The sequence below is a fragment of the Streptomyces sp. NPDC006552 genome (assembly GCF_040611655.1).
GTDB lineage: Bacteria > Actinomycetota > Actinomycetes > Streptomycetales > Streptomycetaceae > Streptomyces.
The window spans coordinates 1-55578 of record NZ_JBEXOS010000053.1; the positions used below are offsets into that span (position 1 = coordinate 1).

Here is a 55578-nt window from a genome sequence, read left to right on the forward strand (position 1 = left end):
TGCGCCACGGCGTCCCGCGGGCACCCGCCGAGTGGGGCGGCCGCGTACTCGGGGCGACGGGCCCGATCCCTTCCTGGGATCGGGGCTCCGTCGTATCCGCCGGGGGCGGGGCGGTCAGCCGTCGTTGCCGAAGCCGCCGATGAAGCCGCCGTTGCCGTTGCCCCCATTGTTCCCGTTGCCGCCGTTGCCTCCGTTGTCCCCGCCGCCACCGCCACCGATCGTGGTCAGCGTCACCGTGGTCTTCGCGGGGTCGGACGGGGTGTTGCCGGCCGGGTCCTGCTGGATGACGCGGGCGTCGTCGCCCTGGTCGCTGCCGCCGGCGAACTGGATGTTCGTGAAGCCGGCGTCCTGCAGCATCTTCTTGGCGTCCTTGACCTTCTGGCCGATGACGCCCGGGACCGCCTTCTGCGCGGGCGCCTTGGCGACCTTCAGCTGCACCGTGGAGCCCGGGTCGGCCTTGGTGCCCGCGGAGAGGTTCTGGGAGAAGACCTTGCCGGCCTCGACGCCGGCGTTCTCCTCCTCCGTGCAACTGGCCTTGAGGTTGCTGGCCTCGAGCTGCTGCTTCGCCTGGTCGCAGGTGAGGTTGCCGCCGGAGACGTTCGGGACCGTGGTGGTCGCCTTCTCCGTGGCGACCGTCAGGGTGATCTCGGCACCCTTCTCGAGCTTGGTGTCGCCCGCGGGATCCTGCTCGATGACCTTGCCCGGGGTCCGCTCGGACTCCTTGGTGGTCTTCTTGATGTTGGTGAAGCCCTTGTCCTTCAGCTCCGCCTCGGCGTCCTCGTAGGAGAGGCCCTTCACGTCCGGGACCGCGACCTTGGGCGCGCCCGTCGACATGCGGACGGTGATCGTGTCGTTCTTGGCGAGCTTGCCGTCCGCCGGGTCCTGCTCGCAGACGTGCTTGGCGGGCTGGTCCTCGCACGCCATGCTGTCGCCGCGGACGACCTTCAGATCGACGTTCTCGGCCTTCCGCTGGGCCTCCTCGAACGTCTCGCCGACCAGGGACGGCACGGTGACGTCGCCGTCGTCACCGCCGTCCCCGCTGGAGACGTACTTCCCGATGAGGATCGCGCCGATCAGGACGAGGATGCCGGCGACCACCAGCAGGATCGTCGAGGTGCGGTTCTTGCCCTGCTTGCGCCGGTCGGGGCGGTCGTCGTAGCCGTAGCCGCCGTCGTCCGCGTTGACCGGGGGCAGCATCGACGTGGGCGCCGCGCCGTTCTGCGAGTGGAGCATGGCGGTCTGCTGGTCGGAGCCGTAGCCGTCGCTCCCGCCGTAGCCGACCGCGCCCATGGCGGCGGTGGCCGCGACGGGCTGGCCGTCGAGGCAGGCCTCGATGTCGGCCCGCATCTCGTCGGCCGACTGGTAGCGGTAGTCCGGGTCCTTGGTCAGGGCCTTGAGGACGATCGCGTCCATCTCGGGCGTGATCTCGGCGTCGAAGACGCTCGGCGCCTGCGCCTCCTCGCGCACGTGCTGGTACGCGACCGCGACCGGCGAGTCGCCGACGAACGGCGGCCGCACGGTGAGCAGCTCGTAGAGCAGGCAGCCCGTCGAGTACAGGTCGGAGCGGGCGTCGACCTGCTCGCCCTTGGCCTGCTCGGGGGAGAGGTACTGCGCGGTGCCGATGACCGCCGCGGTCTGCGTCATCGTCATGCCGGAGTCGCCCATGGCGCGGGCGATGCCGAAGTCCATGACCTTGACCTGGCCGTTGCGGGTCAGCATCACGTTGGCGGGCTTGATGTCGCGGTGGACGATGCCCGCCCGGTGCGAGTACTCCAGGGCCTGGAGGATGCCGACGGTCATCTCCATGGCGCGCTCCGGCAGCAGCTTGCGGCCGCTGTGCAGAAGCTCACGGAGCGTGGAGCCGTCGACGTACTCCATCACGATGTACGGGATGGAGACCTGGTCGACGTAGTCCTCGCCCGTGTCGTACACCGCCACGATCGCGGGATGGTTGAGCGAGGCGGCCGACTGGGCCTCCCGGCGGAACCGGGCCTGGAACGACGGGTCGCGTGCGAGGTCCACCCGCAGCGTCTTCACCGCCACCGTGCGCCCCAGCCGGGAGTCATGCGCGAGGTAGACCTCGGCCATGCCACCACGGCCGAGCACGTGGCCCAGCTCGTACCGGCCGCCGAGGCGACGCGGCTCTTCCATGGTTACCTACCAGCCCTCTCCGTCGGTCCCGACCGTCCCGTGCGGGGTCGGGCGGTGTGCTGTCCGGGCATACCGTACCCGGCTTGCCCGACATGACCTGGCCACCACCGTGACCCGTGACAGGACCGGTATCGCCACGTGCGTCTCTGTGAAGAACGGGTGACAGGGGTCACAAGGAGGGGTGAACCTCCCGGCGGCCCCCGTCACGTGGGTCACCCGTGGGTCACCCCTTCTTGCCGATGACCGCTTCCATCACGCTCTTCGCGATCGGGGCGGCGAGACCGCCACCCGAGATGTCCTGACGGCTGGCCGCGCTGTCCTCGACCACGACGGCCACGGCGACCGGAAAGCCCGAGTCGGTCTTCGCGTACGAGACGAACCAGGCGTAGGGATTCTCGCTGTTGTCGACACCGTGCTGGGCGGTACCGGTCTTGCCGCCGACGGTGACGTTGGGGATCTTGGCGTTGCCGCCGGTGCCGCCCGGGTCGTTGACGACCGTCTCCATCATCGACTGGAGCTTCTGCGCGTTCTCCTCGGAGAGCGGCCGGCTCATCTCCTTGGGCTCCGTCTTCTCGATCGTGTCGAGGTTCGGGGCCTGGAGCTCGTCGACCATGTACGGCTCCATCAGCTTGCCGTCGTTCGCGATCGCAGACGCGACCATGGCCATCTGGAGCGGGGTGGCGGCGGTGTTGTACTGGCCGATGGAGGACAGCGCCGTCGACGACAGGTTCATCTTGGTGTCGAAGTTCGACGCGTTGGAGCGGACCGGGACGAACTGCTGCTCGTTGAAGCCGAATTTCTCGGCCTCCTCGGCCATCTTGTCGGTGCCGAGGTCGGCGCCGATCTTGCCGAACACGGTGTTGCAGGAGACCTTCAGGGCGACCCGCAGCGTCGCGTTCTTACACGGGATGTTGCCCTCGTTCTTCAGCGGCTGCGTGGTGCCCGGCATCGTCCACGGCAGCGGGGTGTCGGTCGCCTTGTCCGGGTCGTAGTTGCCGCTCTCCAGCGCGGCCGCGGCCGTGACCAGCTTGAACGTGGAGCCCGGCGGGTACGTCTCGCGCAGCGCCCGGTTGAGGAGCGGCTTGTCCTTGTCCTTGTCGAGCTTGCCGAAGGTCTCGCTGTCCTTGGTGGAGTTGCCGGCGAAGACCGAGGGGTCGTACGACGGTGTGGAGGCGAGCGCGAGGATCTTGCCGGTGGAGGGCTCGATGGCGGCGACGGCACCCTTGCCGCGGGTCTTCAGACCGTCGTACGCGGCCTGCTGCGCGGCGGCGTTCAGGGTGGTCGTGACGTTGCCACCCTCCTTCTTCTTGCCCGTGATCATGTCGAGGGTGCGGCGGAAGAAGAGCCGGTCGTCGTTGCCGGTGAGAATGCCGTCCTCGATGGACTCCAGCTGGGTGGCGCCGACGATCTGCGAGGCGTAGCCGGTGACGGGCGACCACATGGGCCCGTTCTTCCAGGTCCGCTTGTACTTCAGGTCGGTGCCGGAGGTCGCCTTCGAGCCGGTGATGGGCTTGCCGTCGACGATGATGTCGCCGCGCGGCTGGGCGTACCGCTCGATGGTGACGCGGCGGTTCTTCTCGTTCGTCTGGAGCGAGTCGGCCTGGACGTACTGGAGCCAGTTGTCGCGGATCAGCAGGGCGAGGACGAGCAGACCACAGAAGATCGCGATGCGGCGCAGGGGCTTGTTCACGGTCGGACCACCTGGGTCATCTCGGCGTCGGGGTTGGGGGCGGGGGCGGGCGCCGGGCGGCGGGCGGTGTCGCTGATGCGGATGAGGATGCCGATGAGCGCCCAGTTCGCGATCACCGAGGAACCGCCGTAGGCGAGGAAGGGCATCGTCATACCGGTCAGCGGGATGAGGCCCATGACGCCGCCGGCGACGACGAACACCTGGATCGCGAAGGCGCCGGAGAGGCCGACCGCGAGCAGCTTGCCGAAGGGGTCGCGGGCCGCGAGTGCGGTGCGCACACCCCGCTCGACGATCAGCCCGTAGATGAGCAGGACGGCCATGACACCGGCCAGGCCCATCTCCTCGCCGTAGGTGGCCAGGACGAAGTCGGAGTTGGCGGCGAAGCCGATCAGGTCGGAGTTGCCCTGGCCGAGGCCGGTGCCGAGGACGCCGCCGGAGCCGAACGCCATCAGGGACTGGGCGATCTGGTCGGAGCCCGTGGACTGGATGACCGCATCGGAGAACGGGTTCAGCCAGGCGTCGACGCGTTCCTGGACGTGCGGCTCGAAGGTCGCGACGGTGACCGCGCCGACGGCGGACATCAGCAGACCGAAGACGATCCAGCTGGTGCGCTCGGTGGCGACGTACAGCATCACGACGAACATGCCGAAGAACAGCAGCGACGTACCGAGGTCGGTCTCGAAGACCAGGATGAGGATCGACATCGCCCAGACGACGATGATCGGGCCCAGGTCACGGCCGCGCGGCAGGTAAAGACCCAGGAAGCGGCGGCTGGCCAGGGCCAGCGCGTCCCGCTTCACCATCAGGTAGCCGGCGAAGAAGATCGCGATGACGATCTTGGCGAACTCACCGGGCTGGATGGAGAAGCCGCCGATGTGGATCCAGATCTTGGCGCCGAAGACGTTCATGCCGAGACCGGGCACGAGCGGGAGCAGCAGCAGGATGATCGAGCCGACCATCGAGATGTACGTGTAGCGCTGAAGGATGCGGTGGTCCTTGAGCAGCATCAGTACGCCGACGAACAGCGCGATGCCGATGGCCGAGTACATCAGCTGCTTGGGCGCCGACGGGCTGAACGCCCCGTAGGCGAGCTTGCCCAGGCGCTGCAGCCGCTCCGACTGGTCGAGCCGCCAGATGACGACCAGACCGAGCCCGTTGAGCAGCGTCGCCAGTGGCAGCAGCAGCGGGTCCGCGTAGGCCGCGAACTTGCGGACGACGATGTGGGCGACGCCGGCGAGCAGCCCGAGGCCGAGCCCGTAACCGAGCAGGCCCGCGGGGAGCGAGCCGTCGATGGCCAGCCCCACGTTGGCGTAGGCGAAGACGGGGATGATCACGGCGAACGCGAGGAGCGCCAGCTCGGTGTTGCGCCGGCTGGGTGCGCCGATCGCGCCGATGGTCGACGTATGGGTCGTGGAACTACTACTCATGGCGTGCTGTGGCCCCCAACGGCTTCTACTGCTGTGCGCACGCCTTGGCCAGCTGCTGCTCTTCCTCGGAGAGAGTGGGGCCAGGGGTGGGCGTGGGTGACGGTGACTTCGCCTTGCCGGACGGCGAGTTCGACGGGTTCGGCGTGGGCGTGACCTTGCGCAGCGACGCCTTGGAGGCGGTGCCGGTGGTGCCGCCCGCCTCGCCCTCGCCGGTCTTCGCGTTGTTCTCGGTCTCGGCCTGCTGCCGCTCGGCCTGCTTCTTGCAGGCGCCGGCCTGCGCGGACAGCTCCACGATCTTGTCCTGGGCGGCGGCCAGGTCCCCCTCGGCGATCGACGCCTCGACCTGCTTCTTCTGGTACGGAGGCAGGTACTTGAGCTCGATCTCGGGGTGGTCCTTTTCGACCTTGGAGAGGCTGACCCAGGCGAGGTCCTGGTTGATGCCGCGGTAGAGCGCCACGTGCTCGTCGTTCGAGCCGACGAAGTACTGCGTCTGCGTCCAGCGGTATCCGCCGTAGAGACCGCCGCCGATGACGGCGAGCGCGAGCACGGTGTAGAGCGACCTCTTGATCCACTTGCGGCCGCGGCGCGGTTTGTCGTACTCCTCGTCCGCGTACGCGCCGAAGTTCCCCTCGGGCGCGTAGCCGGCCGGCTCCCCGCTGCCGGGCGGGCCGAACTCGCCGCCGCCACCGCCCTGGCCCGCCGCCGGCCGGCCCAGGTTCGACGCCCGGCCCGCCGGGGTCTGCATGGCGCCGCCGTCGTGCAGCTGGTGCTGGTTCTCGGCGACCGCGCCCACGATGACCGGGGCGTCGGAGATCTGGCCGGCGAGGGTGTCACCGCCGTCGATGTCCAGGACGTCGGCGACGATCACCGTGACGTTGTCGGGGCCGCCGCCGCGCAGGGCGAGCTGGATCAGGTCCTGGACCGTCTCCTGCGGGCCCTGGTAGCTGGCGAGCGTCTCCTCCATCGTCTGGTGCGAGACGACGCCGGACAGGCCGTCGGAGCAGATCAGGTACCGGTCGCCGGCCCGCACCTCGCGAATGGAGAGGTCGGGCTCGACGTGGTCGCCGCTGCCCAGCGCACGCATCAGCAGCGAGCGCTGCGGGTGCGTGGTGGCCTCCTCCTCGGTGATGCGGCCCTCGTCGACGAGGCGCTGCACCCAGGTGTGGTCCTGGGTGATCTGCGTGAGCACGCCGTCGCGCAGCAGGTAGGCGCGCGAGTCGCCGACGTGGACGAGCCCGAGCCGCTGGCCGGTCCACAGCAGCGCGGTCAGGGTGGTCCCCATGCCTTCGAGCTGGGGGTCCTCCTCGACCATCACGCGCAGCTGGTCGTTGGCCCGCTGCACGGCGGTGCCCAGCGAGGTCAGGATGTCCGACCCCGGCACGTCGTCGTCGAGCGCGACGATGGTGGAGATCACCTCGGACGAGGCCACCTCACCGGCGGCCTGGCCCCCCATGCCGTCGGCGATCGCGAGCAGCCGGGGACCGGCGTAACCCGAGTCCTCGTTGCCCTCGCGGATCATGCCCTTGTGCGATCCGGCGGCGAAACGCAGTGACAGACTCATGCGCACCTGCCCCGTGGATTCTGACTCCGGGTACATCCGCACGGTGCCCACCCTCCGGTCGGGAGCGCGCTGGTGTCCTGGTTGGGGACCGCCGCGCCGGCTCGCTCGCTCCGCTCGCGCTCATTCATGATGTAGCACTACTTCCGCAGCTCGATGACGGTCTTGCCGATGCGGATCGGTGCGCCCAGCGGGACCGGCGTGGGGGTCGTGAGACGGGTCCGGTCGAGATACGTGCCGTTGGTGGACCCGAGATCCTCGACGATCCACTGGCCGTCCCGGTCCGGATAGATCCTGGCGTGCCTGCTGGACGCGTAGTCGTCGTCCAGGACGATCGTGCTGTCGTGCGCGCGGCCGAGCGTGATCGTCTGCCCCTGCAGCGCCACCGTCGTACCCGTGAGGGTGCCTTCGGAGACGACCAGCTTGGAGGGGGCGCCGCGGCGCTGCCGCCCGCCGCCCTGCTGCTGGCGCTGGGGTGCAGGCGGCGTGGCCGCCTGCCGTGCGGTCTGCTGCGGACGCGCGCCCTCGCGGCGCGCGCCGCGCTGCGTGACACGCGTACCGAACAGATCGCTGCGGATGACCTGGACGGCCACGATCACGAACAGCCACAGAACGGCCAGGAAACCCAGCCGCATGACCGTCAGGGTCAGCTCTGACATTGCCCCCGCTTCACCCTTCGGCTTGCCGATAAACGATGGTGGTTTGACCCACGACGATCCGCGAGCCGTCGCGGAGCGTAGCGCGGGTGGTGTGCTGTCCGTCCACCACGATGCCGTTGGTGGACCCGAGATCCTGGATCGTCGAGGGCGTTCCGGTCCGGATCTCACAGTGCCGGCGCGAGACGCCGGGGTCGTCAATCCGTACGTCCGCCTCGGTGGAACGGCCGAGCACGAGGGTCGGCCGGGAGATCTGGTGGCGACTGCCGTTGATCTCGATCCAGTGACGGACGCGGGTGCCGGGCAGCGGTCCCGCGCCGGGGCGCTGCGCCGCGCCGGCGGCGCCGGGCACGGGTGCGGCCGGACGGCCGGGCGGCGGCGCCGACGGCATCGGCGGGGCGGCGGACTGCTGCTGGTAGCTGTAGCCGCCGGGCGCCTGGTTCGGACGGGCCGCGGCGGGCCGCTCGGGCGGGCCGGGGTGTTCCTGACTGGTGGACGACGCGAGGGTGCGGCTGCGTACCCGGTACAGACCCGTGTCCAGGTCCTCCGCCTTCTCCAGGTGCACCTTGATGGGGCCCATGAAGGAGTAGCGCTGCTGCTTCGCGTAGTCGCGCACCATGCCGGAGAGTTCGTCGCCGAGCTGCCCGGAGTAGGGGCTCAGGCGTTCGTAGTCCGGCGCGCTCAGCTCCACGATGAAGTCGTTGGGGACGACGGTCCGCTCGCGGTTCCAGATCGTCGCGTTGTTGTCGCACTCGCGTTGGAGCGCGCCCGCGATCTCGACGGGCTGCACCTCGGACTTGAAGACCTTGGCGAAGGTGCCGTTGACCAGACCCTCAAGCCGCTGCTCGAACTTCTTCAGGACTCCCATGGGGCACCTCCTCCTTCGTAGCCGCCCTGCTTGCCGCTGCCGCTTCTCGGTACTGCTTACTGATCGTATCCACGCGCCGGGAAATCGGCTGGTTCCCCCTGCTCGCACAGTGGATGAGTGTCGACGCTCACAGCCCTTCCTAAGAAGGATCGTAGAGGTGGCCTCCGGACAGTGTCCCGTACGCGGCTGTGGAGCGGTCGGCGTCTCGCCGAGCCGGGCCGTGGAGGGCCGGGGTGCGGCGCGGTTCGGCGAGGTCCGCCGTGTCAGGTGCCCGCCAGGGGGCCACGGAAACGGAGGTGAACCCACCCTCCGCAGCGTGCTAATCTTCTGCATGTCGGAAGGCGCTCACCCCGAAAGGGCAAGGCCCGGAAGACACACCCAATGCGCGGGTGGCGGAATAGGCAGACGCGCTGGATTCAGGTTCCAGTGCCCGAAAGGGCGTGGGGGTTCAACTCCCCCCTCGCGCACAGCTGAAAGCCCCGCAGGTCTCCGGACCTGCGGGGCTTTCGCGTTGTCAGGGGCGGCGGGTGCCGACGCGCGCAGGGCGCCGCGGACGGGGGCCGCGACGCCCTGTGGGCAGTGCGCTGTGGTTTATGTCACCTTCGCTTGAGCGGGCGTCACGTCACGCGGCGAGGCGGGCGGCGAGTTCCTTGCCCTTGGTCCGGGCGGCGTCGAGCGCCGCCTCGCGCGACGTCTCGTAGAGCGGGACCAGGTCGGACATGGCGGGGTTGCTCGGGGCCATGGTCAGCTCCGGGACGATGAAGTGGAGCTCCAGGCCAAGGCCGTCGCGCAGGACCGACTCCAGGTAGTTCTGCACGTGGTCCATGCCCGCGCGCGGGGTGCCCGGTGCGTAGGAGCCGCCGCGGCTGGCGACGACGGTGACCGGGGTGCCCTGCGCGGAGGGCGCGTCGACGCCCGCGGTGCGGCCGATCAGGATCACGTTGTCCAGCCACGCCTTCAGGGTCGACGGGATCGCGAAGTTGTACATCGGGGCGCCGATCAGGACGGCGTCCGCCTGCTCCAGCTCCTCGATCAGCGCGATGCGCGCGGCGAAGGCGGCGCTTTGCGCGGGCGTGTGCGCGGCCGGATCGGCGAAGCCGGCGAGGTGGGCGTCGGCGGTGATGTGGGGCACCGGGTCCGCGGCCAGATCGCGGTAGATGACCGTGCCGTCCGGGTGCTGCTCCTGCCAGGCCGCGCGGAACGCGTCCGTGACGGTGCGCGAGGCGGAAGCGGTGCCCGGGAAGACGGACGAGTCGAGGTGCAGCAGCGTGGCCATGAGATGTCTCCCGTTGGGGTCGGAGTGAAGTTCAGTACGTAACTAGTAATAGCACAGGGACTTACTTTTCTTTAGCCCCCTACGTGAGCGCAGTACGCTGGATGCATGGCGGGCGACGGGGAAGACCAGCGGGAACACCGGGGACACCGGAAGAACGGGGCTGAGGTGCTGGGGTCGTGTGCCGGCGCCGCACGCGAGCCGCAGGGATGCACCGGGGTCGACATCGGTATGACGCGCGTCTTCGGCCTGCTCGGCAAGCGGTGGACCGGGCTGATCGTGGCGGTCCTGATGCAGGGGCCGGTCCACTTCTCCGACCTGCGCCGGGCCATCCCTGGGATCAGCGAACGCATGCTGTCCGACCGGCTCACCGAACTGGGCACGGCCGGACTCGTCGTGCGCCAGGTCGACGAGGGGCCTCCGCTGCGCGTCGCGTACCGGCTCACCACGGCGGGCTCGGCGCTCCAGCCGTCGCTGGCGGAGCTGGGGGCGTGGGCGGAGAAGTACCTCGGGGACGAGGGCGGGACGTGTCCGGAGGAGTTCCGGAAGTAAGGCGGGCGGGGGCGCCGGTCGCGGGCGGGCGGGGGCCGGGGTTTTCCACAGGTGGTGGGTTGTCCACAGGCTCTGACGGCGTTTTCCGGGCGGCGGTACGGTCGTGTCCGTTCGGGATGGGGATCTTCGGAGTGGGGACTGCGGACGCGGTCCCGTACGGGGTGGGAGGCGGCCGGCATGGGTGGGCGGGAAGACGACGACGCGGCGGCGACCGCGGTGCGGCGGGACGGGGCGCCGACGGAGCGGCGGTTGCCGCAGGTGCCCGGGTTCGCGGGGCGGACCCGTCCCGGAGCGAGTGGCGGGGACCCCTCGCCGAGAGCCGCCGGCAAGGCGCTGCGCAAGCGGGTGCCGAGGACCGCGCACGCCCGGTTCGAGGTGAGCGCGGAGCGGCCCGACGCCGTGCGGGCGGTCGACGAGGGCAACCGGGGCCGCATCGCCGGACTGGTCCCGCTGCGTGTCGGGCGGATGGCCGCGACCCCCTTCGCCTTCCTGCGCGGCAGCGCGGGGCTGATGGCGCACGACCTGGCGCACACCCCGCTGACCGGCATCGGCGCCCAGATATGCGGCGACGCCCATGCCGGGAACTTCGGCCTGTACGGGGACGCGCGCGGCGGCCTCGTCATCGACCTGAACGACTTCGACGAGACGGTGCACGGGCCCTGGGAGTGGGACGTCAAGCGGCTCGCCGCCTCGCTCGTGCTCGCCGGGCGGGAGGCCGGGGCGGACGAGGACACCTGCCGGAAGGCGGCGCACGACGCGGCGGGCGCCTACCGGCGCACCATGCGGTTGCTCGCGAAGCTGTCCGTGCTGGAGGCGTGGAACGCGATCGCGGACGAGGCGCTCGTCTCCCACGCCGACGCCCAGGATCTGGTCGGTACCTTGGAGCGGGTCTCCGACAAGGCGCGGCGGAACACCAGCGGGCGCTTCGCGGCCAAGTCCACGGTCGCGGCCGAGGACGGCGGACGGCGGTTCGTGGACGCGCCGCCGGTGCTGCGCGGGATACCGGACGCGGAGGCCGAGGCCGTCACCGCCTCGCTCGCCGGATATCTGGAGACGCTGTCGCCGGACCGGCTGCCGTTGCTCGGGCGGTACGCGATCCACGACGTGGCGTTCCGCGTCGTCGGCACCGGAAGCGTCGGCACCCGGTCGTACGTGGTGCTTCTGCTCGACCACCGGGACGAGCCGCTCGTGCTCCAGGTGAAGGAGGCCCGGCCCTCCGCGCTGCTGCCGCATCTGCCCGCCGTCGGGTTCAAGGCGGCGCCCGTGGAGCACGAGGGGCGGCGCGTGGTGCTCGGGCAGAAGCGGATGCAGGTGGTCAGCGACAACTTGCTCGGCTGGACGACGGTCGAGGAACGGCCGTACCAGGTGCGGCAGTTCAGGAACCGCAAGGGCAGCGTCGACCCGGCCGCGCTCGCCGCGGACCAGATCGACGATTACGCCCGGATGACCGGGGCGCTGCTCGCCCGCGCCCACGCGCACAGCGCCGACCCGCGGCAGATCGCCGGCTACTGCGGCAAGAGCGAGGCGCTGGACGAGGCGATCGCGTCGTTCGCGGTGACGTACGCGGACCGGACCGAGGCGGATCACGGGGAGCTGGTGCGGGCGGTACGGGAGGGGAGGATCGCGGCGGAGACCGGGGTTTGAGGGGCGTGTGGGGCGGATGCGGGGTGGGTTTGTGCGGGGTGCGTCGTGCGCCGTGCGTCGTACGGGATGCAGGGTGGCGCGGGGCAGGTTGATGGGGGCGCGGGGTGGGCCCGGAGCGGGGAACGCGGGTGTTGTCGGTGCGGGGTGGTCCGGATCAGGGCGGGGCCTTTGACGACAGGCCCTAGGCTGGACGGGTGACGACCCCGGAGACCGATGTGGCAGAGCAACCGGAGGAGCAGTCTCGGCAGCGGCCCGAGGAGCGCCTCGAACGGGCGGTGCGCGCTGCCGAGCAGGCGCTGATCGAGTTCGAGATCGCGGTGGAGACGTTCCGGGTCGAGGTGGAGAACTTCTCGCGGCTCCACCACCAGAAGCTCGGCCCGATGTACACGCGCCTCGACGAGCTGGAGGCGTTGATCGCCGAGGCCACGGCGGCCCGCACCGACGATCCGGAGGACCGGCGCAAGGCGGACGAGGCGCGGGCGCGCGTGATGCCGATGCCGGGCGTCGAGGAACTGTTCCACGGGTGGATGGACGGGGACGGGCTGTTCCCGGAAGCCGCCGCGATGCTGACCGAGCAGTCGGTGCGGCCGCCGCAGCGGGTACGCCCCAGCGACGAGGCCCGCAAGCTCTACCGGGAGCTGGTCCGCAAGTCCCACCCCGACCTGGCGCAGGACGACGGGGAGCGGGGCCGGCGCGACGAGTTCATCGCACGGGTGAACGCGGCGTACGGGCGCGGTGACGAGGCGTTGCTGCGTGAGCTCGCCGCGGAGTGGGCCGCGGGCCCGGTACCGCCGGCGCGGCAGCCGACCCCGAGCGAGGAGCTGTACGCCCGCCTGGAGTGGCTGGCGCAGCGCAAGGAGCTGCTGGCCGCGGTGGCGCACGAGCTGGAGGAGAGCGCGATCGGCGCGATGCTGCGGATGGCGCCGGAGGACCCGGACGCCCTGCTCGACGAGATCGCGGAGCAGTTGCTCACCCAGGTCGCCGAGCGCGAGGCCGAGCTGGAGCGGTTGACCGCGTCCTGAGGGGCCGGGGCCGGGGCCGTGGCTGGGGGCGGTGGGCATCCTGGTTGCGGTGACGCGTGTGGTTGCGGTGACGCCCGGGGGTACTGGTGACCGGGTGTCGGCGTGGTCCCGGGTGTCGCGGTGTGACCGGGTGTCGGCGTGGCCCCCGGTGTCGCGGTGTGGCCGGGTGTCGGGACGGGCCCCGGGTGTCGGAGTGGGGTCGGGGGTCGGTCGGGTAGCGTCGGGGGCATGGTTTTCGGTTCTGGTGTGCCCACGGTCGGTGTCGACGAGCTCAAGGCGGATGACTTCCTCCTCGACGTCCGGGAGGACGACGAGTGGCAGGCGGGTCATGCCGCGGAGGCGCTGCACATCCCGATGAGCGAGTTCGTCGCCCGCTACGGCGAGTTGACCGAGGCGGCGCCGCAGGACGGCCGGGTGTACGTGGTCTGCCGCGTCGGCGGGCGGTCCGCGCAGGTGACGCAGTACCTGGTGCAGCAGGGCATCGACGCGGTGAACGTGGACGGTGGCATGCAGGCATGGGAAGCGGCGGGGCGTCCCGTGGTGGACGACAACGGGCAGCCGGGTTCCGTCGTCTGACTGACGGCGACTGACGGCGACTGACGGCGACCGACACGACCGGCCACGACCGGCTATGGCCGATCGCGATCGGCAGTCCGGGGTCCTCGCGTGCTCAGCCCAAGGGGTGGGCGGCGAGGAGGTCGCCGAGCAGTTCCTCGTGGGCGGCGGCCGGGCCGAGGGAGAGCTCCAGATACTTGGCCCAGGCGTGGAAACGGTGCAGGGGGTACTCCGTGTCCGCGCCGAAGCCGCCGTGCAGGTGCTGGGCGGTCTGCACGACGCGGCGTACGCCGTCCGAAGCCCAGGTCTTGGCGACGGCCACGTCCCCGGCGAGGGGGAGCGGGCCGGTGGCGGCGCTGCTCAGCCGCCAGGCGGCCTGCCACAGGGTGGCTTCCATCGCACGCAGGTCGATGTAGCGGTCGGCGGCCTGCACGGCGACGGCCTGGAACGTGGCGATGGGGTGCCCGAACTGTTCGCGTCGGCTCGTGTAGTCGCTGGTCATCCTCAGGGCGCTCTCGCCCAGGCCCAGCGCGAGGGCGCAGGTGCCGGTGGTGAGCAGTGCCTGCAACTGGGGCCAGGCGTCGGGGGACTCGATGAGGTCGTGCGGTGCGATGCGGACACCGTCGAGACGGAGTTCGGCGAGACGCTCGCCGGTCGTGGCGATCTGCTCGGCGAAGGTCAGGCCCGGCAGGGCGGTCGCGGGCCCCGGCAGCACGGCGAGCACCGCGGCGCCGGCGGTGGTGCGGGCGGGCACGACGATCCCCTCGGCGTTCAGAGCCCAGGGCACCGCGGTCTGAACGCCGTCCAGGACCCAGCCGCTGCCCTCCTCCTCGCCGGCGCGGCGCGCGGTGACGGCGAGATCGGCCGCGTCGTGGCCAGTGCGGCCGGCCGAGGCGACGGTCAGCACGCGCTCGCCGCGGCCCGCGCCGGGAAGCAGCGCCTGCCGCAACTCCTTGTCGCCGTACGCCTGTACGGCCGCGCAGGCCGCACTGTGTTCGAGCAGCGGCACCCGGGCCAGCACCTTCGCCGCCTCGCGCAGCGCGAGGCACAGCGCGATGGCGTCCAGGCCCGCCCCGCCGTACTCCGGTTCGATCAGCAGGCTCAGCAGATCGGCATCCGCGGCCTTGGCCCACAGCGCGCGGTCGAACTCCTCGGCCACGGCGCCGGGGACGAGCGAGGGGCTGGGCACCCGGTCGGGAGCGACCGGCGCGAAGACCCCCCTGGCGGCTTCGACGACCGCCTGCTGCTCCTCGGAGAAGGTGAAGTCCACCGGGTTGCCTCCCGTTCCTGCTGAGCCTGTTCGGGGGCGGGACCGACTCCCTTGTGCGGGTGGAGCCGGGCACGGCACCGCGATCTGACGGGGCGTCAAGATAGAACAGGTTCTACGAGAAGGGAACAGGCCCGGGAGCGGCCGTCAACGGTCGAAGTCCACCTCCACCGCCTCCGTGGCCGGATGGGACTGGCAGGCCAGCACATAGCCCGCCTCGGTCTCCTCCGGCTCCAGCGCGAAGTTCCGGTCCATCCGCACGGAGCCCGAGACGAGGAAGGCACGGCAAGTGCCGCAGACGCCTCCCTTGCAGGCATAGGGCGCGTCCGGGCGGTTGCGCAGCACCGTCTCCAGGACGGACTCGCCGTCCCCGGCGGGCCAGGTGCCCGAGCGACCGTCCAGCTGCGCCGTCACCGTGCTGTGCGCGGGCGCGGGCCCCGTGGTGGCGCGGACCGGGGCGGGCCCGTCCTCCACGTGGAAGATCTCCTCGTGGATCCGCTCGCGGCGCACCGCCAGGCCGCGCAACGCCCGCTCTGCACCCTGCACCAGGCCGAAGGGCCCGCACAGGAACCACCCGGCCACCTCCTCCACCGGCAACAGCGCGGGCAGCAGCGCCGCGAGCCGCTCCTGGTCGAGCCGGCCGGAGGCCAGACCGGCCTGCTGCTCCTCCCGGGAGAGCACGATGACGAGCTGGAACCGGTCCGGGTAACGGTCCTTCAGGTCGGCCACCTCGTCCAGGAACATCGTCGAGGCGGCGGTGCGGTCGCTGCGGATCAGGCAGAACCGGGCCCGGGGCTCGCGCTCGAGCAGCGTCGCGGCGATGGACAGGACCGGGGTGATGCCGCTGCCGCCGACCACTGCCGCGTAGTGCCCGGGCGCCGGATCGAGGGTGAAGCGCCCGGCCGGGGTCATCGCCTCCAGCTCGTCACCGACGACGATCTCCTTGTGCGTGTACGTCGAGAAGGCTCCTCCCTCGACGAGCCGCACGCCGACCCGCAGGGTCCGGGGTGCGCCGTCGGCGGGGACCGGGGAGCAGATCGAGTACGTACGGCGTATCTCCGCGCCGTCCACCGTGCCGCGCAGGGTGAGGTGCTGCCCGGGCGCGTGGCGGTAGGCCTCGCGCAGCTCCGGGGGGACGGTGAAGGTAAGGGCGACGGCGTCGTCGGTGAGCCGGTCGACCGCGGTGACGCGCAGCCGGTGGAAGCGGGCCCTACGCCCTCCTTCGGCCATCACAACTCCTTGAAGTGGTCGAAGGGTTCACGGCAGGACAGACAGCGGCGGAGCGCCTTGCAGGCCGTGGAGGAGAAGCGGCTGAGCAGTTCGGTGTCGGTCCCGCCGCAGTGCGGGCAGGCGACGGGGGGTACGGCCGGGGGCGGCCCGGACCGGTGTCTGGTCGGACCGAGGGCGAGGGGGACCGGTCCGGCCGCGCGCGTGGGGCGGGGCGGGGCTATGCCGAACTCCCGCAGTTTGCGGCGGCCCTCCGGAGTGATGTCGTCCGTCGACCAGGCGGGCGACAACACGGTGTGGACGGTGACCTCGGGGATGCCGTGTGCGTGCAGGACGCGCTCGATGTCGCTCGCCATGGTCTCGATGGCCGGGCACCCCGTGTACGTGGGGCTCAGCTCGACCTCGACACGGCCGGGCCCCTGGCTGTGCACGGCGCGCAGGACACCCAGCTCCTCCAGGGTCAGCACGGGCAGTTCGGGGTCGGGCACGGAACCGGCCAGCATCCGCAACTCGGCTTCGAGCGGCGTCTCCTGGTCGTGGGCGAGGGTCACCATGACGCCCCCGGGTGGCTGCGGTGCAGGTGCTGCATCTCGGCGAGCATGCGGCCGAACGGTTCGGTGTGCAGTCCCTGGCGTCCGGCTCCCGCGCGCCAGCCGCCGGTGGTGGGACCGTCGGGGACGGAGAGGGTGGCTTCGCGCAGGACGCCGGTCACGGTCGCCGTCCACGGGGACCGCAGGTCGGCCACGTCGAAACCGGTGACGTCCAAGGGGAGGGGCTGGAACATCTCGCCGGTGAAGCGCCACAGCGCGTCGACCGCGCGCTGCATGCGGTGGTGGCTCTCCTCGGTGCCGTCGCCGAGGCGCAGGGCCCACTGCCGGGCGTGGTCCTGGTGGTAGACGACCTCCTTGACGGCCTTCGCGGCCAGCGGGGCGAACGCGCTGTCGCCCTCGGCCAGGCGCGCGTACAGCAGGTGCTGGTAGGTGGAGAAGTAGAGCTGGCGGGTGATGGTGTGGGCGAAGTCCCCGTTCGGCTGTTCGACGAGCTGGAGGTTGCGGAAGGCACGCTCCTCGCGCAGGAACGCCAGCTCGTCCTCGTCGCCGACCATGCCGAGCAGCAGGCGGGCCTGGCCGAGCAGGTCGAGGGCGATGTTCGCGAGGGCGACCTCCTCCTCCAGGACCGGCGCGTGGCCGGCCCATTCGCCGAGGCGGTGCGAGAGGACCAGGGCGTCGTCGCCGAGGGCGAGCGCCGTGACCGCGGTGGGGCCGAGTGTTTCGCGGGCGGTGGTCACAGGTGCTTCACCCCCTCGGGGATCTCGTAGAACGTCGGGTGGCGGTACGGCTTGTCGGCGGCCGGCTCGAAGAACGGGTCCCGCTCGTCCGGGGACGAGGCGGTGATCGCCGTGGAGGGCACGACCCACAGGGAGACGCCCTCGCCGCGGCGGGTGTAGAGATCCCGCGCGTTGCGCAGGGCCAGCTCCGCGTCCGGGGCGTGCAGGGAGCCGGCGTGCGTGTGGGACAGGCCGCGCCGGGAGCGGACGAAGACCTCCCACAGGGGCCAGCCCCGGCTGCCGCCGGAAGCCTCGGGGTTGGGGGTGGCGCTCATGCGGCCCTGCCTTCCGACGTCGCTGTCCCGGCGTGTTTTGCCGCGTGGGCCGCGGCGGCCTCGCGCACCCATGCGCCCTCGTCGTGGGCGCGCCTGCGCTGGGTGATGCGCTGTTCGTTGCACGGGCCGTTGCCCTGGAGGACCTCGCGAAACTCCGACCAGTCGATGGGCCCGAAGTCGTGCTGCCCGCGCTCCTCGTTCCACGTCAGCTCCGGGTCGGGGAGCGTCAGTCCGAGGGACTCGGCCTGAGGGACGCAGATGTCGACGAAGCGCTGGCGCAGTTCGTCGTTCGAATGGCGCTTGATCTTCCACTCCATGGACTGCGCGGAGTGTGCCGACTCGTCGTCGGGCGGGCCGAACATCATCAGGGACGGCCACCACCAGCGGTCCACGGCGTCCTGGGCCATCGCGTGCTGGGCCTCGGTGCCGCGGCTGAGGGCCAGCAGCAGCTCGTACCCCTGCCGCTGGTGGAAGGACTCCTCTTTGCAGACCCGGACCATCGCGCGGGCGTAGGGCCCGTACGAGCAGCGGCACAGCGGCACCTGGTTGGTGATCGCCGCGCCGTCCACCAGCCAGCCGATGGCGCCCACGTCGGCCCAGGTCAGCGTCGGGTAATTGAAGATCGAGGAGTACTTCTGGCGGCCGCTGTGCAGCTTGTCGAGGAGCTCGTCACGGCTGGTGCCGAGGGTCTCGGCCGCGCCGTACAGGTACAGGCCGTGCCCCGCCTCGTCCTGGACCTTCGCCATCAGGATCGCCTTGCGGCGCAGGGAGGGCGCGCGCGTGATCCAGTTGGCCTCCGGCTGCATGCCGATGATCTCGGAGTGGGCGTGCTGGGCGATCTGCCGCACCAGCGTCGCGCGGTAGGCGTCGGGCATCCAGTCGCGCGGCTCGATCCGCTCGTCCGCCGCCACGGCCGCGTCGAACGCGGTCTGGAACGCCGCGGCGCGGTCCGCGTCCGTCCCGGCTGCTCCCTGGTGGTGCGGGGCTGCTGTCGCCATTCCCGGTCCCCCTCGACCTCGGCTGCCCGAATCCCCGGTCGGGCCTCCGCCCGCTCCCGACCGATCGTTCGGTTCGTCGGATTCAATGGTGGGACGTGGCGCCGTAGGGTGTCAACCCTGAGCTGCCCAGCCTGTGGATAACCTCGGGCAGCTGTGCCGAGCGGCCGCTCCCCAGTACCGTGCCGGTGCGCCGCGCCCGCTCTGTGCCGGGTCGGCGCGGAATCGGTACGTCGCCGGGTGGCCGGGCGCGGCGGGCCAGGGGAATAACGGGACCGGGGAAACGGGGAACACCGATGGAGACGGAAGCGGGTGCCGCGGGCGAGGGCGCGCGGCGCGGGCGCCAGGGGGCGACTCCCGCACCACCGGGCCCCGCGCTGCCTGAGGCGGGGCTGTCCGATGCTGCCGGGTCCTTCGATGCGGGGTCGTCGCGTGCGGGGTCGTCGCGTGCGGCCGAGCCGACCGGTGCTGTCGACCCCGCGGGCGGGAGCGGCTCATCCGATGCGGGGCCGCCGTCCGGTCCGGGCGAGCGGGGCGGCCCGGGTGGCTCGGGCAATCCGTCCACCGAGGCCGATCCGTCCGCGGCGCCACAGCCACTGGGCGCCGCAAAACTGCCGACCGCGCCCGAGCGACCGGCCACCGCAAGCCCAACGGCCCCGTCAGACTCAGTGGCCCCGTCAGACCCAGCGGCCGCGTCAGAACCACAGGCCGCCCCAGAACCAACCCCCACCCCACCAGCACCCCCCGCCCCACCAGAGCTCCCCGAAGCCCGCGGCATCCTGGCGCTCTCCCCCCTGTACCGGGCAGGGGCCGCGCTCGCCCTCGCGGGCGTCGTCGTGCTCGCCGGGGTTCACCTCCTCATGGTGTTCCTGCACGTCGCGCCGGCGAACACCGTGTCCAAACAGCACGGCTCCCTGGTCGAGGGCTGGATCTACCCCGAGTTCGAGCAGAACTGGAAGCTGTTCGCCCCCAATCCGCTCCAGCAGAACATCGCGGTCCAGGCGCGGGCCGAGGTCCGGGCGTCCGGCGGCGCGACACGCACCACCCGCTGGTACGACCTGTCCGGGCAGGACGGCGCCGCCATCGACGGGAACCTGCTGCCCAGCCACACCCAGCAGAACGAACTGCGCCGCGCCTGGGACATCTACGTGTCCACGCACGACAACCAGAACCGGCCGAACGGCCTGCGCGGGACGCTCTCCGAGCAGTACCTGCGCCGCGTCCTCGTCCTGCGCCTCGACCGGCTCGACGTGGCCGGCGCGGGGGACGTCGTCGAGCGCGTACAGGTGCGTTCGCGATCGACCGTGGTCGAGCCGCCGAAGTGGAGTGACGAGAAGGTGAACCAGAAGCCGTTCTACCGGCAGGTGCCCTGGTGGACGGTGACGTCGCGGGACGCCTCGCTCGACAGCGGCGCGCATCTGCGGGCCGGGGCCGCGACGGGTGGTGCCCGATGAGCCGGATCGACGACCTGTCGGAACGCCTGGAGAGGTCGGTGCGCACCGGCCTCCAGCGGATCACCGCGGCCCCGCTCGGCCGCCACCAGAGTGCTGTGATCCGCATCGGGTTCTCGCTGACCTGGCTGCTGTTCCTGCTGCGCGAGTTCCCCCACCGGCAGGAGCTGTACGGGCCGGACGGGCCGTGGAACTGGGATCTGGCGCAGCGGCTCATCGCGGACAACCACGCCTTCACCGCGCTGATGTGGTCCGACAGCCAGGCGTGGTTCGAATGCGTCTACGTAGGAGCCGTGCTGGCGTCCGTGCTGCTGATGCTGGGCTGGCACACCCGCGCCACGTCGGTGCTTTTCATGATCGGTGTGCTGTCGCTGCAGAACCGCAGCATCTTCGTGGGGGACGGCGGCGACAACGTCATTCACCTCATGTCGATCTACCTGGTCTTCACGCGGTGCAGCGCGGTGTGGTCGCTGGACGCGCGGCGGGCGGCACGCGCGCGTGCCGGGCGTGCGGACCTCGCCGGGCCGGCCCCTGAGGACCGCGGCGGGATGGTCCTGTGGTGGGTCCTGGGTCTCGCGCTCGCGGTCGTCACGTTCCTGGGCGAGGCCGGGGGCGGCTGGCTGCTGTTCTTCTGGGGGCTGTGGGCCGCCCAGGGGGTGTGGTGGGCCGTCGGCCGCCGCGGCGAGGCGGGCGATCCGCGCCTGTTGTGCGACGTCGTCGGCAACCTGACGCACAACGCCGCCCTGCTGGTGATCATGGTCGAGGCGTGTCTGATCTACGCGACCGCGGGCTGGTACAAGATCCAGGGCAGCCGCTGGCAGGACGGCACCGCGGTCTACTACCCGCTGCACCTGGACTACTTCTCGCCCTGGCCCGCCCTCGGCGACCTGCTGACCGCGTTCGGGCCGATGGTGCTGCTGGTGACGTACGGGACGGTCGCCGTGCAGGTCGCCTTCCCGTTCACCGTCTTCAACCGGCGCATGAAGAACGTCCTGTTGGTGTTCATGGTGCTCGAACACGCGGTCATCGCCGTCGTGCTCGGACTGCCGTTCTTCTCGCTCGCGATGATCGCCGCCGATGCGGTGTTCCTGCCCACCACCTTCTTGCTGCGCGTCGGGCGAGGGGCGGCACGTGCGCGTGACCGCGTCCTGGGCGGTTCGCGGGGCGCGGAGGTGCCGGGCCCGCGGACGGCTCGGACCGACGCACCGGAACCGGCGCCGGAACCGGTGCCCACGGCACGCACGTAGGCTTCCGGCCATGATCGGGACGAGCAGGGGCAGCGGCGCGGACGAGCGACCGGAGGGCGGGCCGGAGGGCGCCGTGCGGGCCTGGCGGCGCCGGGCCGACGCCGCGGTGCTCCTCGACGGCTTCCACGCCCTCAAGCACGCCCTGCGCTTCGGCGCCGACGTCCCGGTCGCGCTCGCCGTGGACCGGGCCGCCGCGCTCGCCCTCGCCGCCGACCTGGCCCCCGACGTCGGTCCGGCCCTGGACGCGCTCCTCGTGGAGGTCGAGCAGGAAGCGCTGCGCGCCCTCGTGCCGCGCCCGCACCCGACGGGCGTCGCCGCCCTCGCCGGGCGGCCGCCCCGCGCCGACAACGTCGCGACGCTCACGCGCGCGGGGCGCACCACGCCCGTCGTGGTGCTCGACCACCCGCGCAACCTCGGCAACGCGGGCGCCGTCATCCGCCTCGCCGCCGGGTACGGAGCCACCGGCGTCGTCACGACCGGCAGCCTCGACCCCTGGCACCCCACGGTCGTCCGGGGCGGGGCCGGGCTGCACTTCGCGACCGCCGTGGAGCGGCTCGCGGCCGACGAGCTGCCCCCTGGCCCGCTGTACGCGCTCGACCCAGAAGGCGCGGACATCCGCGGCCTGAAGCTGCCCGATGACGCGCTGCTCGCCTTCGGGTCCGAGCGCACCGGCCTCTCGCCGGAGCTGCGCGCACGGGCCGACCAGTTGGTCGCCCTGCCGATGCGGCCCCAGGTCTCCAGCTACAACCTGGCCACCAGCGTCGGCATGACGCTCTTCCACTGGAGCGCGCACAGCACGAACGCGCCGTAACGGGTCAGACAGCGGCTTCCCTGCGCACCTCCACCACCCGGAAGCGGTTCGCCACGAAGGCGGCGTCGCACAGGGCCGCGTTCGCCGCCGGGTTGCCGCCCGAGCCGTGGAAGTCGGAGAACGCCGCGGTCTGGTTCACATACACCCCGCCCGTCAGGTTGAGCGAGAGCTGGGCGCACTCCTCCAGGCAGACCTCTTCGACGGCCCCGGCCACCTCTTCGGAGGTGGTGTACGCGCCGACGGTCATCGCGCCCTTCTCGCGCACCGTGCGGCGCAGCAGCTCCACCGCGTCCTGGGTGGAGTCGACGGCGACGGCGAAGGAGACCGGGCCGAAGCACTCGTTCATGTAGGCGGGCTCCGCGTCGGCCGTCTCCCAGAACTTCCGCGCGCCGTCCAGCTTCACGATCGCCGGGGTGCGGACGACGGCGTCGGGGAAGTCCGGGTGGGTCACCGGGCGCGACGGCAGCGCCACGTCGCCGAGGCCGCCGGCGGCCTCCAGACGGGACCGCACGCCTGGGTTGACCAGCGCGCCCAGCAGCCCGTTCGCCCGGGCGTCGTCGCCCAGCAGGCCGCCGACCGAGCCCGCGAGGTCCGCGACGACCTCGTCGTAGGACTTGGGGCCCTGGTCGGTGGCGATGCCCTCGCGCGGCACCAGGAGGTTCTGCGGGGTGGTGCACATCTGGCCGCTGTACAGCGACAGCGAGAAGGCGAGGTTGGCCAGCATGCCCCGGTAGTCGTCGGTCCCGTCGATCACGACGGTGTTGACGCCGGCCTTCTCCGTGTAGACCTGCGCCTGGCGGGCGTGCGTCTCCAGCCAGTTCCCGAACTCCGTCGACCCCGTGTAGTCGATGATCTTGACCTCGGGGCGGACCGCGAGCGTCTTGGCGATGCCCTCGCCGTCCCGCTCGGCCGCGAGCGCCACCAGGTCCGGGGCGAAGCCGGCCTCGGCCAGGACGTCCCGGGCCACCTGCACGGTGAGCGCGAGGGGCAGCACCGCGCGCGGGTGCGGCTTCACCAGGACCGGGTTGCCGGTCGCCAGGGACGCGAAGAGGCCCGGGTACCCGTTCCACGTCGGGAACGTGTTGCAGCCGATCAGCAGCGCGACGCCGCGGCCGACAGGGGTGAACTCCTTGTCCAGGACCAGCGGGTCGCGCTTGCCCTGCGGCTTGGTCCACCGGGCCGCCTCGGGCGTGCGCACCTGCTCCGCGTACGCGTACGCCACCGCTTCGAGGCCGCGGTCCTGCGCGTGCGGGCCACCCGCCTGGAAGGCCATCATGAAGGCCTGGCCGCTGGTGTGCATGACGGCGTGGGCGAACTCGTGCGTACGCGCGCTGATCCGCGCCAGGATCTCCAGGCACACCGCGGCGCGCGCCTCCGCGCCCGCCGCCCGCCACGCGCCCATGCTCGCGCGCATGGACGGCAGCAACGCGTCGATGTCGGCGTGCGGATACGTGATCCCCAGCTCGATCCCGTACGGCGAGACCTCCCCGCCGACGAAGTCGTCCGTGCCCGCCTGGCCGAGGTCGAGACGGGTGCCGAGCAGGGCGTCGAAGGCGGCCTTGCCCTCGGCGGCGCCGAGGCTGCCGTCCTGCCCGTAGGCCTTGGGGTGCTCGGGGTGCGGGGACCAGTACGCGCGCGTACGGATCGCTTCCAGCGCCTTGTCGAGCGTCGGCCGGTGCTTGGTGATCAGGTCGTGCGCGGTGGGTGCGGCGGCGGCCATGGCGGACCAACTCCTCCTGGGCGACGGCTCCTCGTCGAGCCGGCGAGCTGGGCGGGACGGGGCGGATCGGGGCAGGGCTGGGCAGGAACGAACAGTGAGAGCTAGAGTAACCGAACGATCGGTCGGGACAAGGGGGTGCGGGCAACCTGTGGAAAACCGGCCGGTCGGCCCCCGGCGCCCGCAAACGCGGCTGCATGCGGAAGGATCGCGCGCATGACAGCACCTGATCGCCTCGTCGGCGTGGTCGGCACCGGCACCATGGGCCAGGGCATCGCCCAGGTCGCCCTGGTCGCGGGCCACCCCGTCCGGCTGTACGACGCCGTGCACGGGCGGGCCCGGACGGCCGCCGCATCGATCGCCGCACGCCTCGACCGGCTGGTCGAGAAGGGGCGGATGAGCCCGGAGGAGCGCGAGGCCGCCGTCGCCCGCCTCGCGCCCGCGCAGACGCTCGACGAGTTCGCGGACGCGGCCCTCGTCATCGAGGCCGTCCTGGAGCGCCTGGACGTCAAGCAGCAGCTCTTCCGCGACCTGGAGGAGATCGTCGCCGACGACTGTCTGCTCGCCACGAACACCTCGTCCCTGTCCGTGACGGCGATCGGCGGGGCGCTGCGGGTGCCCGGCCGTTTCGTGGGCCTGCACTTCTTCAACCCGGCGCCGCTGCTGCCGCTGGTCGAGGTCGTCTCGGGCTCCGCCACCGACGTCACCGCCGCCACGCGCGCGTACGAGACCGCCCGCGCCTGGGGCAAGACGCCCGTGGCCTGCGCCGATACGCCCGGCTTCCTGGTGAACCGCATCGCGCGTCCCTTCTACGCGGAGGCGTTCGCCGTCCACGAGGACCAGGGTGCGGATCCGGCCACCATCGACGCCGTCCTGCGGGAGAGCGGCGGCTTCAAGATGGGCGCCTTCGAACTGACGGACCTCATCGGCCAGGACGTGAACGAGGCGGTGACGCGGTCGGTGTGGGAGGGCTTCTTCCAGGACGTGAAGTTCCGCCCCTCGCTGGCCCAGCGCCGTCTGGTCGAGGCCGGCCACCTCGGTCGCAAGGCGGGCCAGGGCTGGTACGCCTACGGGGACGACGAGGAGCGGCCGGAGCCGCATACGGCCGCGCCCGCCGCGAAGCCCGCCTACGTAGTGGCGGAAGGCGATCTCGGCCCCGCGCGCGAGCTGCTCGCCCTCATCCGGGAGGCGGGCATCGAGGTGCGCGAGGAGGACGAGGACAACGGCGCCCGCCTGGTGCTGCCCAGCGGCGGCCAGCTCGCCCTCGCGGACGGGCAGACGTCCATCGAGTACCAGGACGTCGTCTACTTCGACCTGGCGTACGACTACCGCCGTGCGACCCGGATCGCCCTGGCCACGGCCCAGGACGCGGACCAGCGCACCCTGGAGGAGGCCATCGGCCTCTTCCAGGCGCTCGGCAAGGACGTCAGCGTCATCGGGGACGTGCCCGGCATGATCGTCGCCCGCACGGTGGCGCGCATCATCGACCTGGCCCACGACGCCGTCGCCAAGGGAGTGGCCACCGAGGAGGACATCGACACCGCGATGCGCCTCGGCGTCAACTACCCGCTGGGTCCCTTCGAGTGGAGCCGCAGGCTCGGCAAGAGCTGGGCGTACGCCCTCCTGGACGACCTGCACCTGCGCGACCCCTCGGGCCGCTACGTGCCGTCTCTGGCCCTCTACCGCCATTCGTACGCCACCGAGAAGCGGGAGGGCTCCGCATGACCACGGCACGGCGCGACCCCGGCGCACGACGCGACACGTACACGCCCGACACCCTGCTCGCGGTCGCGGTCACGGTCTTCAACGAGCGCGGGTACGACGGCACCTCCATGGAGCATCTCTCCAAGGCGGCCGGCATCTCCAAGTCCTCGATCTACCACCACGTGACGGGCAAGGAGGAGCTGCTGCGCCGCGCGGTGAGCCGCGCGCTCGACGGCCTCTTCGCGATCCTCGGCGAGGAACCCGCGCGCGCGGGACGCGCGGTGGAGCGCCTGGAGTACGTCACCCGGCGCATGGTCGAGGTGCTGACCGCCGAACTCCCCTATGTGACCCTGCTGCTGCGGGTGCGCGGCAACACCGACACCGAGCGCTGGGCCATGGAGCGGCGCAGGGAGTTCGACCATGAGGTCGCCGAGCTGCTGAAGGCGGCCGCCGCCGACGGCGACGTAAGGGGCGACATACCGGTGCGCCTCGCCACACGGCTCGTCTTCGGAATGATCAATTCCGTCGTGGAGTGGTACCGGCCCGACGGCGGTGGTCTACGGGACCGCGAGGTGGCCGAGGCGGTCGTCACCCTGGTCTTCGAAGGGCTGCGCAAGGAGGGCTGAGGGCTCCTCCCGGGCGCGTCCTACGGGCCGTCCGGGCCGAGGTCCTCCTCCTCGAAGACCAGCAGCGTCCGGGTGGCGAGCACCTCGGGGATGGCCTGGAGCTTGGTGAGGACCAGCTCGCGCAGGGTGCGGTTGTCCCGGGTGTGCACCAGGAGCAGGACGTCGAAGGCGCCGCTGACCAGCGCGATGTGCGAGGCCTCCGGCATCCGGCGCAACTGGTCGCGGACCGTGCGCCAGGAGTTCTGCACGATCTTGAGCGTGATGTACGCGGACGCGCCCTGGCCCGCCCGCTCGTGGTCGACGCGGGCACCGAAACCCCGGATCACCCCGTCCTCGATGAGGCGGTTGATGCGGGCGTAGGCGTTCGCCCGGGACACATGGACCCGCTCGGCGACGGAGCGTATCGACGCCCGGCCGTCCTTGCGGAGCATCTGCAGGATGTCGCGGTCGATGGCGTCCAGGGGCCGGACCGCGACGGGGTCGTACCCGCCCGCGTCCCGCCCGCCGGAGCCGTCGGCCATTTGTTCAGATGCCATCTGCCCCCGCCTCCCTACCATGGACGTACTGCGTTCATCAGAGGATGTGGAGAACCGTTTGTCCACAGCCTGACGGTGCCTGTAGCCAAAATGTGCCGACGACCGAACAATCGGTAGGTGAGGCGCATCACACCCGAGGCGCCCTCGAAGCCGCTCCCACGAGGAGGTGCCGTCATGACGGTCACGGAGCAGCGGGGTGCCCACCACGCCGGCGTGCCCACACCGCCGCCCGCCTGGCAGCCCCGCACGGACCCCGCGCCCCTGCTGCCCGATGCGGAGCCCTACCGGGTCCTGGGGACCGCGGCCGCCGACCGGGTCGATCCGGCCCTGCTGCGCCGCCTGTACGCGGAGGTGGTGCGCGGCCGCCGGTTCAACGCGCAGGCGACCGCCCTGACCAAGCAGGGCCGCCTCGCCGTCTACCCCTCGACGACCGGGCAGGAGGCCGCCGAGGTGGCCGCAGCGCTCGTCCTGGAGGAGCGCGACTGGCTCTTTCCCAGCTACCGCGACACCCTCGCCGCGGTGGCCAGGGGCCTGGACCCGGTGCAGGCCCTGACCCTGCTCCGCGGCGACCGGCACACCGGGTACGACCCGCGGGAGCACCGCGTCGCCCCCCTGTGCACCCCGCTCGCCACCCAGCTGCCGCATGCGGTGGGCCTCGCCCACGCCGCGCGGCTCAAGGGCGACGACGTGGTGGCGCTCGCCCTGGTCGGCGACGGCGGGACCAGCGAGGGCGACTTCCACGAGGCGCTGAACTTCGCGGCCGTCTGGCAGGCACCGGTCGTCTTCCTCGTGCAGAACAACGGGTACGCCATCTCCGTACCGCTGGCCAAGCAGACCGCGGCGCCGTCCCTGGCCCACAAGGCCGTCGGGTACGGGATGCCGGGCCGCCTGGTCGACGGCAACGACGCGCCGGCCCTGCACGACGTCCTCTCCGAGGCCGTGGCCCGCGCGCGCGGGGGCGCGGGTCCGACGCTGATCGAGGCCATCACGTACCGGATGGACGCCCACACGAACGCGGACGACGCGACCCGCTACCGCGGCGACGCCGAGGTCGAGGCGTGGCGCGGGCACGACCCCGTCCTGCTGCTGGAGCAGGAGCTGACGCGGCGCGGTCTGCTCGACGAGGCCGGCATGCAGGCTGTGCGCGACGACGCGGAGCAGATGGCGGCCACGCTGCGCGCGCGCATGAACCAGGACCCCGCGCTCGACCCGATGGACCTGTTCACCCACGTATACGCCGAGCAGACGTCGCAACTGCGCGAGCAGGCCGCCCAGTTGCGCGCCGAACTCGATGCCGAGGCCGAGGCGTCCGAGGGGGGCCGGTCATGAGCACGGTGGCCGACAGGCCGGTACGGAAACCGGCCACCATGGCAGGCGCCCTGGGACGGGCCCTGCGGGACGCCATGGCCGAGGACCCGGCCGTGCACGTCATGGGCGAGGACGTGGGCACCCTGGGGGGTGTCTTCCGCGTCACCGACGGACTCGCCAAGGAGTTCGGCGAGGACCGGTGCACCGATACGCCGCTCGCGGAGGCCGGCATCCTCGGCACCGCCGTCGGGATGGCGATGTACGGGCTGCGGCCTGTGGTGGAGATGCAGTTCGACGCTTTCGCATACCCCGCCTTCGAACAGCTGATCTCCCACGTGGCACGGATGCGCAACCGCACGGGGGGCGCCATGCCGCTGCCCATCACCGTGCGCGTGCCCTACGGAGGCGGCATCGGCGGGGTGGAGCACCACAGCGACTCCTCCGAGGCGTACTACATGGCGACGCCAGGCCTGACCGTCGTCACCCCGGCCACCGTGGCGGACGCGTACGGATTGCTGCGGCAGTCGATCGCCTCCGACGACCCGGTGGTCTTCCTGGAGCCCAAGCGGCTCTACTGGGCGAAGGACGCCTGGGACCCCGAGGCGCCGGCACCCGTCGAACCCATCGGCACGGCAGTGGTCCGCCGCCCCGGGACCAGCGCCACGCTCCTCACGTACGGCCCCTCGCTGCCCGTCTGCCTGGAGGCGGCCGAGGCGGCCCGCGCGGAGGGCTGGGACCTCGAAGTGGTCGACCTGCGCTCACTGGTGCCGTTCGACGACGCGACGGTCACCGCCTCCGTGCGCCGTACCGGGCGCGCGGTGGTCGTGCACGAGTCGGCCGGTTTCGGCGGACCCGGCGGGGAGATCGCCGCGCGCGTGAGCGAGCGCTGCTTCCACCACTTGGAGGCGCCGGTGCTGCGCGTGGCCGGATTCGACATTCCGTACCCGCCGCCGATGCTGGAACGGCACCATCTGCCCGGCGTGGACCGGGTGTTGGACGCGGTCGCGCGGCTCCAGTGGGACCAGTGAGGGGATCGGGCTGATGGCGCAGGTTCTGGAGTTCAGGCTGCCCGACCTCGGGGAGGGGCTCACCGAGGCGGAGATCGTGCGGTGGCTGGTGGCCGTCGGTGACGTGGTCGCCGTCGACCAGCCCGTCGTCGAGGTGGAGACCGCCAAGGCGATGGTCGAGGTGCCGTGTCCCTACGGAGGTGTGGTCACGGCGCGCTTCGGGGAGGAGGGGACCGAACTTCCTGTGGGGGCGCCGTTGGTGACGGTGGCGGTCGGTGCGGCAGGTGCGGGTGAGGGCTTGGCCGAGGGGCCTACCGGGGGCGTCACGGACGGCCTGGCCGGAGGAGCCGAGGCCGGACCGGGGGAGGGGGGCACGGGCAGTTCGTCCAGGAGCGCCGTGGGAGATCCGGGCGGGAGCGCGGCACCAGGTGGGGCCGAGGGCTCCGGGAACGTGCTGGTGGGGTACGGGACCGCGGCGCCGCCGGCCCGGCGCAGGCGGGTCCGGACGGGGCCCGGCCCGGTCGGGATCGGTGCGGCCCCTGTCGGCACGGCCCCCGTGGGTTCCTGGGCCGGAGGTGCGGCGGCCGGGGTCGCGGCGCCGGGTGAGGCGGCAGCCGGTGAGCAGGCCGCGTCGGTCCTTCCCCGTCCCGTGTCGGTGCCGACAGGGCCGGCCTCGGGTGGGGCGTCCGCAGGGGTGGGCGCGGGCGCTGGTGCGTCCTCCGTGGCGGGCGTCAGGGGAGGCGGACCCGTGCCCGTCATCTCGCCGCTCGTTCGCAAGCTCGCCAGGGAGGGCGGTCTCGACCTGCGGGAGGTAGCCGGTTCCGGTCCCGACGGCCTCATCCTCCGGTCGGACGTGGAGCGTGCCATGGCGGCCCTGGCCGATGTGGACGCCGCCGAGGTCACCCGAGCCCCTGAAAGGCCTGCGTCCTCCCAGCTCCCCCAGGCTCCCCTCACGGCCGGAGACCGCGCCCCGGGCGCGGAGGGCCACCGCACCCCCTTGCGGGGTGTGCGCGGGGCCGTGGCCGACAAGCTCTCCCGCAGCCGGCGCGAGATACCCGACGCGACCTGCTGGGTGGACGCCGACGCCACGGCGCTCATGCACGCGCGCGTGGCGATGAACTCCGCGACGGGTCCGTCCGCCGGGCCCAAGATCTCCGTGCTGGCGCTGCTGGCCCGGATCTGCACGGTGGCGCTCGCCCGCTACCCGGAGCTCAACGCCACGGTCGACATGGAGCGCCGCGAGGTCGTGCGGTTCGACGAGGTGCACCTCGGTTTCGCCGCGCAGACCCCGCGCGGGCTGGTCGTACCGGTGGTCCGGGACGCCCACGCGCGCGGCGCGGAATCGCTGAGCGGCGAGTTCGCGCGGCTCACGGACGCGGCGCGGGCCGGGACGCTGACACCCCGGGAACTCACCGGTGGCACCTTCACGTTGAACAACTACGGGGTGTTCGGGGTCGACGGGTCCACGCCGATCATCAACCACCCCGAGGCGGCCATGCTCGGTGTCGGCCGGATCGTTCCCAAGCCCTGGGTGCACGAGGGGGAGTTGGCGGTCCGCCAGGTGGTCCAGCTCTCGCTCACCTTCGACCACCGGGTGTGCGACGGCGGTACGGCGGGCGGCTTCCTGCGATATGTCGCGGACTGCGTGGAACAGCCCGCGGTGCTGTTGCGCACCCTCTGAGCGAGGCAGACGGGTACCAGGAGCGAGGCAGTCCGGACAGCGGGCAGCGGCGGGCACGCGCCTGTGACGGTCAGGTGATCCGCCGCCCCGGCACCGTTCCGCGGGGGGTGGCAATGATCGCCGGTGCGCCCATACTCAGGGGATGACCGCACCCGCCGGGCCGATCCGTGACGCCCCTGCCCACGACGCCGTCGTCCTCGCCGGGGGCGCCGCGCGACGGCTGGGCGGCGCGGACAAGCCCGGGGTGCGGGTCGGTGGCCGGGCGCTGCTCGACCGGGTCCTCTCGGCCTGTGCCGGGGCCCGCGCGACGGTCGTGGTCGCCGAGCCGCGGCCGACCGCGCGGCCCGTGGTCTGGGCGCGCGAGGAGCCGCCCGGCGGGGGCCCGCTCGCCGCGTTGGACGCGGGGATCGGAGCCCTGGAGCGGCAGGCGGCGGGGGCAGCCCGCGGGGTGTGGGCGCAGAGCGTCGTCGTGCTCTCCGCCGATCTGCCGTTCCTGGGGGAGCGGACCGTGCGGACGCTGCTCGACACGCTCGACGCCAGGGATGACACGCAGGACGTCGACGGGGCGTTGCTCACGGACGGCGACGGCCGTGATCAACCCCTGGTGGCGGTGTACCGGACAGATGCCCTGCGCCGGGTCCTGGCCGCGCTGCGCACCGAGCACGGCGCCCTCACCGGCCTGCCCCTGCGGCTGCTGGTCCGGAACCTGAAGCTCACCCGTATCACCGACCCCGTCGCGTCGTTCGACTGCGACACCTGGGACGACATCGCCGCCGCTCGGTCACGGATCAGGGAGCATGGGCACGTGTTGGATGAATGGATCTCCGCAGCCAAGGACGAACTGGGCCTCGACCTGGACGTCGACACCGGCGTCCTGCTCGACCTCGCCCGCGACGCCGCGCACGGGGTCGCCCGCCCCGCGGCGCCCCTGACGACGTTCCTCGTCGGGTACGCGGCGGCACAGGCGGGCGGCGGCCGCGAGGCGGTCGCCGCCGCCGCGGCCAAGGCGGTCGCGCTCGCCGAGAGGTGGGCCCGGGAGGCCGAGTCCGGAGGGGCCGAGTCCGGGGAGGCCGGGGGCGTTGTCGCGGGTGGGGCGGGTGCCGTTGCGCCGGGTGTTGCCGGGTCCGGTGACCCGGAGCCGGGTGCTGCCGCGGGCGGGCGAGGCGCTGCTGAGCCGGGTAATGCCGAGAGCGGGCCGGGTGCCGTTGCGCCGGACGCGGGACGAGACGCGCAATGAGTGACCACGAGGGACGGGCGGCCCAGGCCCGGCCCGTTGCCGGGTCGGACGGCGCGGACAGCCTGGACAGCGACCTCGACGAGGCGCTCGCCCTGGCCAACGACAACCGGGGCGGCCGGGACAGCCGGGGTGGTCGTGACGGCCGAGGCACTGGCGACAGCCGTGACAGCCGTGACAACCGCGACCAACGTGACGACCGCGACAACCGCGACGACCGCGACGACCGCGACGACCGCGACCACCGAGATAGCCATGACGGCCGTGACGAACAGGGCAGCCGCGCCGGCCGGGGCAGCTGGAGTGACCCCCGAGCCGCGAGCGACAGGGGCACCCGAACCTCCGCCTCCGCCGGACCCACCTCCACGCCAGCTACCGCTACCGCGCCCCCTCCCCGGTCGGCCGCTCCGCCCGCCGCCACCGAGCACCCTCCCGCGACGGCCTGGCCCGCGGCCCGGCGGTTGGCCCACGAGGCGGGTCTGCGCGCTGCCCGGCACCGGGCCGACGCCGCCGAAGCGCGGACCGGGGTCCGGCATGCGGAACCGGCCGGACGTACCGAACGCCCCCTCGCCGACGCCCTTCTGGCCGACTTCGCGGAGCCCACCGCACTCCCCCGCGGCGCCGTGCGCGTCCCCCTCGACCAGGCCCTCGGCCTCGTCCTGGCCGTCCCGCTCACCGCCCTCACCGACCTGCCCTCCTTCGACACGTCCGCGATGGACGGCTGGGCCGTGGCCGGGCCGGGCCCCTGGTCCGTACGCGACGAAGGCATCCTCGCCGGGCACGCCCGACTCGCGTCGCTGGCCGACGGTGAGGCCGCGACGATCGCGACCGGTGCGCGTATCCCCGCCGACACCACCGCCGTGATCCGCAGCGAGCACGGACGGATGGACGACAAGGGACAGTTGCATCCCATGCGCCGCGTCGCGCACGGCCAGGACATCCGGCCGCGCGGGCAGGAGTGCCGCAGCGGTGACCTGTTGCTGCCCGCGGGCGGCCTGGTCACCCCGGCCGTCCTCGGTCTCGCGGCGGCGGCCGGCTACGACGAGCTGGTGGTCCATCCCCGGCCGCGCGCCGAAGTCCTCGTACTGGGGGATGAGTTGCTGGCCTCCGGGCTCCCCCGCGAAGGTCTCATCCGGGACGCGCTCGGCCCGATGCTGCCGCACTGGCTGCGCGCGCTGGGCGTCGAGGTGACCGCCGTACGCAGGATCGGCGACGACGCGAAGGCGCTGCTCAGGGCGGTCCGCGGAGCCAAGACGGACCTCGTCGTGACCACGGGAGGCACCGCGTCCGGCCCGGTCGACCACGTGCACCCGACGCTGCGCGCCCTGGACGCCGAACTCCTCGTGGACGGGGTCGCGGTGCGCCCCGGCCACCCGATGCTGCTCGCGCGGATCAAGCCGGGCCAGTACCTCGTCGGGCTGCCCGGCAATCCGCTGGCCGCGGTCTCCGGGCTGCTCACACTCGCCGAGCCGTTGCTGCGGGCGCTCGCGGGGCGTGTCCGGGACGAGGCGCCGTACGGGGCTCCCCTGCACAGTTCCGTCCAGGGGCACCCGCACGACACCCGGCTCGTCCCCGTCGTCCTGCGCCAGGACGGTGACAGCGGCCACGACTGGGCGGTGCCGCTGCACTACAACGGCCCGGCCATGCTGCGGGGCGTCGCCGCCGCGGACGGGCTCGCGGTCGTGCCGCCCGGCGGCGCGCAGGAGGGGCACGAGGTCGAGATCATCGATCTGCCCTGGTCGTGGGGGGCGGCGACGGGTGACGCCCTCGGCGTGCCCGCGACCCCGTTCAGGACGACGGCCACCACCCCGGGCACCCCCACCACCCCGGGCATCCCCACCACCCCGGGCACCCCCAAGGCCCCGACCCAGCAGAACGCCCAAAGCCCTGCCCCCCAAGACGCCCAGGCCACCCCCGACCCCAAGACATCCCCCGACCCCGCCCCGGGAGCAACCGAGCCCACCCCCGCCGCACCCGAGCCCACCCCCGCCGCAGCCACGCAGCCCCCCGACGCACCCGCCCCGCAGGACACCTCACAGAACCCCCCGCAAGACCCCCCGCACGTCGGTGAACAAACCCCGCACGACACCATGGGCCACGCGACCCTGACCACCGCGCGGGCCGGGACGCAGGCAGCGGGCAACTCGGCGGGCGACGAAGGGTGTTTCACGTGAAACTGGCCGGCCATGACGTCATGGCGCGCCAAGCCGACGAGAAGACGACGACGTATCGGGTGAAGCTGCCCCGCCGCATCGTCGAGCGTCCGTTGCGCCAGGTCGCCCGCCGGGTCCTGATGGCGCTCGCGGTACTCGTCCTGACCGCGATGCTCGTCTGGCTCGACCGTGACGGCTACAACGACAACTCCGACGGCACGGTCGACCTCCTCGACGCCTTCTACTACGCGACCGTCACCCTCTCCACCACGGGCTACGGCGACATCACGCCGGTCAGCGACGGGGCGCGGCTCACCAACATCTTCCTCATCACGCCGCTGCGTGTGCTCTTCCTGATCATCCTGGTCGGCACCACGCTCGAAGTCCTCACCGAACGGACCCGGGAGGAATGGCGCTTGAACCGCTGGAGGTCCAACTTGCGAGACCACACTGTCGTCATCGGCTTCGGCACCAAGGGCCGTAGCGCGGTGGAGACCGTCTGCGCGACCGGTCTGAAGCCCGAGCAGGTCGTCGTGGTCGACCCCAGCAGCAAGGTCATCGAGGCCGCCAACAGCCTCGGCTACGCGGGCGTCACGGGGGACGCGACCCGCAGCGACGTCCTGTGGCAGGCCGAGGTGCAGCGCGCCCGGAAGATCATCATCGCCACCCAGCGCGACGACACGGCCGTCCTGGTGACGCTCACCGCACGGCAGCTGAACCGGGGCGCGAAGATCGTCGCCGCCGTGCGCGAGGAGGAGAACGCGCAGTTGTTGCGCCAGTCCGGCGCCGACGCGGTCATCACCAGCGCCAGCGCGGCGGGCCGCCTGCTGGGCCTGTCGGTGCTCAGCCCGCACGCGGGGATGGTCCTGGAGGACCTCATCCAGAAGGGCAGCGGCCTCGATCTGATCGAGCGGCCGGTGATAAAGGCCGAGGTCGGTCTGAAGCCGCGGGAGACGGACGACCTGGTGGTCAGCGTCGTACGAGGACACCGCGTGCTCGGCTACGACGACAAGGCCATCGGGGCGCTGCAACTCACCGACCGGCTCATCACCATCGTGCGCGTCACGCCGACGAGCCAGGCCTTCCAAGACTCGAAACCGCTGCCGCAGGACTGACAGCCGCCGGGTTCCGGGTGGGGACCGGAGTAGCCTCGCGGCCATGTATGCGATCACGATCCCGGAACCCGGTGGACCCGAGGCGCTCGTCTGGGCGGAGGTCCCCGATCCCGTACCCGGCGAGGGCGAAGTCCTGGTCGAGGTGGTCTCCAGCGCCGTCAACCGCGCCGATCTCCTCCAGCGCCAGGGCTTCTACAGCCCGCCGCCCGGCAGCTCCCCCTACCCCGGTCTGGAGTGCGCGGGCCGGATCGCCGAGGTCGGCCCCGGAGTCTCGGGCTGGTCCGCGGGTGACGAGGTGTGCGCGCTGCTCGTGGGCGGCGGGTACGCCGAGAAGGTCGTCGTCCCGGCCGGGCAGCTGCTGCCGGTGCCGAAGGGGCTCGACCTGGTCACGGCCGCCGCGCTGCCCGAGGTGACCTCCACGGTGTGGTCGAACGTCTTCATGATCGCCCAGCTGCGTCCGGGCGAGACGTTCCTCGTGCACGGCGGCTCCAGCGGTATCGGCACCATGGCGATCCAGCTCGCGAAGTCGGTCGGCGCGAAGGTCGCCGTCACGGCGGGCAGCCGCAAGAAGCTCGACTTCTGCGCGGAGCTGGGCGCGGACATCCTGATCGACTACCGCGAGCAGGACTTCGTGGCGGAGATCAAGGCGGCCACGGACGGCGCCGGCGCCGACGTCATCCTCGACAACATGGGCGCCAAGTACCTGAACCGCAACGTCGACGCGCTCGCCATCAACGGCCGGCTCGCCATCATCGGGATGCAGGGCGGCGTCAAGGGCGAGCTGAACATCGCCACGCTGCTCGGCAAGCGCGGCGCCATCACCGCCACCACGCTGCGGGCCCGGCCGCTCGCGGAGAAGGCGGCGGTCGTCGCGGCGGTGCGGGAGCATGTCTGGCCGTTGATCGAGGGCGGGCACGTGCGGCCGATCGTGGACCAGCGGCTGCCCATGAGTGATGCCGCGCAAGGCCACCGGGTTCTGGAGGAGAGCGGCCACATCGGCAAGGTCCTGCTCACCCGCCAGTAGCCCCGGCGGACCCGGCCCCGCGCCCGGCCCGGCCCTACCGTCGCAGCCGCAGCGCCAGGAAGCCGATGCCGAGCCCGAGCAGCAGCAGCCCGGCGCCCAGCGGGACGACGTTCACGAGGGGCTCGGTGTCGCGCGCGGCCGTGGCCGGCCGGTCGGCGGCGGGCCGGTCGGCGGCCGGCTGCTCGGAGGGCTGGGCCGTCGGCGTGGAAGCGGGCGTGGGCGGCGGTGGAAGGACGGGTTCGTCGAAGTCGGTGGCGGGCACCGGCGGCCGCCCCGGTGGCGTGCGCCCCACCCCGGCCCGGCTCCCGGCGAGCGACCCGTGGGGCGCGGGCTCGGCGGCGTACGGCCCCGGCAGGGCGCTGCTCTCGGTGAGTGACCCGTGCGGCGAAGGCTCCGCGGCGTACGGGACGGCATACGGCCCTGGCTGGGCGCTGCTTCCGGCGAGCGACCCGCGCGGCGCGGGCTCGGTGTCGTACAGCGCCGCGTACCGCCCCGGCAGGGCACCGCTCCCGGCGAGCGGCCCGTGCCGCGCGGGCTCGGCCCCGTACGCCCCCGGCACCGGCATCAGCGCGCCCCCCGCCAGCAGACACACCGCGCACCCGGCCGCTGCCCGGCGGAGCCACCGTATGGCCGTCCCCTGCATGGCCGTCCCCTTCGCTTCCGCCCGGTCCCCGATGCCCTGCGCCAAGCCTCACATAGGCCCATAGAACGGGCACGCCGGATGTGGCCGGACCCAACAGGGTGGATCAACCCGCGGCGGGGGCACCACCAAGGTGTGACAGTGGGGTGCGACAGAATGGCTGCATGGAGATGCCGAGGAACGAACGGTCGCCGGAGAACCCCCAGATCCTGGTCATGGGCCAGGACGGAATGGCTCTCGGCGGCGGCGGAGACGACGATGCCCGCGAGGTCCCGGTGACGGAGATGGTGGAACAGCCCGCCAAGGTGATGCGCATCGGCAGCATGATCAAGCAGCTGCTGGAAGAGGTCCGGGCGGCTCCTCTGGACGAGGCGAGCCGGCAGCGGCTCAAGGAGATCCACGCCAGCTCGGTCAAGGAGTTGGAGGACGGCCTCGCGCCCGAACTGGTCGAGGAGCTGGAGCGGATCTCCCTGCCCTTCACCGACGACACGACGCCGAGCGACGCGGAGCTGCGGATCGCGCAGGCGCAGTTGGTGGGCTGGCTGGAGGGCCTCTTCCACGGCATCCAGACGACGCTCTTCGCCCAGCAGATGGCGGCCCGCGCCCAGCTGGAGCAGATGCGCCGCGCGCTGCCGCCCGGCGTCGGCGGCGGTGACGACGAGGACAGCGAGGACCCCCGCACGATGGGCCGCTCCGGCGGCCCGTACCTGTAGGCCCCGCCCGGAGCATAAATACCCGTACGAGAAGGGGCCCGGCCCGCGCGAGATGCGCGGACCGGGCCCCTTTCGCGGATTCGCGGCGAGCCGCCCTCCGGTCAGCCGGGCGGGTTGCCCGTCGAGACCTGGAGCTGGATCTTCACGTCGTCCGGATCGATCTCGGTGCCCGCCGCGGGGCTCTGGCTCATGACCGACCCCTCGCCGTAGGTGTTCTCGTCGACGGGCTTCTCGTTCGCGATCCACCCGGCGGCCCGGAAACAGGCCTTCACCGAGTCGATGTTCTTGAGGTAGAAGTCCGGGACCTTGATCTTGTTCTCGTCGTCCGAGCCGTTGTAGGGCTCGGTGCACTCGTCCGTCTCGATCGTCTTCGTCAGGTCCGGGCCCCGGTGTCCGGCCACCGCCGACGAGGACGGCTTGTCGGAGCCGCCCGGGTCGTCGCCGCCGCCGTTGTTCAGCGTCAGGACCGTCACCAGGCCGCCGATGGCGACGAGCGCGACGACGATCGACGCGATGATCGCCGTCTTGTTGCGGCCGCCGCCGGAGCCCTGCGTGGTCGTCGCCGGCTGCGGCGCGGGGTTGTACGGCGGCGGGGTCTGCTGACCCGTCTGCGCGTACGGCGAGTGGGGCGCCGGGGTCTGGTAACCGCCCTGCTGCGGGTAGCCGTACCCGGGCTGCGGCGTCGGCGCCCCGTACGGGTTCGGCTGCGGCGTCGGCTGGTACGGCGTCTGGACCGGGCCCGACAGCGGCGCCCCGCTCTGGTCGATCGGCGGGAAGACGGCCGAGGAGACCCCCGCCCCGCTCGACGTCTGGGCGCCCGGCACGATGCTGGGCGCGGCCGGGGCGAGCGACTGGGCCACGCGCAGGCACTCGTCCCGCATCGCCACCGCGCTCGGGAAGCGCTCGTTCGGGTTCTTCTTGAGGGCGCGGGCCACGATCGCGTCGATGGCCGGCGGCAGCGCCCGGTTGATCGAGGACGGAGCGACCGGCTCCTCCTGGACGTGGGCGTAGGCGATGGCCAGCGGCGAGTCCGCCTCGAACGGGAGGCGGCCGGTGACCAGCTGGAAGAGCATGATGCCGACCGAGTACAGGTCGGAGCGGGCGTCCACGCCGCGGCCCAGGGCCTGCTCGGGCGAGAGGTACTGCGGGGTGCCGACGACCATGCCGGTCTGCGTCATCGACGTGACGCCGGACTGCATGGCGCGGGCGATGCCGAAGTCCATGACCTTGACGACGCCGCGCTTCGTCATCATCACGTTGCCCGGCTTGATGTCGCGGTGGACCAGGCCCATCTCGTGGCTGATCTCCAGCGCCGCGAGCACGTCGGCCGTGATCTTCAACGCCTTGTCGGCGGGCATCGCACCGTACTGCCGCACGTCCTGGTCGAGCACCGAGCCGAGCGGGAGGCCCTCGACGTACTCCATGACGATGTACGGGGTGATGGTCCCGTCGATGTCGTCCTCGCCGGAGTCGAAGACCGAGACGATGTTCGTGTGCGTGAGCTTGGCCACGGACATGGCCTCACGCTGGAAGCGCTGGCGGAACGCGTCCTCCCGGCCCAGTTCCGTGTGCAAAGTCTTGATGGCGACGGCGCGGTCGAGCCGGGTGTCGTGCGCGAGGTGCACGGAGGCCATGCCGCCCTGGCCGAGCAGGTCCCGCAGCTGGTACCGCCCGCCCGCCACGGAACGCCCCGCGTACCGCCCGCCGGCGGCGCCGTCTTGGCTCATCTTCTACGTCCCCCATCGCGCCCCGCGTCGGCGCGGCCGGTGATCGAATTCAGCTATTCCCGGCCAAGTCTGCCCGAGGGCACCGGCACGTCAAGCTCGATGCCCGTTCCGTGACCGTACGGGCGGGAAGCGTCGCGCAAGCGTTACAGGACCGGGGCGGGACCGGGGCGGGACAGGCCCCCGGGACGGTCACCGGCCGGGTGCGGAAATTGCGCGCACGATTTGCAAGGCCTGCACGGCAACGGGTTTGATGTCCGGTCCATCTCGGAACGGTGGCGCGGCCGGAGCCTGTAGCGTGACCCGACGGAGACCGTAGTTCGGCATCGCGCGTACTCCGACGCAGGGTTCCGGCGGCAACAGCGGCACGGACAGAAACGACGGCGAGGACTGATGTCACAGCAGCAGCGCGCTCAGGGCCCGTCCGACCCCGAGGCGACTGGCGGCGGTATGTCGGATGCGCCGGAGATGTGGGGGAACGGCGGGCTGGTCGGCGACGGCCGGTACCGGCTGACGCACCGGCTCGGCCGGGGCGGCATGGCCGAGGTCTTCGCGGCCGAGGACGTGCGCCTCGGGCGCACCGTCGCCGTCAAGCTGCTCCGCTCCGACCTCGCCGAGGACCCGGTCTCCAAGGCCCGCTTCACCCGCGAGGCACAGTCCGTCGCCGGCCTGAACCACCACGCGGTCGTCGCGGTCTACGACTCCGGCGAGGACTACGTGAACGGCAGCACCGTGCCGTACATCGTCATGGAGCTGGTCGAGGGCCGCACCATCCGCGACCTGCTCCTGAACGCGGAGGCGCCCGGCCCCGAGCAGGCCCTGATCATCGTCTCCGGTGTCCTGGAGGCGCTCGCCTACTCGCACCAGCACGGCATCGTGCACCGCGACATCAAGCCCGCCAACGTGATCATCACCCACACCGGCGCGGTGAAGGTGATGGACTTCGGCATCGCCCGCGCCCTGCACGGCGCGCAGTCCACGATGACGCAGACCGGCATGGTCATGGGCACGCCCCAGTACCTCTCCCCCGAGCAGGCCCTCGGCAAGGCCGTCGACCACCGCTCCGACCTGTACGCGACCGGCTGCCTGCTCTACGAGCTGCTCGCGCTGCGCCCGCCCTTCACCGGTGAGACGCCGCTGTCGGTCGTCTACCAGCACGTCCAGGACATCCCGGTGCCGCCCTCGCAGGTCTCGGACGCCACCCCGCCGGAGCTGGACGGCCTCGTCATGCGCTCGCTGGCCAAGGACCCGGACGACCGGTTCCAGACGGCCGAGGAGATGCGCGGGCTCGTCCAGTACGGCCTGTCGATGCTGTACGAGCAGGGCGGCCACACCGGCACCTGGAACACCGGCCCGGTCGACGCCGTGCACGAGGGCGGCGGCACCGCGGCGATGGGTCTGGCCGGCACCACCGCGCTGCCCCACCCCGGCGACCACGGCACGGCCGCGCAGCCGCTGCTGCGCCCGCCGGGTGACGACGGCGGCTTCGACGGCCACGGCACCCGCGGCGGCGGCCGGGGCAAGCTGTGGATCTTCGCGGTGCTCGCGGTGGTCGCGATCGCGGTGGGTGTCGCCCTCGCCCTGAACGCGAGCAACGGCGACAACGGAGGAGGCGGCACCAAGCACTCCCCGACCGCCTCGCAGTCCGAGAAGAAGGACAAGCCGAGCAAGTCGGCCGACGACAGCGCGAGCGAGGACGAGACGCAGGACACCGGCGACGGGACGGGCGGCCAGGGCGACTACACGCCCTCGTACCGGCCCACCGCCGGCAATCAGACGCCGTCGCAGACGCAGAGCGACCAGCCGACGGAGCCGAGCGGCGAGCCGAGCGACCAGGACACCCCGACGGCGTCGCAGCCGCAGACGCCGACCCCGACGAACACGGCGACCGGCGGCGGAGGCGGTGACGTCGGCGGCGGTGACGCCGGTGGCGAGACCGGCGCGGGCGACGCGGCGGGCGTCGTCGGCGGCGGCGGCTGAGACCGCACCGGCCCCGGCCCGCGCCGCGGTACCCGTCCTGAGGGCCGGTCGGCCGCCCGAGCGCCCCTACGGGCGTGGCGTGCGCGCCGAGCCGCCCCGCAGTTCGTGCACGGTCACGAACTGCGGGTGCACGCGCAGGTACACCGGGTCGAACAGCTCGCCGTCGGCGAAGTGCGGAGCGGGCCCGAAGAGTTCCAGCTCGGTGGTGGCCGGCTCGACCTGCTCGCAGGTGCCGACGCACTGCACCGACCACTGGCCCTCGTCCCCGCCGGCCGCGTTCGGCGCCGGGTCGGCCAGATTGTCCGCCCCGTAGGCGACGACGCCGCCGACGCAGGCCAGGTGGTACCCGTAGCCGCGGTGCAGGCGCAGCAGGAGCCGCCCGTCCGCCACGATGTGCCGGGCGGCGGCCAGGAAGGGCAGCGCGCGCATGCTGGTGGCCACCCGCCCGTAGTTCACCCGGGCGAGCAGTTCGAAGCCGCGCTCGATGTCCTGCGGCTGCGTCTGAGAGGGCATGTCACCACTCTGCGATCCCGGCGGGGGCCGGCAGAAGGGCATCCCGCCCCCACCACAGAGGACGTAAGTCCCTGGCCGGCGCCGCGCTGGGCGGTCGCTCAGTGCTGTCTCTGCGCCTGCATGCGCGCCACGTAGGCCGCGGCCTGCGAGCGGCGCTCCATGCCGAGTTTGGACAGGAGGCTGGAGACATAGTTCTTGATCGTCTTCTCGGCGAGGTGGAGGCGCTCGCCGATCGCGCGGTTGGTCAGGCCCTCGCCGATCAGGTCGAGGATCTTGCGCTCCTGCTCGGTGAGGCCCGCGAGCCGGTCGTCGTCCTTGCTGCGGCCGCCGTCGCGCAGCCGCTCCAGGACCCGGGCGGTGGCGACCGGGTCGAGCAGCGAACGGCCCGCGGCGACGTCGCGGACGGCCGTCAGCAGCTCGTTGCCCCGGATCGCCTTCAGTACGTAGCCGGACGCGCCGGCCATGATCGCGTCGAAGAGGGCCTCGTCGTCCGAGAACGAGGTCAGCATCAGGCACTGGATCGATTCGTCCTGGGAGCGGATCTCCCGGCACACCTCGACGCCGCTGCCGTCCGGCAGGCGCACGTCCAGGACGGCGACGTCGGGCCGGGTCGCCGGGATGCGCACCAGGGCGTCGGCGGCCGTACCGGCCTCGCCGACCACCTCGATATCGTCCTCGATGGAGAGCAGCTCGTGTACGCCTCGACGCACCACCTCGTGGTCATCGAGGAGAAATACCGTGATTTTTCCGTCTTCGCGCACGTATGCAGTCTCACACACCGGCTCTTCCCGCGCCCAGGGTGAGCGGGATAACGTGCCGGTGTTCCGGCCCCCTGCCAGGCTGTGACCAGGGCTCAGTCCACGGCTGTGACCTGCGGAGCTTCGTCTTCCCCGCGCATACGTGGACATCCAAGCAGTGAATTACTTGGATATCCAAGCAAAATCGCAGGTCAGACGGGGTTTCGCAGATGTGTGGCGCACTGGGTAACGTGCTGGGTGAAGGGTGCTTGCCGGAGCACAGGTTGTATTCGTTCTTTCCACTCACGCCTGAACCCGGCTCCACCGCACCCACCCCGTGCGTGGACGGATCAGGCGAGCCGAGCCGACTGGTCATCCGGCAATCCCGGGGGCCGGACCGACGGAGGAGCACACGTGACCGTAGACAGTGCTGACGGCACTGCCGCCGCGCAGAAGGCACAGCCGCCGCGCAAGCGGGCTGCCGCGAAGAAGGCCCCCAGGAAAGCCGCCGGCCGGGCCGCCGCGGCGGCGCAGCCCGAGCTGGTCCAGCTGCTGAGCCCCACGGGCGAGCGGGTCAGGAACGCCGAGTACGACGCGTACGTCGACGCCATCACCGACGACGAGCTGCGCGCCCTGTACCGCGACATGGTCCTCACCCGCCGCTTCGACGCCGAGGCCACCGCCCTGCAGCGCCAGGGCGAGCTGGGCCTGTGGGCGTCGCTGCTCGGCCAGGAGGCCGCCCAGATCGGCTCCGGGCGGGCCACCCGCGAGGACGACTACGTCTTCCCGACCTACCGCGAGCACGGCGTCGCCTGGTGCCGCGGGGTCGACCCGACCAACCTGCTCGGCATGTTCCGCGGCGTGAACCACGGCGGCTGGGACCCCAACAGCAACAATTTCCACCTCTACACGATCGTCATCGGCTCCCAGACGCTGCACGCGACGGGGTACGCCATGGGGGTCGCCAAGGACGGCGCCGACTCGGCGGTCATCGCGTACTTCGGTGACGGCGCCTCCAGCCAGGGCGACGTCCTGGAGGCCTTCAACTTCGGCGCGGTCTACAACGCGCCGGTGGTCTTCTTCTGCCAGAACAACCAGTGGGCCATCTCCGAGCCGACCGAGCGCCAGATGCGCGTACCGCTGTACCAGCGCGCGCAGGGCTTCGGCTTCCCGGGCGTGCGGGTCGACGGCAACGACGTGCTCGCCTGCCTCGCCGTGACCCGGTGGGCGCTGGAGCGGGCGCGCAACGGCGAGGGTCCGACCCTGGTCGAGGCGTTCACCTACCGCATGGGCGCGCACACCACCTCCGACGACCCGACCAAGTACCGGGCCGACGAGGAGCGCGAGGCGTGGGAGGCGAAGGACCCCATCCTGCGCCTGCGCACCTACCTCGAGGCCCGGACCGACACGGATGAGGGTTTCTTCGCGGAACTCGACGCCGAGAGCGAGGCGTTGGGCAAGCGGGTGCGCGATGTCGTCCGGGCCATGCCGGACCCGGGCCACCTGGCGATCTTCGAGAACGTGTACGCGGACGGACACGCGCTCGTCGACGAGGAGCGCGCGCAGTTCGTCGCCTACCAGGCGTCGTTCGCCGACGAAGCGGCTGGGGAGGCCTGAGTCATGGCGGTACAGAAACTTCCGATCGCCAAGGCGATCAACGAATCGCTGCGCACGGCGCTGGAGAACGACCCGAAGGTCCTCGTCATGGGCGAGGACGTCGGCGTGCTCGGCGGCGTCTTCCGCGTCACTGACGGGCTGCTGAAGGACTTCGGCGAGGAGCGGGTCATCGACACCCCGCTCGCCGAGTCCGGCATCGTCGGCACCGCGATCGGCCTGGCGCTGCGCGGCTACCGCCCGGTCGTGGAGATCCAGTTCGACGGCTTCGTCTTCCCGGCCTACGACCAGATCGTCACGCAGCTGGCGAAGATGCACGCCCGCGCGCTCGGCAAGGTCAAGACGCCGGTCGTCATCCGCATCCCGTACGGCGGCGGCATCGGCGCGGTCGAGCACCACAGCGAGTCGCCCGAGGCGCTCTTCGCGCACGTGCCGGGCCTGAAGGTGGTCTCGCCGTCGAACGCCTCGGACGCGTACTGGATGCTCCAGCAGGCCATCCAGAGCGACGACCCGGTGATCTTCTTCGAGCCGAAGCGGCGCTACTGGGACAAGGGCGAGGTCGACACCGAGGCCGTCCCCGGCGACCTGCACAAGGCCGTCGTGGCGCGCGAGGGCACCGATCTGACGCTCGTCGCCTACGGGCCGATGGTGAAGGTCTGCCTGGAGGCCGCGGCCGCCGCCGCGGAGGAGGGCCGCTCCCTGGAGGTCGTCGACCTGCGCTCGATCTCGCCGATGGACTTCGACACCGTGCAGCGCTCCGTGGAGAAGACCCGGCACCTGGTCGTCGCGCACGAGGCGGCCGTCTTCCTGGGCTCCGGCGCCGAGCTGGCCGCCCGCATCACCGAGCGGTGCTTCTACCACCTGGAGGCGCCCGTGCTGCGGGTCGGTGGCTACCACGCGCCGTATCCGCCGGCGCGCCTGGAGGACGAGTACCTGCCGGGTCTGGACCGGGTGCTCGACGCCGTCGACCGCTCGCTTGCGTACTGAGAGGAGCTGAGAGTCATGGCGCGTGAATTCAAGATGCCCGACGTGGGCGAGGGCCTGACCGAGGCCGAGATCCTCAAGTGGTACGTGCAGCCCGGCGACACCGTCGAGGACGGGCAGGTCGTGTGCGAGGTGGAGACGGCGAAGGCCGCCGTCGAACTGCCGATCCCGTTCGACGGCGTGGTCAAGGAGCTGCGGTTCCCCGAGGGCACGACCGTCGACGTCGGCCAGGTGATCATCGCGGTCGAGGTGGCGGGCGACGCGCCCGAGCCCGTCGCGCAGGCGGTGCCCGAGGCCGAGGAGCCGGCCGCCGAGCCGCAGGGCCGCCAGCCCGTGCTCGTCGGGTACGGCGTCGCCGAGACGTCGACCAAGCGCCGGGCCCGCAAGGGCGCCGGGACCCCGGCCGCCAACGGCACGGCGGCCCCGGTCGTCCAGCAGCGCCCGCTGGCCAAGCCGCCCGTGCGCAAGCTCGCCAAGGATCTCGGCGTCGACCTCACCGCGGTGATCCCGTCGAGCCCCGACGGCATCATCAGCCGCGCGGACGTGCACGCCGCGGTGGCGCCCGCGCCCGAGGTCCCGGCCCAGCCGCAGCCGCAGCCGCAGGCCCCGGCCCCCGCGCCGGCCGCGCCCGCGGTCGCCCCCGAAGGGGCCCGCGAGACCCGCGTCCCGGTCAAGGGCGTCCGCAAGGCGACGGCGCAGGCGATGATCGGCTCCGCGTTCACGGCGCCGCACGTCACCGAGTTCGTCACGGTCGACGTGACGCGCACGATGAAGCTCGTCGAGGAGCTCAAGGCCGACAAGGACATGGCGGGGCTAAGGGTCAACCCCCTGCTGCTCATCGCCAAGGCGCTGCTCGTCGCGATCAAGCGCCACCCCGAGGTGAACGCGGCCTGGGACGAGGGGACCGACGGCAAGGCCGAGATCGTCCAGAAGCACTACGTGAACCTGGGCATCGCCGCGGCGACCCCGCGCGGGCTCATCGTGCCGAACATCAAGGACGCCCACGCCAAGACGCTGCCCGAACTGGCGTCCGCACTGGGTGAGTTGGTGGCCACGGCGCGGGAGGGCAGGACGTCCCCCGCGGCGATGCAGGGCGGCACGGTCACCATCACGAACGTCGGCGTCTTCGGCGTCGACACCGGTACGCCGATCCTGAACCCGGGCGAGTCGGCGATCCTCGCCGTCGGAGCGATCAAGCTCCAGCCCTGGGTGCACAAGGGCAAGGTCAAGCCCCGTCAGGTCACGACGCTGGCCCTCTCCTTCGACCACCGCCTGGTCGACGGGGAGCTGGGGTCCAGGGTGCTGGCGGATGTGGCGGCGGTTCTGGAACGGCCGAAGCGTCTGATCACCTGGTCCTAGCCCAGCGTCTACGCGGCTGAACTCAGCCCCTCCGGCGATCGAGGAGCGGGGTCCGGGGCAGAGCCCCGTGGCCTCGCGCCGTCGCCGGTGCGGCTCCGTCGTGGCTGAGCGCGCGGTTCCCCGCGCCCCTGGCGGGGCTCCCCTCGACCGGGGTGCCCCGCCAGGGAACCGCGGCTACTTCTTGAAGCCGTAGTCCATGAGCTTCTTCGCGTCCGACGTGCGGGCGTTGACCGACGTCGACTTCAGCACCGTACCGATCACGGTCTTGCCGCTGCGCGTCGCCGCGAAGACCAGGCAGTAGCCGGCCTCCGGGCCCGAGCCGGTCTTGACCCCGATGGCGCCGGAGTACGAGCCGAGCAGCGTGTTCGTGTTCGTCCACGACATGTAGCGGTAGCCGCCGGACTTCGTCGTGACCTTCTGCTTCGTCGACTTCGTCTTCACGACCGAGCGGAACGTGGAGTTCTTCATCGCCGACGAGGCGATCTTCGTGAGGTCACGCGGGGTCGAGTAGTTCTTCCCCTTGCCGATGCCGTCGAACGAGTCGAAGTGGGTGTTCTTCAGACCCAGGTCGGTGGCGGCCTTGTTCATCTTGCCGAGGAAGGACTTCACGCGGGCGTCCCGCGTCGAGCCCGAGCCGAACTTGTCCGCGAGCGCGTACGCCGCGTCACAGCCCGACGGGAGCATCAGCCCGTACAGCAGCTGACGCACGGTGACCTTGTCGCCGACGATCAGCCGGGCCGACGAGGCGTTGTTCTTCACTATGTAGTCGCTGTAGGCCTTCTGGACGGTGACCTTCGTGTCCAGGTTCAGGCCCCGCTGGGCCAGCACCACCTTGGCCGTCATGATCTTGGTGGTGGAGCCGGTGGACCTGCGGGTGTCCGCGGCCTTGGTGAACAGGGACTTGCCCGTCCCGTTGTTCATCACGAAGCCGCCGGCCGCGGCGATCTTGGGTACGGCCGGCGCCGTGGCGGCTTGTGCGGAGGTGGTCAGCGCTCCGCTGGTGAGCATGGTTCCCACGGCGAGAACGGCGATGCCCGTTATGCGAGTTTTCAAGTTAGACGCTCCAAGTGCCCCTGATGCACCGCCCCTTGGGCGGGACGCGCATAGGTGAGACAGCCGAACGGCCCGAGAGGTTGCACGCGACGCGCAGGATTCCCTCGCACGTGTCACGCGCGCACCGTTCCGCATGATGGACGGTGCCTGCCTTGCGTACGTGTTGTATCTATGATGTGCGCATGCCCTCGACCGTCACCGCGGACCGTGCCGCCGAAAAGCGTGCTCCCGAAAAGCGTCCGCCCGCAGCAGACCGCGTCTACGACCACGTGAAGCGCGGCGTGCTCGAACGCCGTTACGAGGGCGGCACGCTCCTCACCGAGGGCGAGCTGGCCGAGGCCGTCGGCGTCTCCCGCACCCCGGTCCGCGAGGCCCTGCTCAGGCTGGAGGTCGAGGGGTTGCTGCGGCTCTATCCGAAGAAGGGCGCCCTGGTGCTGCCCGTCTCCGCGCAGGAGATCGCGGACGTGGTGGAGACCCGGCTGCTCGTCGAGGAGCACGCGGTGCGCAAGGCCGTCCCGGCCCGGCCGGGGCTCCTCGAACGCCTGGCGGAGCTGCTCGCCACCCAGCGCGCGCAGGCCGCCGCCGGACAGTTCGCCGACGCCGCCGCCACCGACCGCTGCTTCCACGCGGAGATCGTGCGCAGCGGGGGCAACGAGATCCTCTCCCGCCTCTACGACCAGCTGCGCGACCGCCAGCTGCGGATGGGCGTCGCCGTGATGCACTCCCACCCCGACCGCATCGCCAAGACCCTCGCCGAGCACGGCGAACTCCTCGACGCGCTGGGCGCGGGGGACGTGGAGGCGGCGGTCGCCGTGGTGCGCAGGCACGTGGGCTGGTTCCAGAACCTGGCGCGGGGGGACGTGCGATGAGCTCCGCCTCCTCCGCCGGCTCCCCGGGGTCCGGCGCCTCGTCCCTGCCCGGCGACCCGCCCGGCGGCCGCCGGGCGATAACCGTCTGGTCCATCGGCGTCGCCGTCTACTTCGTCGCCGTCATCTTCCGTACCTCGCTGGGCGTGGCCGGGCTCGACGCCGTCGAGCGCTTCCACATCAACGCCTCCGCTCTCTCCACCTTCTCCATCCTCCAACTGCTCGTCTACGCGGGCATGCAGATACCCGTCGGCCTGATGGTCGACCGGCTCGGCACCAAGAAGGTGCTCACCTTCGGCGTGGTCCTGTTCACCGTCGGACAGCTCGGCTTCGCCTTCTCCTCCTCGTACGGCATGGCGCTCGCCTCGCGCGCGCTGCTCGGCTGCGGCGACGCGATGACCTTCATCAGCGTGCTGCGGCTCGGCACCCGCTGGTTCCCGGCGCGGCGCGGGCCGCTGGTCGCGCAGCTCGCCGGGCTCGTCGGCATGGCGGGCAACCTCGTCTCCACGCTCGTCATCGCGCGGCTGCTGCACGGCATCGGCTGGGAGGCCGCGTTCGCGGGCAGCGCGGTGGCGGGCGTCGTCGTCCTCGTCCTGATGCTGCTCTTCCTCAAGGACCACCCCGAGGGCTTCGAACCGGCGCCGCTGCCGGCGACGCACAAGGGCGCCGCGTACGTGCGCGGGCAGATCGCGGCGGCCTGGCGGGAGCCGGGGACGCGGCTCGGCCTGTGGGTGCACTTCACGACGCAGTTCCCGGCGATGGTCTTCCTGCTGCTGTGGGGGCTGCCGTTCCTCGTCGAGGCACAGGACCTCTCGCGCGGCACCGCGGGCGAGCTGCTGACCCTGGTGGTCCTCGCCAACATGGTGGTGGGGCTGGTCTACGGGCAGATCGTGGCGCGCCACCACACGGCCCGGCTGCCGCTGGCGCTGGGCACGGTCGGGGTGACGGCCCTGCTGTGGGCGGCGCCGATCGCCTGGCCCGGACGGGCGCCGATGTGGCTGCTCGTGGTGATGTGCGTGGTGCTCGGGGCGTGCGGGCCCGCGTCCATGATCGGCTTCGACTTCGCGCGCCCGGCCAATCCGCCGGAGCGCCAGGGCACGGGGTCGGGCATCGTGAACATGGGCGGGTTCATCGCCTCGATGACGACGCTGCTGCTGGTGGGCGTGGTGCTCGACGCCACCGGCGACAACTACCGCGTCGCCTTCTCCGCGGTCTACGTGCTCCAGGCGCTCGGGGTCACGCAGATCCTGCGCCTGCGCAGGCGGGCGGCGGCCGCCGAGCGGGAGCGGGTCGTGGCGTCCCGGGTCGCCTCGGTGCACGTGCCCGCGTAGGGCCCGGGGCGGGCGGGGGGTGCGGCTACGGCGTGACGCGCAGGGACGCGAGGATCGCCGCGGCCAGATCCGTGTCGCCCTCGGTCTTCACCCGGTCCGCCACCTGGTCCGGGGTGACACGGCCGCAGGCGAGCCGCACGTACGTCTCCCAGTCGAGCGCCAGCGTCGCCGCCGGGCCCAGCGAGGGGGCGCCGTCGACCGTGCCCCGGCCGTCCGCGTCGACGCGGACCGTGCGCAGGAACTCGACGGGCCCGTGCACGTCGAAGACGACCGCGCAGTTCGGCGGGGCGCCCGCGTCCTTGGCGACGGTCTTCGGCAGGGCCTCAAGGAGCATGTCGCGGGTGACGTAGGCGCCGGGGGAGTCGAGGTTCCCCGGCCGGCCGAGGGCCCAGCGCAGGTCCTGCTCGTGCACCCAGATGTCGAACGCCCGCCGCCGCATCGAGTGTTCGAGGGTCTCCTCCACACCGCGCGGGCCCCGCACGGTGGCCCCCGGGTCGCGGCTCTCGTTGCGCAGCTGTCGCGCGCGGCGGATGACCGTGTACTCCAGCTCCGAGACCATCTCCGGCGCCGTGTGGTGGCGCCGGACGTCGACCTGGACCTCCTGGTAGCGCTGCGCCTCGGTCTGTACGTGGTACAGGTCGCGGGGCAGCGTGTGGATGGGCCGCGGGTCGCCCAGCATCTCGCAGTCGTTGCCGATGACATGGGACACGATGTCGCGCACCGACCAGCCCGGGCACGGCGTCGCGCGGTTCCACTCACCCTCGACGAGCGGTGTGACCAGCTCGGATATCGCTTCCACGGAGTGGGTCCAGGCATCGGCGTAGGACTGAAGGCTGGGGTGGAGACTCACGGAAGGGGACCCCTCGAGCGGTGTCGTACACGGGCGGTGAAGTAGGCGGTGGGCGGGTCGGGACGCGTCGGTGGGGGTCCGGGGGCACCCCCGGTCTGGCACAGTACGCTGCCCGTAGCACCCCTGCAGTGCTTTCGTGTGACGATCGTAGGCCCGTGTTGACGACTCGAATGCCAGGACGGTGGTAGTGTGCGCGCCTCCCTCATCCAGATCGCGGTAAACGAGGACGAATCGGTCAACGAGCGGCGGGAGCGCGTCAGTTCGCTGGTGCGCGACGAAGCCGGTGCGGCCGACCTCGTGGTGCTGCCCGAACTATGGACCACCGGAGCCTTCGCCTACGAGCTGTTCGCGGACGAGGCGGAGCCGCTGGAAGGGCCGACCTTCGAGGCGATGGCCAAGGCGGCGCGCGACGCGCGCGTGTGGCTGCACGCCGGGTCCATCCCGGAGCGCGACCCGGACGGGCCGCTCTACAACACCGCGCTCCTCTTCTCCCCCGACGGGGAACCGGCCGCCGCGTACCGCAAGATCCACCGCTTCGGCTTCGACAAGGGCGAGGCCGTGCTGATGAGCGCCGGCGACGAACTGGTGACCGTCCGCCTCCCGGAGACCGTGCTCGGCGTCAGCACCTGCTACGACCTGCGCTTCCCCGAGCTGTACCGCGGCCTTGTGGACCGCGGCGCCGAGACCCTCGTCGTCGCCGCCGGCTGGCCCGAGCGGCGCCGCGCGCACTGGACGCTGCTGGCGCAGGCGCGCGCCGTGGAGAACCAGGCGTACGTGCTGGCCTGCGGCAGCGCCGGGACGCACGCGGGTGTCCCGCAGGCCGGCCACAGCATCGTGGTCGACCCGTGGGGCGAGGTGCTCGCCGAGGCGGGGGCCGGGGAAGAGGTGCTCCGGGTGGAGTTCGACCCGGCGCGGGTGGGAGCCACCCGGGAGCAGTTCCCGGCCCTGAAGGACCGCACCCTGGGCCTCGCGCCGCCGCACTGAGCGACGGGCCGGGACTGCGGGCCGGGCCGCCCCGGCTCAGTCCTCGTCCCCGCGCTCCTTCTCCGCGAGATGGATCACGCAGACCGCGACCGCGATGATCAGGGCCGGATCGGCGTCCTCGCGCACCACGTTCACGCCGTACGTGTCCCGCACGCGCAGCCAGCGCCGCGAGATCTCCGCGAGGAGTTCGCCCTCGTACTCGACGGCGAACTCGCGGTCGAGGATCTTGCCGCTGACGTCGAGCTCGGTGCCGTCGACGAGTTCGACCCGGTAGTGGTTGCGCAGCAGCGACAGCCGCTTGTGCCTGATCTTGGCGAGCTGCTCGTCGCCGCGCTCGATGACCATCGTGTCGCGCAGGGCGAACATCTTCTCGTGGATGTCGATGAGGACGCGCCCGTCGGGCCCCTTCAGCTGGAAGGTGTCCCGCAGCCGCATCGCCTTGCCGTCGACGAGGAACGCCTTGCGGCCGTTCTCGTCCTCGATCCAGTAGTCCTCGCCGATGGCGAAGAGCCGTTCCCGAACTTCGTAGCGCATACGGAGATGAATGCCCGAAAGCCGCCGTCCGGACCCTCCGCGCGGTCCGTCCGGGTGAGAACGGCGTGAACCGGGCGGGTCCCCGTGCGGTCCCGAACGCGGGCTTCAGCCGGAGCACACCGGACGTGCCCGGCGTCGCCGGGTCGGGTGACGCGTTCGGCGCGGCCTGCCGGCTCCCCGACGTGGACGGCGACGGCCACCGCGACCTCATGGGTGCGGTGTGGGCTCTCCCCGGCACCGGCACCGGCACCGGCACCGGCACCGGTAAGCGCGAAGGGCTCGACGCCTTCGGCCCGCAGCACCTGGCGGCCCCGGCGACCAAGGCCCTCCTGGGCGCATCACTCCGGTAGAGCGGACGCCGGAGGCCACACGCCCGGCCGGGCCCTCAGCCCGTACGCGCCCGGTGGCCGAACTTCCCGCGGTACGCCGAGGGACTCAGCCCCGTCGACCGCTTCAGGTGCGCCCGCAGGTTCGCCGCGCTGCCCAGCCCGCTGAGCCGGGCCACCGCGTCGAGCCGGTCCTCACCGCGCTCGATGAGCCGGCAGGCCAGCGCGATCCGCTCGCCGAGCAGCCAGGCCAGCGGCGTCGTGCCCAGCTCGGCGCGGAAACGACGGTGCAGCGTGGCGGCGCTGACGGCGGCACGGGCGGCCAGGTCCGCGACCGCGACCGGTTCGCCGAGCCGCTCCCGCGCCCAGGCGAGGACCGGCGCGAGCGAGGCGTCCGGCACGTGCGGCACGGGCCGCTCCACGAACTGCCGCTGTCCGCCGTCGCGGTGGGCCGCGAAGACCAGGCGCCGCGAGACCGAGTTGGCGACCTCGGCGCCGTGGTCGCGGCGCACGAGGTACAGGCCCAGATCGAGGGCGGAGGCACTGCCCGCGGCGGTCAGTACGGAACCCTCGTCCACGAACAGCACGTCCGGTTCGAGGAGCACCCCGGGGTGCAGCGCGCGGAACTGCTCCGCCCAGCGCCAGTGCGTGGTGGCCCGGCGCCCGTCGAGCAGCCCGGCCTCGGCGAGCGCGAACGCCCCGGTGCAGAAGCTGGCGATCCGGGCCCCGCGCGCGTGGCTGCGCCGCAGGGCGTCGAGTACGGGCTGCCGGCGCGGTACGACGTTGTCCGGGCGCCCTGGCACGATCACGGTGTCGGCGGTGTCGACCGCGTCCAGGCCGGCCGCCGTGCTCAGCGTGAAGAAGCCGTGGTTCATTCGGATGTCGGGCGCCGGGGCGCACAGGGTCAGCTCGTACAGGGGTGCGGCCCGGCCCAGTTCGGGCCGCGGCAGCCCGAACAGCTCGGTGGCGACGCCGACCTCGAACGGGTTGACTCCCTCGTCGACGATCACGACGACGCGGTGCGGACGCTCCGGGTGAGCGGGGCGGTCCGGGCGGTCAGGACGGTGCGAGGATCCTTGCGGCATATGCGATTCCTAGCACTCGTGCGGGCCGCGGAACAGACCCAGGATGACCGCATGGAACGTACGGAATCCCCCGCGGCCCCCGCGGCCCCCGCGGCCCCCGCGGCCGCCTCCCTGCCGGTCTCCCTGCCCGAGGCCCTGGCCACCTTCGACGACGTGTGGAGCCCTCGCATCGTCACGTCCGTGAACGACTACGACGTTCGCCTCGCGAGGGCGGAGGGCGAGCATGTGTGGCACGTCCACGACGACACCGACGAGTTCTTCCTCGTCGTCGCGGGCGAGCTGACGCTCGGGTTGCGGGAGCGCGGCGGTGAGCGCGCCGTCGTCCTGCCCCGCGGTTCGGTCTTCACGGTCCCGCGCGGCACCTGGCACAAGCCTTCCGCGGCCCCCGGCACGGCGATCCTCCTCCTGGAACCGACCGGCACCCCGACGACCGGCGACGCCCACGACCCGGTACCGGACCACGTGGACTCGACGACAGGGCGCCCATGGCACCCTTGAAACATGAACGACTCCGCGCCCGCAGCAGCCCGCCGTGCCCGTGTCCGCGCCCCCGAACTGGTCGGCAAGGGTGGCTGGCTGAACACCGGTGGTACGCAGTACTCCCTCGCTGACCTGCGCGGACGCATCGTTCTGCTGGATTTTTGGACGTTCTGCTGTATCAACTGCCTGCATGTCCTCGACGAGCTGCGGGAGCTGGAGGAGAAGCACCGGGACACCGTCGTGATCATCGGGGTGCACTCGCCGAAGTTCGTGCACGAGGCCGAGCACGCGGCGGTCGTCGACGCCGTCGAGCGGTACGGGGTGGAGCACCCGGTGCTCGACGACCCCGAGCTGGCGACCTGGAAGCAGTACGCGGTGCGGGCCTGGCCGACGCTGGTCGTGATCGACCCCGAGGGGTACGTCGTCGCGCAGCACGCCGGTGAGGGGCACGCGCACGCGATCGCCACGCTGGTCGAGGAGCTGGAGGCCGAGCACGAGGCGAAGGGGACGCTGCACCGCGGCGAGGGCCCCTACGTCGCACCCGAGCCCGTCGCCACCGACCTGCGTTTTCCCGGCAAGGCGCTGCTGCTGCCGTCCGGGAACCTGCTGGTCAGCGACACCACCCGGCACCAGCTGGTGGAGCTGGCGGCCGACGGGGAGAGCGTCGTGCGGCGGATCGGGAGCGGGCGGCGGGGCTTCGGGCCCGACGCGTTCAACGAGCCGCAGGGCCTCGCGCTGCTCGACGAGCGCACCGTGATCGTCGCCGACACCGTCAACCACGCGCTGCGCGCCGTGGACCTGGAGAGCGGGGCCGTCAGCACGGTCGCGGGCACCGGCCGCCAGTGGTGGCAGGGCACGCCGGACAGCGGCCCGGCCCTGGAGGTCGACCTGTCCTCGCCATGGGACGTGGCCGTCTTCGGCGGCAAGGTGTGGATCGCCATGGCCGGCGTGCACCAGCTGTGGACGTACGACCCGCGGGCGAAGACGGTCGCCGTCGCGGCGGGGACGACCAATGAGGGCCTCGTCGACGGGCCCGGCCCCGAGGCCTGGTTCGCGCAGCCCTCCGGGCTCGCCGCCACCGAGGAGCGGCTGTGGGTCGCGGACGCGGAGACCAGCGCGCTGCGCTACGTCGACCCGGAGGGCCACGTCCACACGGCCGTCGGCACCGGCCTCTTCGACTTCGGGCACCGGGACGGCGAGGCCGGACAGGCCCTGTTCCAGCACCCGTTGGGCGTCACCGCGCTCCCCGACGGCTCGGTCGCGGTGGCGGACACGTACAACCACGCGCTGCGCCGCTACGACCCGGCGACCGGGGAGGTGACCACGCTCGCCACGGATCTGCGGGAGCCGAGCGACGCCGTGCTGGTGGGCGAGGACATCGTCGTCGTGGAGTCGGCGCGGCACCGGCTGACCCGGCTGCGGCTGCCCGAGGAGGCGGTCCGTGTCGAGTCCGTCGCCCACCGCACGCAGCGCGCCGCGACCGAGGTGGCGGGCGGCCGACTGGCCCTGGACGTCATCTTCCAGGCACCGGCCGGGCAGAAGCTCGACACCCGGTACGGGCCCTCGACCCGGCTCCTGGTCTCCGCGACGCCGCCCGAACTGCTCGTGGCCGGCGACGGCGCGGGCACCGACCTGGCCCGCGAGCTGACCTTGGACCCGGAGGTCACCGAGGGCGTCCTGCACGTGTCGGCGATGGCCGCGTCC

Annotated in this window: 49 protein-coding genes, 1 tRNA gene and 1 pseudogene (1 of these 51 only partly in view); 28 read left to right on the top strand and 23 right to left on the bottom strand. The window is 72.2% G+C overall.

Annotated features, from left to right (window positions below):
* Window positions 1-114 precede the first annotated feature (114 nt).
* The 6 genes from pknB to ABZY33_RS26125 form a co-directional block, all read right to left on the bottom strand.
* Window positions 115-2151 carry a Stk1 family PASTA domain-containing Ser/Thr kinase gene (gene pknB / locus ABZY33_RS26100; RefSeq protein WP_356494107.1) on the bottom strand — a complete coding sequence of 679 codons (2037 nt, stop codon included), beginning with the start codon at window positions 2149-2151 and terminating at the stop codon, window positions 115-117.
* Between the two features lie 223 nt (window positions 2152-2374).
* Window positions 2375-3841 carry a penicillin-binding transpeptidase domain-containing protein gene (locus ABZY33_RS26105; RefSeq protein WP_356494108.1) on the bottom strand — a complete coding sequence of 489 codons (1467 nt, stop codon included), beginning with the start codon at window positions 3839-3841 and terminating at the stop codon, window positions 2375-2377.
* The gene (locus ABZY33_RS26110; protein WP_356494109.1) at window positions 3838-5268 is read right to left on the bottom strand and encodes an FtsW/RodA/SpoVE family cell cycle protein; all 1431 of its coding nucleotides are present in this window, start codon (window positions 5266-5268) and stop codon (window positions 3838-3840) included. The genes ABZY33_RS26105 and ABZY33_RS26110 overlap by 4 nt, the downstream gene beginning before the upstream one ends.
* 25 nt (window positions 5269-5293) lie before the next feature.
* The gene (locus tag ABZY33_RS26115; protein ID WP_356494110.1) at window positions 5294-6829 is read right to left on the bottom strand and encodes a Stp1/IreP family PP2C-type Ser/Thr phosphatase; all 1536 of its coding nucleotides are present in this window, start codon (window positions 6827-6829) and stop codon (window positions 5294-5296) included.
* A 137-nt stretch (window positions 6830-6966) separates the two neighbouring features.
* Window positions 6967-7485 carry an FHA domain-containing protein gene (locus ABZY33_RS26120; RefSeq protein ID WP_356494111.1) on the bottom strand — a complete coding sequence of 173 codons (519 nt, stop codon included), beginning with the start codon at window positions 7483-7485 and terminating at the stop codon, window positions 6967-6969.
* A gap of 10 nt (window positions 7486-7495) precedes the next feature.
* Window positions 7496-8350 carry a DUF3662 and FHA domain-containing protein gene (locus tag ABZY33_RS26125; RefSeq protein ID WP_356494112.1) on the bottom strand — a complete coding sequence of 285 codons (855 nt, stop codon included), beginning with the start codon at window positions 8348-8350 and terminating at the stop codon, window positions 7496-7498.
* 383 nt (window positions 8351-8733) lie between these two features.
* Between ABZY33_RS26125 and ABZY33_RS26130 the strand changes: the two genes are divergently transcribed.
* A tRNA-Leu gene (locus tag ABZY33_RS26130) sits at window positions 8734-8817 on the top strand.
* A gap of 155 nt (window positions 8818-8972) precedes the next feature.
* Here the strand turns inward: ABZY33_RS26130 and ABZY33_RS26135 are convergent.
* Entirely contained in the window at window positions 8973-9626 is a 654-nt protein-coding gene (locus tag ABZY33_RS26135) for an NAD(P)H-dependent oxidoreductase (RefSeq protein WP_356494113.1), read from the bottom strand.
* Window positions 9627-9854: 228 nt separating this feature from the next.
* On the opposite strand from ABZY33_RS26135, the gene ABZY33_RS26140 reads away from it, so the two are divergent.
* The 4 genes from ABZY33_RS26140 to ABZY33_RS26155 all read left to right on the top strand — a co-directional run bounded on the left by ABZY33_RS26140 (window position 9855) and on the right by ABZY33_RS26155 (window position 13417).
* Entirely contained in the window at window positions 9855-10175 is a 321-nt protein-coding gene (locus tag ABZY33_RS26140) for a helix-turn-helix domain-containing protein (protein WP_356494156.1), read from the top strand.
* Window positions 10176-10352: 177 nt separating this feature from the next.
* Window positions 10353-11819 (top strand): DUF2252 domain-containing protein, encoded by a 1467-nt coding sequence (locus ABZY33_RS26145; protein WP_356494114.1) that lies wholly within the window; start codon window positions 10353-10355, stop codon window positions 11817-11819.
* A 194-nt stretch (window positions 11820-12013) separates the two neighbouring features.
* Window positions 12014-12841, top strand: a complete 828-nt coding sequence (locus ABZY33_RS26150) for a hypothetical protein (protein WP_356494115.1) — start codon at window positions 12014-12016, stop codon at window positions 12839-12841.
* Window positions 12842-13069: 228 nt separating this feature from the next.
* Window positions 13070-13417: a rhodanese-like domain-containing protein gene (locus tag ABZY33_RS26155; RefSeq protein ID WP_356494116.1), complete on the top strand. Its 348-nt coding sequence runs from the start codon at window positions 13070-13072 to the stop codon at window positions 13415-13417.
* 94 nt (window positions 13418-13511) lie between these two features.
* On the opposite strand, the gene ABZY33_RS26160 is transcribed toward ABZY33_RS26155, so the two are convergent.
* The 6 genes from ABZY33_RS26160 to paaA all read right to left on the bottom strand — a co-directional run bounded on the left by ABZY33_RS26160 (window position 13512) and on the right by paaA (window position 18490).
* Window positions 13512-14666 (bottom strand): acyl-CoA dehydrogenase family protein, encoded by a 1155-nt coding sequence (locus ABZY33_RS26160; protein WP_356494117.1) that lies wholly within the window; start codon window positions 14664-14666, stop codon window positions 13512-13514.
* Between the two features lie 144 nt (window positions 14667-14810).
* A complete protein-coding gene (gene paaE, locus ABZY33_RS26165) occupies window positions 14811-15893 on the bottom strand; it encodes a 1,2-phenylacetyl-CoA epoxidase subunit PaaE (protein WP_356494118.1) in 1083 nt (360 codons plus the stop codon).
* Window positions 15893-16444: a 1,2-phenylacetyl-CoA epoxidase subunit PaaD gene (gene paaD, locus ABZY33_RS26170; protein WP_356494119.1), complete on the bottom strand. Its 552-nt coding sequence runs from the start codon at window positions 16442-16444 to the stop codon at window positions 15893-15895. Before paaD ends, paaE begins: the two co-directional genes overlap by 1 nt.
* Complete coding sequence (gene paaC / locus ABZY33_RS26175; protein ID WP_356494120.1) at window positions 16438-17178, bottom strand: 1,2-phenylacetyl-CoA epoxidase subunit PaaC; 741 nt, start codon at window positions 17176-17178, stop codon at window positions 16438-16440. The genes paaD and paaC overlap by 7 nt, the downstream gene beginning before the upstream one ends.
* Entirely contained in the window at window positions 17175-17492 is a 318-nt protein-coding gene (paaB, locus tag ABZY33_RS26180) for a 1,2-phenylacetyl-CoA epoxidase subunit PaaB (protein WP_356494121.1), read from the bottom strand. Before paaB ends, paaC begins: the two co-directional genes overlap by 4 nt.
* Entirely contained in the window at window positions 17489-18490 is a 1002-nt protein-coding gene (gene paaA / locus ABZY33_RS26185) for a 1,2-phenylacetyl-CoA epoxidase subunit PaaA (RefSeq protein WP_356494122.1), read from the bottom strand. Before paaA ends, paaB begins: the two co-directional genes overlap by 4 nt.
* A gap of 593 nt (window positions 18491-19083) precedes the next feature.
* On the opposite strand from paaA, the gene ABZY33_RS26190 reads away from it, so the two are divergent.
* From ABZY33_RS26190 to ABZY33_RS26200, 3 genes are read left to right on the top strand one after another with little or no spacing between them, the layout of a single operon-like run.
* Window positions 19084-19941, top strand: a complete 858-nt coding sequence (locus tag ABZY33_RS26190; RefSeq protein WP_356494157.1) for a DUF5819 family protein — start codon at window positions 19084-19086, stop codon at window positions 19939-19941.
* Complete coding sequence (locus ABZY33_RS26195; RefSeq protein ID WP_356494123.1) at window positions 19938-21185, top strand: HTTM domain-containing protein; 1248 nt, start codon at window positions 19938-19940, stop codon at window positions 21183-21185. The genes ABZY33_RS26190 and ABZY33_RS26195 overlap by 4 nt, the downstream gene beginning before the upstream one ends.
* A 10-nt stretch (window positions 21186-21195) precedes the next feature.
* Window positions 21196-21996 (top strand): TrmH family RNA methyltransferase, encoded by an 801-nt coding sequence (locus ABZY33_RS26200; RefSeq protein WP_356494124.1) that lies wholly within the window; start codon window positions 21196-21198, stop codon window positions 21994-21996.
* 4 nt (window positions 21997-22000) lie between these two features.
* Here the strand turns inward: ABZY33_RS26200 and paaN are convergent, their stop codons facing one another.
* Window positions 22001-23716, bottom strand: a complete 1716-nt coding sequence (gene paaN / locus ABZY33_RS26205) for a phenylacetic acid degradation protein PaaN (RefSeq protein ID WP_356494125.1) — start codon at window positions 23714-23716, stop codon at window positions 22001-22003.
* 213 nt (window positions 23717-23929) lie between these two features.
* Here paaN and ABZY33_RS26210 point away from each other — a divergent pair, with 213 nt between their 5' ends.
* Together ABZY33_RS26210 and ABZY33_RS26215 are read left to right on the top strand one after the other, a co-directional pair.
* Complete coding sequence (locus ABZY33_RS26210) at window positions 23930-25438, top strand: 3-hydroxyacyl-CoA dehydrogenase (RefSeq protein WP_356494126.1); 1509 nt, start codon at window positions 23930-23932, stop codon at window positions 25436-25438.
* On the top strand, window positions 25435-26043 hold the full coding sequence (locus tag ABZY33_RS26215) for a TetR/AcrR family transcriptional regulator (RefSeq protein WP_356494127.1): 609 nt from the start codon (window positions 25435-25437) through the stop codon (window positions 26041-26043). Before ABZY33_RS26210 ends, ABZY33_RS26215 begins: the two co-directional genes overlap by 4 nt.
* Before the next feature lie 20 nt (window positions 26044-26063).
* On the opposite strand, the gene ABZY33_RS26220 is transcribed toward ABZY33_RS26215, so the two are convergent.
* On the bottom strand, window positions 26064-26579 hold the full coding sequence (locus tag ABZY33_RS26220) for an Lrp/AsnC family transcriptional regulator (protein WP_356494128.1): 516 nt from the start codon (window positions 26577-26579) through the stop codon (window positions 26064-26066).
* A 174-nt stretch (window positions 26580-26753) separates the two neighbouring features.
* On the opposite strand from ABZY33_RS26220, the gene pdhA (ABZY33_RS26225) reads away from it, so the two are divergent.
* From pdhA (ABZY33_RS26225) to ABZY33_RS26255, 7 genes are all read left to right on the top strand, one after another.
* Window positions 26754-27908: a pyruvate dehydrogenase (acetyl-transferring) E1 component subunit alpha gene (pdhA, locus tag ABZY33_RS26225; protein WP_356494129.1), complete on the top strand. Its 1155-nt coding sequence runs from the start codon at window positions 26754-26756 to the stop codon at window positions 27906-27908.
* Window positions 27905-28915: an alpha-ketoacid dehydrogenase subunit beta gene (locus tag ABZY33_RS26230; protein WP_356494130.1), complete on the top strand. Its 1011-nt coding sequence runs from the start codon at window positions 27905-27907 to the stop codon at window positions 28913-28915. Before pdhA (ABZY33_RS26225) ends, ABZY33_RS26230 begins: the two co-directional genes overlap by 4 nt.
* A 13-nt stretch (window positions 28916-28928) precedes the next feature.
* Complete coding sequence (locus tag ABZY33_RS26235; protein ID WP_356494131.1) at window positions 28929-30575, top strand: dihydrolipoamide acetyltransferase family protein; 1647 nt, start codon at window positions 28929-28931, stop codon at window positions 30573-30575.
* 142 nt (window positions 30576-30717) lie between these two features.
* Complete coding sequence (locus tag ABZY33_RS26240; RefSeq protein WP_356494132.1) at window positions 30718-31812, top strand: DUF6457 domain-containing protein; 1095 nt, start codon at window positions 30718-30720, stop codon at window positions 31810-31812.
* Entirely contained in the window at window positions 31809-33983 is a 2175-nt protein-coding gene (locus tag ABZY33_RS26245; RefSeq protein WP_356494133.1) for a molybdopterin-binding protein, read from the top strand. The genes ABZY33_RS26240 and ABZY33_RS26245 overlap by 4 nt, the downstream gene beginning before the upstream one ends.
* A gap of 20 nt (window positions 33984-34003) precedes the next feature.
* Complete coding sequence (locus ABZY33_RS26250) at window positions 34004-35077, top strand: NAD-binding protein (RefSeq protein ID WP_356494134.1); 1074 nt, start codon at window positions 34004-34006, stop codon at window positions 35075-35077.
* 43 nt (window positions 35078-35120) lie between these two features.
* On the top strand, window positions 35121-36101 hold the full coding sequence (locus ABZY33_RS26255) for an NAD(P)H-quinone oxidoreductase (RefSeq protein WP_356494135.1): 981 nt from the start codon (window positions 35121-35123) through the stop codon (window positions 36099-36101).
* Between the two features lie 34 nt (window positions 36102-36135).
* On the opposite strand, the gene ABZY33_RS26260 is transcribed toward ABZY33_RS26255, so the two are convergent.
* Complete coding sequence (locus ABZY33_RS26260; protein ID WP_356494136.1) at window positions 36136-36744, bottom strand: hypothetical protein; 609 nt, start codon at window positions 36742-36744, stop codon at window positions 36136-36138.
* A gap of 161 nt (window positions 36745-36905) precedes the next feature.
* Here ABZY33_RS26260 and ABZY33_RS26265 point away from each other — a divergent pair, with 161 nt between their 5' ends.
* Window positions 36906-37454, top strand: a complete 549-nt coding sequence (locus ABZY33_RS26265; protein ID WP_356494137.1) for a bacterial proteasome activator family protein — start codon at window positions 36906-36908, stop codon at window positions 37452-37454.
* A gap of 101 nt (window positions 37455-37555) precedes the next feature.
* Here ABZY33_RS26265 and ABZY33_RS26270 read toward each other — a convergent pair whose 3' ends face one another.
* A complete protein-coding gene (locus ABZY33_RS26270; protein WP_356494138.1) occupies window positions 37556-39181 on the bottom strand; it encodes a protein kinase in 1626 nt (541 codons plus the stop codon).
* A 390-nt stretch (window positions 39182-39571) separates the two neighbouring features.
* Here ABZY33_RS26270 and ABZY33_RS26275 point away from each other — a divergent pair, with 390 nt between their 5' ends.
* A complete protein-coding gene (locus ABZY33_RS26275) occupies window positions 39572-41158 on the top strand; it encodes a protein kinase (protein ID WP_356494139.1) in 1587 nt (528 codons plus the stop codon).
* A 66-nt stretch (window positions 41159-41224) separates the two neighbouring features.
* On the opposite strand, the gene ABZY33_RS26280 is transcribed toward ABZY33_RS26275, so the two are convergent.
* Window positions 41225-41671: a pyridoxamine 5'-phosphate oxidase family protein gene (locus ABZY33_RS26280; RefSeq protein WP_356494140.1), complete on the bottom strand. Its 447-nt coding sequence runs from the start codon at window positions 41669-41671 to the stop codon at window positions 41225-41227.
* A 98-nt stretch (window positions 41672-41769) separates the two neighbouring features.
* The gene (locus ABZY33_RS26285) at window positions 41770-42432 is read right to left on the bottom strand and encodes a response regulator transcription factor (RefSeq protein WP_356494141.1); all 663 of its coding nucleotides are present in this window, start codon (window positions 42430-42432) and stop codon (window positions 41770-41772) included.
* Between the two features lie 390 nt (window positions 42433-42822).
* Here ABZY33_RS26285 and pdhA (ABZY33_RS26290) point away from each other — a divergent pair, with 390 nt between their 5' ends.
* The 3 genes from pdhA (ABZY33_RS26290) to ABZY33_RS26300 are packed head-to-tail and all read left to right on the top strand — an operon-like array spanning window position 42823 to window position 46365.
* Window positions 42823-44025 carry a pyruvate dehydrogenase (acetyl-transferring) E1 component subunit alpha gene (gene pdhA / locus ABZY33_RS26290; protein WP_356494142.1) on the top strand — a complete coding sequence of 401 codons (1203 nt, stop codon included), beginning with the start codon at window positions 42823-42825 and terminating at the stop codon, window positions 44023-44025.
* Between the two features lie 3 nt (window positions 44026-44028).
* Window positions 44029-45009 carry an alpha-ketoacid dehydrogenase subunit beta gene (locus ABZY33_RS26295; protein ID WP_356494143.1) on the top strand — a complete coding sequence of 327 codons (981 nt, stop codon included), beginning with the start codon at window positions 44029-44031 and terminating at the stop codon, window positions 45007-45009.
* 15 nt (window positions 45010-45024) lie between these two features.
* The gene (locus ABZY33_RS26300; protein WP_356494144.1) at window positions 45025-46365 is read left to right on the top strand and encodes a dihydrolipoamide acetyltransferase family protein; all 1341 of its coding nucleotides are present in this window, start codon (window positions 45025-45027) and stop codon (window positions 46363-46365) included.
* Window positions 46366-46539: 174 nt separating this feature from the next.
* Here ABZY33_RS26300 and ABZY33_RS26305 read toward each other — a convergent pair whose 3' ends face one another.
* Window positions 46540-47373: a D-alanyl-D-alanine carboxypeptidase gene (locus ABZY33_RS26305; protein ID WP_356494158.1), complete on the bottom strand. Its 834-nt coding sequence runs from the start codon at window positions 47371-47373 to the stop codon at window positions 46540-46542.
* Between the two features lie 227 nt (window positions 47374-47600).
* Between ABZY33_RS26305 and ABZY33_RS26310 the strand changes: the two genes are divergently transcribed.
* Together ABZY33_RS26310 and ABZY33_RS26315 are read left to right on the top strand one after the other, a co-directional pair.
* A complete protein-coding gene (locus ABZY33_RS26310) occupies window positions 47601-48287 on the top strand; it encodes a GntR family transcriptional regulator (protein WP_356494145.1) in 687 nt (228 codons plus the stop codon).
* Window positions 48284-49615 carry an MFS transporter gene (locus ABZY33_RS26315; RefSeq protein ID WP_356494146.1) on the top strand — a complete coding sequence of 444 codons (1332 nt, stop codon included), beginning with the start codon at window positions 48284-48286 and terminating at the stop codon, window positions 49613-49615. Before ABZY33_RS26310 ends, ABZY33_RS26315 begins: the two co-directional genes overlap by 4 nt.
* A 25-nt stretch (window positions 49616-49640) precedes the next feature.
* Here the strand turns inward: ABZY33_RS26315 and ABZY33_RS26320 are convergent, their stop codons facing one another.
* On the bottom strand, window positions 49641-50465 hold the full coding sequence (locus ABZY33_RS26320) for a maleylpyruvate isomerase family mycothiol-dependent enzyme (RefSeq protein WP_356494147.1): 825 nt from the start codon (window positions 50463-50465) through the stop codon (window positions 49641-49643).
* A gap of 189 nt (window positions 50466-50654) precedes the next feature.
* Between ABZY33_RS26320 and ABZY33_RS26325 the strand changes: the two genes are divergently transcribed.
* The gene (locus ABZY33_RS26325) at window positions 50655-51449 is read left to right on the top strand and encodes a carbon-nitrogen family hydrolase (RefSeq protein ID WP_356494148.1); all 795 of its coding nucleotides are present in this window, start codon (window positions 50655-50657) and stop codon (window positions 51447-51449) included.
* Window positions 51450-51485: 36 nt separating this feature from the next.
* On the opposite strand, the gene ABZY33_RS26330 is transcribed toward ABZY33_RS26325, so the two are convergent.
* Entirely contained in the window at window positions 51486-51983 is a 498-nt protein-coding gene (locus tag ABZY33_RS26330; RefSeq protein ID WP_356494149.1) for an LURP-one-related family protein, read from the bottom strand.
* A gap of 110 nt (window positions 51984-52093) precedes the next feature.
* Here ABZY33_RS26330 and ABZY33_RS26335 point away from each other — a divergent pair.
* A pseudogene (locus ABZY33_RS26335) lies at window positions 52094-52333 on the top strand (hypothetical protein); the annotation flags it as partial.
* Between the two features lie 35 nt (window positions 52334-52368).
* On the opposite strand, the gene ABZY33_RS26340 reads toward ABZY33_RS26335, so the two are convergent.
* On the bottom strand, window positions 52369-53394 hold the full coding sequence (locus ABZY33_RS26340) for a helix-turn-helix domain-containing protein (protein WP_356494150.1): 1026 nt from the start codon (window positions 53392-53394) through the stop codon (window positions 52369-52371).
* Window positions 53395-53445: 51 nt separating this feature from the next.
* Here ABZY33_RS26340 and ABZY33_RS26345 point away from each other — a divergent pair, with 51 nt between their 5' ends.
* Window positions 53446-53892 carry a cupin domain-containing protein gene (locus ABZY33_RS26345; RefSeq protein ID WP_356494151.1) on the top strand — a complete coding sequence of 149 codons (447 nt, stop codon included), beginning with the start codon at window positions 53446-53448 and terminating at the stop codon, window positions 53890-53892.
* A gap of 3 nt (window positions 53893-53895) precedes the next feature.
* Window positions 53896-55578, top strand: partial view of an NHL domain-containing thioredoxin family protein gene (locus ABZY33_RS26350; protein ID WP_356494152.1) — the 5' portion only. The gene runs 138 nt beyond the window's last position; only the first 1683 of its 1821 coding nucleotides appear in the window; it begins with the start codon at window positions 53896-53898; its stop codon lies beyond the right edge, outside the window.

What these genes read in the sequence shown, in the direction of transcription:
- pknB (WP_356494107.1), bottom strand. Translation starts at nt 2,151, where the DNA reads ATGGAAGAGCCGCGTCGCCTCGGCGGCCGGTACGAGCTGGGCCACGTG.
- ABZY33_RS26110 (WP_356494109.1), bottom strand. Translation starts at nt 5,268, where the DNA reads ATGAGTAGTAGTTCCACGACCCATACGTCGACCATCGGCGCGATCGGC.
- ABZY33_RS26115 (WP_356494110.1), bottom strand. Translation starts at nt 6,829, where the DNA reads ATGAGTCTGTCACTGCGTTTCGCCGCCGGATCGCACAAGGGCATGATC.
- ABZY33_RS26120 (WP_356494111.1), bottom strand. Translation starts at nt 7,485, where the DNA reads ATGTCAGAGCTGACCCTGACGGTCATGCGGCTGGGTTTCCTGGCCGTT.
- ABZY33_RS26125 (WP_356494112.1), bottom strand. Translation starts at nt 8,350, where the DNA reads ATGGGAGTCCTGAAGAAGTTCGAGCAGCGGCTTGAGGGTCTGGTCAAC.
- ABZY33_RS26135 (WP_356494113.1), bottom strand. Translation starts at nt 9,626, where the DNA reads ATGGCCACGCTGCTGCACCTCGACTCGTCCGTCTTCCCGGGCACCGCT.
- ABZY33_RS26140 (WP_356494156.1), top strand. Translation starts at nt 9,855, where the DNA reads ATGACGCGCGTCTTCGGCCTGCTCGGCAAGCGGTGGACCGGGCTGATC.
- ABZY33_RS26145 (WP_356494114.1), top strand. Translation starts at nt 10,353, where the DNA reads ATGGGTGGGCGGGAAGACGACGACGCGGCGGCGACCGCGGTGCGGCGG.
- ABZY33_RS26155 (WP_356494116.1), top strand. Translation starts at nt 13,070, where the DNA reads ATGGTTTTCGGTTCTGGTGTGCCCACGGTCGGTGTCGACGAGCTCAAG.
- paaE (WP_356494118.1), bottom strand. Translation starts at nt 15,893, where the DNA reads ATGGCCGAAGGAGGGCGTAGGGCCCGCTTCCACCGGCTGCGCGTCACC.
- paaD (WP_356494119.1), bottom strand. Translation starts at nt 16,444, where the DNA reads ATGGTGACCCTCGCCCACGACCAGGAGACGCCGCTCGAAGCCGAGTTG.
- paaB (WP_356494121.1), bottom strand. Translation starts at nt 17,492, where the DNA reads ATGAGCGCCACCCCCAACCCCGAGGCTTCCGGCGGCAGCCGGGGCTGG.
- paaA (WP_356494122.1), bottom strand. Translation starts at nt 18,490, where the DNA reads ATGGCGACAGCAGCCCCGCACCACCAGGGAGCAGCCGGGACGGACGCG.
- ABZY33_RS26195 (WP_356494123.1), top strand. Translation starts at nt 19,938, where the DNA reads ATGAGCCGGATCGACGACCTGTCGGAACGCCTGGAGAGGTCGGTGCGC.
- ABZY33_RS26200 (WP_356494124.1), top strand. Translation starts at nt 21,196, where the DNA reads ATGATCGGGACGAGCAGGGGCAGCGGCGCGGACGAGCGACCGGAGGGC.
- paaN (WP_356494125.1), bottom strand. Translation starts at nt 23,716, where the DNA reads ATGGCCGCCGCCGCACCCACCGCGCACGACCTGATCACCAAGCACCGG.
- ABZY33_RS26210 (WP_356494126.1), top strand. Translation starts at nt 23,930, where the DNA reads ATGACAGCACCTGATCGCCTCGTCGGCGTGGTCGGCACCGGCACCATG.
- ABZY33_RS26215 (WP_356494127.1), top strand. Translation starts at nt 25,435, where the DNA reads ATGACCACGGCACGGCGCGACCCCGGCGCACGACGCGACACGTACACG.
- ABZY33_RS26220 (WP_356494128.1), bottom strand. Translation starts at nt 26,579, where the DNA reads ATGGCATCTGAACAAATGGCCGACGGCTCCGGCGGGCGGGACGCGGGC.
- pdhA (WP_356494129.1), top strand. Translation starts at nt 26,754, where the DNA reads ATGACGGTCACGGAGCAGCGGGGTGCCCACCACGCCGGCGTGCCCACA.
- ABZY33_RS26230 (WP_356494130.1), top strand. Translation starts at nt 27,905, where the DNA reads ATGAGCACGGTGGCCGACAGGCCGGTACGGAAACCGGCCACCATGGCA.
- ABZY33_RS26235 (WP_356494131.1), top strand. Translation starts at nt 28,929, where the DNA reads ATGGCGCAGGTTCTGGAGTTCAGGCTGCCCGACCTCGGGGAGGGGCTC.
- ABZY33_RS26240 (WP_356494132.1), top strand. Translation starts at nt 30,718, where the DNA reads ATGACCGCACCCGCCGGGCCGATCCGTGACGCCCCTGCCCACGACGCC.
- ABZY33_RS26245 (WP_356494133.1), top strand. Translation starts at nt 31,809, where the DNA reads ATGAGTGACCACGAGGGACGGGCGGCCCAGGCCCGGCCCGTTGCCGGG.
- ABZY33_RS26250 (WP_356494134.1), top strand. Translation starts at nt 34,004, where the DNA reads ATGGCGCGCCAAGCCGACGAGAAGACGACGACGTATCGGGTGAAGCTG.
- ABZY33_RS26255 (WP_356494135.1), top strand. Translation starts at nt 35,121, where the DNA reads ATGTATGCGATCACGATCCCGGAACCCGGTGGACCCGAGGCGCTCGTC.
- ABZY33_RS26260 (WP_356494136.1), bottom strand. Translation starts at nt 36,744, where the DNA reads ATGCAGGGGACGGCCATACGGTGGCTCCGCCGGGCAGCGGCCGGGTGC.
- ABZY33_RS26265 (WP_356494137.1), top strand. Translation starts at nt 36,906, where the DNA reads ATGGAGATGCCGAGGAACGAACGGTCGCCGGAGAACCCCCAGATCCTG.
- ABZY33_RS26270 (WP_356494138.1), bottom strand. Translation starts at nt 39,181, where the DNA reads ATGAGCCAAGACGGCGCCGCCGGCGGGCGGTACGCGGGGCGTTCCGTG.
- ABZY33_RS26275 (WP_356494139.1), top strand. Translation starts at nt 39,572, where the DNA reads ATGTCACAGCAGCAGCGCGCTCAGGGCCCGTCCGACCCCGAGGCGACT.
- ABZY33_RS26280 (WP_356494140.1), bottom strand. Translation starts at nt 41,671, where the DNA reads ATGCCCTCTCAGACGCAGCCGCAGGACATCGAGCGCGGCTTCGAACTG.
- ABZY33_RS26295 (WP_356494143.1), top strand. Translation starts at nt 44,029, where the DNA reads ATGGCGGTACAGAAACTTCCGATCGCCAAGGCGATCAACGAATCGCTG.
- ABZY33_RS26300 (WP_356494144.1), top strand. Translation starts at nt 45,025, where the DNA reads ATGGCGCGTGAATTCAAGATGCCCGACGTGGGCGAGGGCCTGACCGAG.
- ABZY33_RS26305 (WP_356494158.1), bottom strand. Translation starts at nt 47,373, where the DNA reads ATGCTCACCAGCGGAGCGCTGACCACCTCCGCACAAGCCGCCACGGCG.
- ABZY33_RS26310 (WP_356494145.1), top strand. Translation starts at nt 47,601, where the DNA reads ATGCCCTCGACCGTCACCGCGGACCGTGCCGCCGAAAAGCGTGCTCCC.
- ABZY33_RS26315 (WP_356494146.1), top strand. Translation starts at nt 48,284, where the DNA reads ATGAGCTCCGCCTCCTCCGCCGGCTCCCCGGGGTCCGGCGCCTCGTCC.
- ABZY33_RS26330 (WP_356494149.1), bottom strand. Translation starts at nt 51,983, where the DNA reads ATGCGCTACGAAGTTCGGGAACGGCTCTTCGCCATCGGCGAGGACTAC.
- ABZY33_RS26340 (WP_356494150.1), bottom strand. Translation starts at nt 53,394, where the DNA reads ATGCCGCAAGGATCCTCGCACCGTCCTGACCGCCCGGACCGCCCCGCT.
- ABZY33_RS26345 (WP_356494151.1), top strand. Translation starts at nt 53,446, where the DNA reads ATGGAACGTACGGAATCCCCCGCGGCCCCCGCGGCCCCCGCGGCCCCC.